The following is a 57,671-nucleotide window of genomic DNA, read 5'->3' as shown; positions in this document are numbered from 1 at the left end:
CGGTTACGGAGTGGTTCGTGAATTGGTTGGACATGGTTTAGGGCAAAAAATGCACGAAGAACCTGAAATGCCAAACTACGGAAAACGCGGTCGTGGAAAACTTTTTGTTGAAGGAATGGTGGTTGCCATTGAACCTATGATTAATATGGGAACAAAAAACATCAAACAACATAAAGACGGCTGGACAATCACAACAGCAGACGGAAAAGCAAGTGCGCATTTCGAACATGATGTGGCATTAATTGATGGTAAACCAGAATTATTATCGACTTTCCAATACATCTACAAAGCTTTAGGAATCGAAAGCAACGAAGAAGACGAATTTAGAAAAGTGCCGTTAGTATTATAGTTATTCCGCAAAGATTCACAAAGATATACGCCAAGATTCACAAAATTATTTATTTTACAAGCCTTTTAAATGTTTGAAGAAAACAATGAATCTCGTAATAGATTAGATGCAATTACATATAAAATTATTGGTTTAGCGATTGAAGTTCACAAACAGCTTGGCCCTGGTTTATTAGAATCAGCTTATCAAGAATGTTTATATTATGAAATAGTAAATGCCGGCTTAACTGTTGAACGCCAAAAAGTTTTACCCATAATTTATAAAGACATAAAACTAGATCATGGATATCGAATTGATTTATTAATCGAAAACACGATTGTCATTGAATTAAAAACTGTCGAAGCTTTTACCGATGTACATTTTGCGCAAATACTAACCTATCTGAAACTTGGAAATTATCCATTAGGATTACTTATCAATTTTGATTCAAAAATATTAAAAAACAACATAAAAAGATTTATAAACACTTTGTGAAACTCCGTGTCTCCTTTGTGTAACTCTGCGAAACTGCCCCATGAAAAAACTTTTTAAATTAGTACTTAATACAATCCCGCGTCCTTTATTAATTCGTTTGAGTTATGTGGCGCGTCCTATTTTAGCTTTATCATTAAAAGGAAGTAGATTTACTGATCCTATTGACGGAAAAAGTTTTAGATCTTTTCTTCCTTACGGATACGGAAAACAACGTAACAATGTACTTTCGCCAAGTACACTTTCGTTAGAAAGACATCGTTTGCTTTGGCTTTATTTAAATGATCAGACTGATTTTTTTACAGCACCGAAAAAAGTACTTCATTTTGCTCCGGAGCAAGCTTTTTATAAAAGATTCCGCAAGCAGAAAAACCTGGATTACACGACAACCGATTTATTTTCGCCTTTGGCAGATGTAAAAGCAGATATCTGTAATTTACCTTTTAAAGACAACGAATATGATGTCATTTTATGTAATCACGTTTTAGAACATATTCCGGATGATACAAAAGCAATGCAGGAATTATTCCGCGTTTTAAAACCGGGCGGAATGGCTATTTTGCAGATTCCACAGGATTTAAACCGTGAGGTTACTTTTGCAGACGATTCAATTACAGATCAAAAAGAGCGTGCTAAAATATTCGGACAATACGATCACGTTCGTATTTACGGTCGCGATTATTTTGACAAATTAAGAAGCATTGGCTTTATTGTTATTGAAGAAGATTACACCAATAAAATTTCACCAGAATTAGTAGAAAAATACTGTTTGGCAAAAGGCGAGATTATTCCGCTTTGCTTTAAACAGGAAAACTAATTTTTTTCACCATATAAGTGATATAAGTTCATTTTAAAAGAGTTTTCAAATTATTGATATTTTGAAAACTCTTTATTTTTTAGCCCAATTTCTAATTTACAAGCCAACCAAATCCCTAAACCTTGGAACCTACAAAATCATTTCAGTTCTGTTTTGACATCAGTTTTGAAAAAAACCTGAATGTTTATATTCCAACATCCTACATCGTTGAGAATACCGATGAAATCAAATATCTAGACAAAAAAGCAACTGCCGGAATAATTGAAAGCTTCGGGATTGTTTTTGACGACTTAAATTCTAATACAAAAAAAATACTCACCGCCTGCGAATCTTTAAAACCTGAATTTATATTCAAAAAGTTCAGTACCAAAATCAAATCGGCAAAAACCATTGCTGATTTACAAAAAGATTCTAAAATTGAGTTTGCAATCCGTCAGCATTTAAAATTAAATCTGTCTTCTTTTTACAGTTTAATTGTAGAAGAACAATTTCCGTTGTCAATAAATATTGGACCTGAAAAAGATTTTTATCGTTCGAGAGTTGATATCAGTCCGCTTTATTTTGAACCTCAAATTCAATTTGACAAACACGCTGAAGGAATTACGTATACCCTTTCTTTAAAAGAAAATGAAACGGCTTTTTTACCAATGGAAAGCAATGTTGATATCCTTTTGGATGAACCGGGCTGGTTAATTATCAATAAAAAATTAGGTCAGTTAACAGCCCTTAATGCTAAAAAACTGATGCCTTTTTTAAAGAAAAAATCAATTGAAATACCTTCCAAATTAGTTGATGATTACTTTAAGAATTTCATTCCCGAAATAGCTAAAAAAATTGATATCGAAGCGACAGGTTTTGAGATTGAGCAGCGCGATGAAATTACTTCCTGCACGATTCAGCCGGTTTACGATTTCTTTAAAAACTGTTATTACCTCAACCTTTATTTTGATTATAACGGCTATTCATTTGACGGAAGTAAAACGAAGAAAACACATTCGTTTGTAGATTTTAGCGTTGCCAATGAACCGAAAATCATTCAGTTTAAACGAAATGCTGATGAAAATTTGTATGTCGATAAATTACTTGAAATTGGTTTAATAAAAATCAAAAACGAATTATTTGGATTGAATTCTGAAGCTGAAACTTCAGATCCTTATATCAACATTCAATTGATAATTGACAATAAAGAAAAGCTGGAAAGTTTAGGTTTTAACATTCAAAATTTAAAGCTCGAAAGCAAAGAAATTGTTACATCAAATCATACGGTTTCTACATCAAAAGACACAAATGGAGATTGGTTTGACATCAAAATTATCATTACAATTGGATCGTATACGATTAATTTCAGCGAAATTATTCCGAATATAAAAAGTAAAGAAAGGCTCTTTCCTTTGCCTGACGGAAACTATTTTTTGATTCCGTTAGAATGGTTCAGCAAATACAGTTCGCTTGCAAAACTCGGAAAAATAGAAAGCGGAACTTTACTTTTACGCAAAAGTAATTTTACAGCTCTTGATGCTATTGCCGAAATCAAAGACGATGTAACTTATAAAGCCGAATATGTAGCTTCTGATTTATTAAAAGCAACTTTAAGACCGTACCAAATTGACGGTGTAAAATGGCTTTTAGGGCATTTTAATTCTAATTTAGGCGCTTGTCTTGCCGATGATATGGGACTCGGAAAAACGTTACAGACTTTAGCCGTTTTGGTTGCCGTTCAGGAACAATTAGGATTTACGACTAAAACCACCAATTTTGATTTATTCGCAAACGAAACTACTGTAGAAAGAGAACCGCTTAAAACTTTGATTGTTTTACCTTCTTCATTAGTTTTTAACTGGTACAACGAATCTGCAAAGTTCACTCCGCATTTTTCAAAAATGCAATATGTAGGTAATGACAGAAAACAATTAGCCGCAAGGTTAGCAACAACTGATTTAATTTTTACCAGTTACAGCATTGTTCATCGTGATATTTCAATTTTAGAAAAATATGATTTCCGTTATTTGATTTTGGATGAAAGTCAATACATTAAAAATAAAAATTCGAAGATTTTTAAAGCCATCAATAAAATAAGTACGGGACATAAAATCGCTTTAAGTGGTACACCGATCGAAAATTCACTGGACGATTTATGGTCACAAATGCAGTTTATTAATCCTGATATTTTGGGAACTTATAATTTCTTTGCAGAAAATTTTAAAATCCCGATTGAGAAAAAACAAAATGAAGATGTTTTATCTGAATTAAAAAATCTGGTTCAGCCTTATATTTTGCGACGAACAAAAGAACAGGTTTTGAAGGATTTACCTGAATTATCAGAGCAGATTTATTATTGCGAAATGGATCCTGAACAGGAAAAATTATATGAACAGGAAAAATCAAAAGCGCGTAACTTTTTACTAAAAATGGACGGTTCAAGTCCAGACAAAATCAGTATTATTAATACGCTGATGAAGTTAAGGCAATTGAGTAATCACCCGAAAATGGTAGATCAGGAATCTGAAATTGATTCCGGAAAATATATTGCCGTTACTAATTATCTGGAAAACTTAGTCAAAGCAAAACAGAAAGTAATCATTTTCAGTTCGTTTGTTACCAACCTGCATTTCTATACAGATTGGTGCAAGGAAAACAAAATAGCCTATTGCGAAATTACAGGTGAAACTCCAGCCAGCAAAAGAGAACAACAGGTAAAACTGTTTCAGGAAAAAGAAGAACCTTTATTGTTTTTTATTTCGCTAAAAGCGGGAGGTGTTGGTTTGAATATTACAAAAGCTTCTTATGTTTTATTTTTAGATCCTTGGTGGAATCCTTTTGCAGAAAAACAAGGAGTTGGAAGGGCGCACCGAATTGGACAGCTGAATAAAGTAAACGTGATTCGTTTTATTTCAAAAAATACGGTAGAAGAAAAAATCATCAAACTACAGGAAAATAAAAAGCTTTTATCTGATTCACTTTTAGAAGAAAGCTACATAAATGATGAGATCGAAGCTAATTTAGAATACATTTTAAATTCTTAATAAATCGCTTTATCCAATAAATGGCATCTTATTACGTTTAATAAAATTCTTATATTTACAATCTTACAACGTAATAAGATGCCAAAATTTTTATATCAAAGTTTGCTTTTGTTTTTTGTTTTTACTTTCGCGAAAGCTCAGGAAATACAAACTGAAGTAGTTCCTCCATACAATATCAAAACCGTTACTTTTGTTCAGAATGGCAATAATGTTGTCCCGATATTTGAAATGAATTCTACTTTTGAATTTCAGTTTGATGATTTATTTGGCAACGAAGCCAATTATTATTTTGAAATCACACATTGCGATTATAACTGGAAACCAACTGATATTCCGAAAACGGATTATTTAAGAGGTTTTGACGGTCAGAGAATTACAGATTATTCGAACTCATTTAATACGCTTCAGGTTTATTCGCATTACCGACTGGCGTTTCCAAATCAATTTACAACACAGTTAAGATTGTCCGGAAATTACATCCTGAAAATTTTAAATGAAGATAAAGAAGTTATTTTCTCCCGAAAATTCATTTTATACGAAGATCATTGTACGGTGGCGGCACAGGTAAAAAGAACGAGAAACCTGAGCAATATCGATTACAAACAGAATTTGGATTTTTCGATTGTTTCTAATGATATTACTTTTCAGACTCCAATTCAAAATGTAAAAGTTCTTTTATTGCAAAACGGAAATTTCAATACTGCCATTAAAAATATTCCACCACAATATACCATTGGGAATCAACTGGTTTATAAATACGATGCTGAAACGCAATTTTGGGGCGGCAATGAATTTTTATATTTTGAAAACAAAGACATTCGTGCTGCAAATAATAATGTAGGACGCGTGGGCGCTAACAACGATATTTACAACGCTTATTTGTATACCAATGCAGCAAGAGGAAATCAGATTTACACCAATTATCAGGACGTAAACGGTAATTTTGTTGTGAAAAACATAAATGGTTCAGACAACAGTATTGAAGCTGATTATGCCTGGGTTTATTTCACGCTTTCGGCTCCGGCTTTCAGGCTTAACAAAGATATTTATGTTACGGGAATGTTCAATAATTACAGCTTATCGCCAGAATATAAACTGGATTATAATACCGATAAAGCTGTTTTTGAAAAAGCAATAATGATCAAACAAGGTTTTACTAATTTTCAATACACCGTTGCTGATAAAAAAGGTAATATAGATAATGAAAATGCCGTTGACGGTAATTTTTATCAAACAGAAAATGAGTATACTATATTAGTTTATTACAAAGAAAGTACAGATCGTTATCAAAGAGTTATAGGAAAAGGCAATGCAAACTCCATAAACATAGTTAATTAAAACATTGTTAAGGTTTTAGGTTTCCTAGTTTTTTTTCGTAGCTTTGTGCCTATAACTCACACAGATTTACTAGGTTAATATGGTTTCTCAAATTACACGAGGCATAAAAATATCGGTTCTAACTAGTTTTGAAGGCACTTACTTCAAGAACTACAAGATTCACTTTGCTTTTAGTTACGTAGTTACAATCGAAAATCATAGTAAAGATTCTGTTCAGCTAACTTCACGCCACTGGGAAATCCACGATTCATTAAACGACTTAGATATTGTTGATGGTGAAGGCGTTATAGGCAAAAAACCTGTTTTAAAACCAGGTGAAAACCATACTTACAGCTCTGGTTGTTTATTATCATCTCCTTACGGTGCTATGAAAGGTCATTTCAATATGATAAATTTCACTACAACTAAAACTTTCAAAGTAATTGTGCCTACTTTTAGAATGTGCGCTCCTTTTGCATTGAATTAATTCAGCGTTTTATTTCTATTACTTCTTCTTTTGTAATGGCGTAAACTTGGTCATTTTCTTCAGGAATTAAGTAAAAATTGCCTGTGAATTCTCCAAAAGAAGGAAAAATCAATTGATGCGGTTTTCTAAAAAAACAGGATAAACTCAAAAACTGTCTGCCCAAACCTTTTAGTTTTATTCCGGGATGAATGTGTCCGCAAAAATTAAAAAAGTTTTCTCTTGTTGTGGGATGATGCGTAAGCAGAAAATCATCGATTATTAATTCTTCGTAAATTTCAATATTTAGATCAGCGTAGTTTTTTTTTGAGATAATATCGTGATTACCCTCAATCAAGATAATCTGCTGAGAAACCGTTTTAGTCCAATCTGCAAAAAAATCCCATTCGTTATTGATTTTACTGTGAAATAAATCTCCAAGAAAAATAATAGTTTCAGAATCGAATAAATTCAACACTTCATTTAATCGGGCAAAATTTTCCAAAACCGCTTTTTCAGGAATTGCCATTCCATGTTTTCTAAAATGCGCAATTTTCCCCAAATGTAAATCAGAGATAAAAAGTATTTTCTTTTCTTCCCAAAAAGCCGCACCGGATTGATGTAACGTAAAATTTTGATTGTTTATACTAATGTTCATATTTACCTATTTCATATAACTTGCCGTCATTTTTTTAATTCTTTCCTGCAATGTTTCGCTTGATATTTTTTCTCTTAAACGATCTGTAATGATTGGGAAACTAAACGGCGTTGGTTTCTTGCATTGTTTCCAAACAATATTCTGGTTATTTATTCTTTCCATAGCCTGAATTAAACGTCCTTCTTCTAACTGATGTTCAAAGGTTTCGATAAAAGCCTGTTGCAATAATAAATTATCGGGTTCATAATCCCTAAAAACTTCAAAAAGCAATTGCGAACCGCTTTGTAAATGTTTTGTTTTAATTGGTTTTCCGGGCATTCCGGTAAAAACCAAACCTGCGATTACGGCAATATCACGAAATTTTCTGCGTGCCATTTCGGTTGCGTTCAGGCTTTTCTGCAAATCATGATGAACATATTCTGTCGAAAACAAATTATTATCAAAAACAGACTGCATATCAATTTCCTGATCAGAAAGCAATTCGAATCCGTAATCATTATAAGCCAGTGAAAATGTGATTGGCGACAATAAACTGATTCGATACGAAATTAAACTTGCCATTGCTTCATGAACATATCGGCCCTCAAACGGATAAAAAATCGCATGATAACCTTCACGCGTTTTAAAGGTTTCTATTAAAAATTCATCATTATTAGGTACAATACTTTCTTTTCGCTGTCTGTCAAAAATGGGTTTTAAGGCTTTTAATTCAGGCGTTAAATTATCTGTGTTTGCCGCATACAATTCTTCCCGAAGCAATTCACTCATCTGTGCCGACAAAGTCATTCTTCCTCCCATCCAACTTACGACTCTTGCTGTTTTTTTAGGATCGGCTTTTCGAACTAAAACCTGCATGTTTTTAATTTGAAACAATTCGAGCCGCCTTCCGGCAAAAGTAAAAACATCACCTCGCTGTAATTTTGAGGCAAACCATTCTTCGACAGTTCCAATAAAACCGCCGCTTAAAAATTTCACATTCAAAACGGCATCACCTACAATTGTTCCCATTTGCATTCGGTGATGCATGGCAATAAAACGGCTGTTGATTTTAAAACGTCCGTCTTCTTCAATTTCTACTTTTTTGAATTCATCGTAAGCTTGTAAACTCTGGCTTCCGTTTGTGATGAAATTTAAAATCCAGTTCCAGTTTTCTTTGGTTATGTTTTGATAACAAAATGTTGTTTTGACTTCTTCGTAAATTTCATCAGGAAAAAATCCGTCAGAAACTGCCAGCGTATTCAGATATTGAACCAAAACGTCCCAGCTGTTCAAATACGGCATTCGATCTTCGACAACGGTTTGAGCAACCGCTTTTTTTAACGCCGAAGCTTCGATTAATTCCATTGCATGTGTAGCGAGAAAATAAATCACACTTTCTTTCCCCGGCTGATGTCCGCTCCTTCCTGCTCTTTGCAGAAATCTCGCAACACCTTTTGGTCCGCCAACTTGAATAATGGTTTCAACAGGCGCAAAATCGACACCAAGATCAAGACTGGAAGTACAAACTACCACTTTTAATTCTTCATTTCTAATAGCGTCTTCCACCCACAAACGTGTTTCTCTGCTGATGCTTCCGTGATGCATCGCCATTTCTCCTGCAAATTCGGGATATCTTTCTAAAATAGCCTGAAACCAAATTTCGCAGGCAGAACGTACGTTGGTAAAAATTAAAGTCGTTTTGCTTTTTCGGATGATTTTGGCAACCTCATCAATTAAATGCAAACCCATGTGCCCGCGCCACGGATAGGTTTCCATTTTCTCTGGCAAAATCGATTCTATCTTGATTTTTTTATTGATGTGTGCTTTAATCAAAACTGAATTTTGATACGCTTCTGTATCATGACCTAATAAAACTTCTTGTGCTAATTCGAGATTTCCTATTGTTGCCGAAATTCCCCAAATTCGCATTTTTGGCGCAATTGTTTTTAATCTCGAAAGCGCCAATTCCATTTGCACACCGCGTTTGGTCCCCATTAATTCATGCCATTCATCAACTACGATAGCACCACAATTGGCAAACGTTTTTTCATATTGTTTTGATGCTAACAGAAGCTGTAAACTTTCGGGCGTTGTAATTAAAAGATCGGGCATTTTATTTTTCTGCTTTGCTCTTTCGCTTTGCGAAGTATCTCCGGAACGAATTCCGACTGTTAATGGTAGATCTAAATCGGTAATGATTCGTTCTGCTGCTTGTTTTATTTCTACAGAAAGTGCACGTAATGGCGTAATCCAAATAGCTTTTAATCCGGTTTTGTGTTTAGTTTTATAATCGGGATTTTTTTTGATGTAATCGAGAACTACAGGAAACCATAAGGCGTAAGTTTTCCCGCTTCCGGTTGGCGCGTTTAATAAACCGTTTTTTCCCTGCAAAAAAGCAGTCCAGGTTTGCGTCTGGAACGGAAAAGATTTCCAACCTTGACTTTCAAACCAGTTTTCGGCAATTGCATATAGTTCTTCTCTATTCATTATATAATTTTGACTTACGACGTAATTATTATTTTCCAAAATTTATATATAATCCCTACGGGATGTTTTTCTGTGACATATCTCTATTTTGCTACCAACATTTAAATCCTAACGGATTAGCTTTTAGTTAGTCATATACATTGTAAATTTCCTTTACCAATAAATAAAATCTAAAAATTATATCTCGGAGAGATTATATATTGGTAAAAAATAACTCGAAGCGTCAAATTGTCCCGTAGGGACTATATATATTTAATTCAACATTTTATGAAATCATATTTTTTAAATCTTCGATAGAATTGGCTTCTTCTATTTTTTTGTCTTGTCGCCATCTTAAAATTCTTGGAAAACGAGTGGCAATTCCGCTTTTATGTCTTTTAGAAAGAGAAATTCCTTCGAAACCAATTTCAAAAACCAATTGTGGCGTTACGCTTCGAACAGGACCAAAACGTTCTAAAGTATTCTTTTTTATAAAATCATCTACTTTTCTGAATTCAGCATCGGTTAAACCGGAATATGCTTTTGCGAAAGTGACGAGTTCTTTTTCTCCTTTTTCATTGTTTTGCCAAAGCGCAAAAGTATAATCGGTAAATAAATTCGAGCGTCGTCCGTGTCCACGCATGGCGTATGTGAGAACGGCATCAATTACCAAAGGTTCGATTTTCCATTTCCACCAATCGCCTTTTTTTCTTCCAACTTGGTACGGCGAATTGTTGCGTTTTATCATCAAACCTTCACTTTTCATTTCGCGGGCGCGCTCTCTTTCGTTTGCTACATCTTCCCAAGAAGTTAAAGCAACTCGTTTTGAAAGCTGAAAAGAAGTCGTATAATCTTTTATTTCTTCATATAAATCTTCCAATAATTTTCTTCTTTCTATATACGGTAAATTTCGAATATCTTTTCCTTCCCATTCTAAAATATCATACGCTTTAAGAATAACCGGAACTTTTTCAAGCAAATTTGCCGATATGGTTTTACGTCCAATTCGGGCTTGTAAATCATTAAAAGTTCCGATTTCCTTTTCAGGAAAAGCCAAGATTTCGGCATCAATTACAGTTCCGTTTGGAATAAGTCCAACGAAAGTTTTAAATTCAGGATATTTATCGGTAACCAACTCCTCGCCTCTTGACCAAACATAAATTTCATCGTCGCGAATAATGGTTTGCGAACGAATTCCGTCCCATTTATGTTCGATAGACCAATCTTCGGGATTTCCTAAATCTTCGACTTCGCCTTCAATTGGATACGCGAGATAAAACGGATAGGGTTTTGATAAATAATCAGAGCTTTTTTCATCCAAAATCAATTCCTGAAACGTAATGGTATTCGGGTTCCAGTTTCCCATTAATTTATAAGCCAGCGCATCTTCATCTACATTTTCTGCTTTTGATAAAGCCCTTGTCATTAATTTTTGGCTTACGCCGATTCTGAAGCTTCCGGTAATTAATTTGGTAAAAACGAAACGTTCGTAATAATTTAAAGCTACCCAGTTTTCATGTAAATATTCTTTTTTCTCCGAATCGGTTTTCTTTTTTAAGGCAATGATTTCCTGTAGAAATTCGGTTAAACTTTTATCGGAATGTTCTTTTGTAGTTGGAATTATCAAAGCAATAGTTTCAGCCAAATCGCCCACAATATGGTAACTTTCTTCAAAAAGCCACAACGGAATATTCGCCAGTTCATTTGCCCAAAGACGTAATAATGTTGTATTAACAGGTCTGGCCGGACGACGATGCGAAAGAATGGCAATAGTCCATACTTTATCTTCCGGCGATGCATTTTTAAAATACGTCGTCAGTGCGTCGACCTTTACGTTCGTTTTGTTTGAACTGTCCAGCGTTTTTATAAGTTGGGCGAAATTTTTCATTTACAACATATTATTTTTAAACTCATTGCGTATAGTTTTTAAACACATAGAAACATAGGTTTAAAATTGAAAAGGAAGATGGTTTTAAAAAATCTAGATTTTCACACATAGCTATGTTTGTTTGAACAAATGAAATGCCTTTAACCACAAAGAAAAACTATGTTTCTATGTGTTAAATTATTCTCCAATTATTAATTTTCAGAAATAATCGAAGTTTCATTTTGATCTACTTCGGCTTCTTTTTCTTCTTTTTCCATTTCGGCAGTTTCTCCTTCGTATTGTGTTTTTTCGGTTCTGGCATCGTAACCTAATTCTCGTAAGTATTTGGCAAAGATATCGGTATAACCGTGCGTACATATTACACGTTCTGCACCCGTTGCTTTTACGCTTTCTAATAAAGAATGCCAGTCGCAGTGATCACTTAAAACGAAACCTTTGTCAATGGCACGTCGGCGTCTTGCTCCTCGAAATGCCATCCATCCGCTTGCTGAACCCGTTACAAAAGGCGTCATTTTTCTAATCCAGATACTTCCGTGTGCACTTGGCGGAGCGAGAACCATATTTCCTAAAAGTGCTTCTCTTTTTGTTTCTCTGGTAATTAATTCGGTTGGAGGAAAATAAACCATTGGGCGTAAAACATTTGTCATGTTTTCTATTGCGCCGTGGGTGTATATTTTTCCAATGTCAGTATCTAAATATTTTAAAAGTCTTTGCGCTTTTCCTAATGAATATCCAAAGAGAATTGAAGTTCTTCCTTCGGCTTTATTTTCTGCCCACCAATTATTGATTTCTGTAATAACTTCGGCTTGTGGTGTCCAGTTAAAAGCGGGTAATCCGAAAGTACATTCTGTTATAAAGGTGTCGCATTTTACGACTTCATACGGAGTTGAAATTCCATCGTCTTCAGTTTTATAATCTCCGGTAAAAACCCAGACTTCACCTTTATGTTCTACCCGAATCTGTGAACTTCCTATAATATGTCCAGCGGGATGAAGCGAAAATTTTACGTTATTGATTACAAAGGTTTCCCCCCATTCTTTTCCGGTTACATTTATTTCGCCCAAACGATGTCGGATTATGGGAATATTGGTATGATGTGTAATATAATTTTGATGTCCCCAGCGCGAGTGGTCGGCATGTCCGTGTGTGATTATAGCATTCTTTACAGGACGCCACGGATCAAGATAAACATCTGCCTGCTGGCAGTAAATACCTTTGTCATTAAAAGCTAAAAGGGGGATTTTCATAATAGTACAATTAAAGTATTCTTTTCAGAACTAACTCAAATTTAAAACTTTATGCAAAGACCTGTTTTACAACTTCATGTAATTAGTTTATTAAATTACAACTTTTTAATATTGTATTGTGATATAATCAAATTATCATTTGTACTTTTGTAGAAAATTAAACAATTCGTAAATTTTAAAACAATTTATCCCATGTTAAAAGGATTCTTTCATGTACCAAAAGCGGTAAACGAGCCTGTAAAAGGTTACGCACCGAACTCACCAGAAAAAGCAGCTGTTCAGGCAGCTTACACTACAATGTGGAACTCTCAAATTGATGTTCCTTTATATATTGGAAGCGAAGAAATCAAAACTGGAAACACAAGAAATATTACAGCTCCTCATGATCACAAACACATCGTTGGAAAATATCATTTAGCTGAAAAACAACATATCGAAAAAGCGATTGCAAATGCTCTTGAATCAAGAAAAGCATGGGCAAACATGGCATGGGAACAACGTGCTGCTATTTTCTTAAAAGCTGCTGAATTAATCGCTGGTCCTTACAGAGCGCGTATTAATGCTGCAACTATGATTGGTCAATCTAAAAATATTCATCAGGCAGAAATTGATGCTTCTTGCGAATTAATTGACTTTTTACGTTACAATGTTGAGTTTATGACTCAAATCTACAACGATCAGCCAAAATCAGATTCTACTGTTTGGAACCGTTTAGAATACAGACCTCTTGAAGGTTTTGTTTACGCTATCACTCCTTTTAACTTTACTGCTATTGCTGCAAATCTTCCTGCAAGTGCTGCTATGATGGGTAACGTTGTGGTTTGGAAACCAAGTGACAGCCAAGTATTTTCTGCAAAAGTTATTATCGATGTTTTCAAAGAAGCTGGAGTTCCAGACGGCGTTATCAATGTTGTTTTTGGAGATGCTTTAATGATTACTGATACTGTTTTAGCTAGCCGTGATTTTGCCGGTGTTCACTTTACAGGTTCAACTCACGTATTTAAAGATATCTGGGCTAAAATTGGAGCGAACATTCACCATTATAAAACATACCCAAGAATCGTTGGTGAAACTGGTGGTAAAGATTTTATCATTGCACACCCAAGCGCAAACGTAAAACAAGTTGTTACGGGTATTACTCGTGGAGCTTTTGAATTTCAAGGTCAAAAATGTTCTGCAGCTTCAAGAGCTTATATTCCGCAAAGTTTATGGCCAGCTGTAAAAGAACAATTAATTGCTGATGTAAAATCTATGAAAATGGGTTCTCCGGAAGATTTTGGAAACTTTATTACAGCAGTTATTCACGAAGGTTCTTTTGATAAATTAGCTAGTTATATTGATCAGGCTAAAAAAGATGCTGATGCTGAAATTATCGTTGGTGGAAATTACGATAAATCTAAAGGTTACTTTATTGAGCCTACTGTTATTGTAACTACAAACCCAAAATATACTACAATGGAAACCGAATTATTCGGACCAGTAATTACAATTTATGTTTATGAAGATGCTAAATGGGAAGAAGCTTTAGAATTAGTTGATACTACTTCTGAGTACGCTTTAACTGGAGCTGTATTTAGTCAAGATCGTTATGCTATTGAAGTAGCAACTACGAAATTGCAAAATGCTGCAGGTAACTTCTATATCAATGATAAACCAACCGGAGCAGTAGTTGGAATGCAGCCTTTTGGTGGTGCAAGAGCTTCTGGAACTAACGATAAAGCAGGTTCTGCATTGAACTTATTACGTTGGGCTTCTCCAAGAACTATCAAAGAAACTTTTGTAACTCCAGAAGATTACAGATACCCTTTCTTAGGTTAATTTTTGTTTCAAGTTACACAGGTTTAAAGTTTTGAGATCTGTTCATATAAAAAAGCCGAATCTTTTTCAAGATTCGGCTTTTTCTTTTTTACTCCCTTGAACTTATGTGGAAATACTTTTTCAAATTTCTGAAAACAATAAAAGTCAGGTTTCAAATATGCATAGAGTCTTATACACGCGACAAATTTTAAAAATGTAGTACTTTTCTTATTTAATTAAAAATCAACTAGTTAACCATCTAAAAAACCGTATTTTATTATTTTAAAAACTTCTTGTTCCGTTCTAAAAAAACACATGCTTTTAAATTTGTCCTTGTAAAAAAATCACAATTTATACAAGATAAATAATTAAAGAAATATGAGAAATTTAAACAATGTACCTGCCGTAATTTTAGAAGCAAAAAGTATTGGACATCCAATTAATTTTAAATGGACAAAAAAGAAAATTGATCAGCTTTTAGATCCTATTGAAGGCAATGACGCATTAGAAAGTGTATTAATGCAAATTAACCACAAAGCTTCTGTCGGTTTAACAGCTGCTTTATTAGAATGGGTTTACTGGCGTTTTACAGGTTATACACAATTTACATCAGATACACAAAAGCGCATCGAGTCACTTTGGTGCTCGATTAACGATCGCGAGCAAACAAATCCTTTGTTATTTGATTGTAATCTTGATATACCTGCTAATGGTTTAGTAAACGGGGCTTTATGGATCGCTCTAATGAATGTGAGAATGGTAGATGTAAAATACAGAAAAGGTTCTTACCTGCTTCAAAGTGAACTTGTAGGTCTAGTATTATTAGCCCGACACATAACCCCAAAAAAGAAAACATTTGATAAATGGTTTGAAAATACAATTGCAGAATTAATCCGTTTGTATCCTTGTCAATACAGCTATGATAATCTTGACGAAACAGATGAAGCAATTTACGACTCATCAAACGAGCCGGTTTTATGCAGAGAATTATTTTTTGATACTGAATTTAAATACTCTGTGGAAGCATCAGAAAATGCCATTCATAACTTTATTGATAATTTAGACATAAAAGCAAATCCTTTTCTGGATTTTTCCAGGAGAGCATCTTAGTAGTAGAAACTATTAATTCAAAAAATAACCCGCAAAGAGCTTCTTTACGGGTTATTTACTTTTATATAACTTAAGATTTAAATTTTAAAGGAAGATGAACCACTTTTTTAGTTTCAAAAAATTCATCATCAAATATTGCTGCTAAGTCATACAAAGTCGCATTTGGAAAATCTTTTAATTCTTCGGCCAGGTCACCGCCTTTTAAATATAAAATTCCATTTTTTAAAAGATGCTTATGCTGTTTTTTAATTTTATCATTTATCCAGGAAACAAAATCAGGCATATTGGTTACGGCACGGCTTACGATAAAATCAAAATCGCCTTTTACCAATTCAGCACGTTTTTGTTCTGCTTTTACGTTCTTTAATTCTAATGCATCAACAACACCCTGAACTACTTTTATTTTTTTGGCAATAACATCAATTAAATAAAAACGAGTTTCCGGAAAAAGAATCGCTAACGGGATTCCGGGAAAACCGCCGCCGGTTCCAACATCAAGAACTGTTGCTCCTGGTTCGAACTTCATAATTTTAGCAATTCCTAAAGAATGCAAAATGTGTTTTGTATATAAGGAATCAATGTCTTTACGCGAAATCACATTGATTTTTTCATTCCAATCGTGGTATAAAAAGTCTAATTTTTGAAATTGTTCTATTTGAAGATCGGTCAAATCAGGAAAATATTTCAATATCTCATCCATTGCAGTAAATTTTTAACAAAAGTACTACTTTACGATTGAAATATTTAACTCAATTTTGCAAATTGAGAATTTATAATAATTACCTTTGAAAACTATTTAAAACAATTATGAATAACACTGCTCCAACTTTTGCAAGGCAAGACAATCTGAAGTTTTTCAGAACACTTAACTCACGGGTAAACAATTACTTTAAGGAGAATAACATTCAGAAAACAGGAAACTGGAAGTTACACTTAAAAGCCGTTATTCTATTCGCCGTTTTTTTAACTCCTTATTTTTTGATCCTTACATTAAACATGCCTTTTTGGGTAATGCTGCTTTTATCAATCGTCATTGGCGTTGGAATGGCAGGCGTTGGAATGAACGTAATGCACGATGGCAATCACGGTTCATTCTCAGATAAAAGCTGGATTAACAAATTCATGGGCGGAACCATTTATGTTCTGGCAGGAAATGTTTACAACTGGCAGGTTCAGCACAATGTGCTTCACCATACTTATACTAATATTCCGGGACACGACGAAGATTTAGATGCCGGAAGAATTATCCGTTTTACAGAACATGCAGAATGGCATAGTTTTCACCGTTTTCAACATTATTACTCTGTTTTCTTATACGGATTATTGACTTTCAATTGGGCTATTACAACCGATTTTAAGCAAATGAGAAATTATCTTAAAAGAAAATTATCTTACGGAGAGCCAAAAAGCCCAAAAATTCTTTGGACAACTTTAATAATTACAAAAGTAATTTATATCTCAATCTGGATTGTTTTACCAATCCTTATTGGAATTACCTGGTGGAAAGTGCTTCTAGGATTTTTCGTAATGCACTACACAGCAGGATTAATCTTAAGTGTTGTATTTCAATTAGCACACGTTGTAGATCATACTACAAATCCATCTCCAAATGAATTAGGAGAAATGGACAACACATGGGCAGTTCACCAATTGTATACTACAACTAATTTTGCACCAAAAAACGCAATTGTAAACTGGTACACTGGCGGATTAAATCATCAAATCGAACATCATATTTTTCCTAATATCAGTCACATTCACTATGGTAAAATTGCAAAAATCGTAAAGGAAACTGCAAAAGAATGTAATTTACCGTACTACGAATACAAAACAATGGGAAGTGCTATTATAGCTCACTTCAAGCATTTGCGTGACTTAGGAATGAAACCTGAATTATCTGTTTAAACTAAAAAAAATCTATTAATAATTAACCATCCTTAAATTAGCGCAGCAAATTAAGGACATTCAAAAATTTTATAATGAGCCATATTCTTTCGGACAGAATCAACAACTTAGCAACATCACAAACTTTAGCAATGGCTGCTTTAGCACGCGAGCTAAAAGCACAAGGAAAAGACATTATCAGTTTAAGTTTAGGTGAACCAGATTTTAATACACCAGACTTTATTAAAGAAGCTGCAAAAAAAGCAATCGACGATAATTACAGTACCTATTCTCCTGTTGATGGATACCAGGATTTAAAAGAAGCTATCTGTAGAAAATTCAAAAGAGACAATGATTTAGAGTACAAACCATCTCAAATCGTAGTTTCTACAGGAGCAAAACAATCTTTATACAACATTGCACAAGTAATGTTAAACGATGGTGACGAAGTTATTTTACCAGCACCATACTGGGTTTCTTATTTCGAAATCGTAAAACTTTCTGGCGGAGTTCCGGTTGAAGTTCCAACATCTGTAGAAACAGATTTCAAAATTACACCAGAGCAATTAGAAGCTGCAATTACACCAAAAACAAAAATGATGTGGTTCTCTTCTCCATGTAATCCTTCAGGATCTGTTTATAGCAGAGAAGAATTAACAGCACTTGCAAAAGTTTTAGAAAAACACCCAAATATTTACGTAGTTGCCGATGAAATTTATGAGCACATCAATTTCTCAGGAACTTTCTGCAGTATCGGTTCAATTCCGGGAATGTTAGAAAAAACAATCACAGTAAACGGAGTTGCAAAAGCATTTGCAATGACAGGATACAGAATTGGATATATTGGAGCACCGGAATTTATCGCAAAAGCGTGTACAAAAATTCAAGGGCAAGTAACATCTGGAGCAAATTCTGTGGCGCAAAGAGCTACAATTACTGCAGTAGATGCTGACCCAAAAGTATTAAACGAAATGGTTCAGGCTTTCCACGGTCGTAGAGATTTAGTTGTAGGATTATTAAAAGAAATCCCGGGAGTAAAAATCAACGTTCCAGAAGGTGCATTTTATGTATTCCCAGACGTTTCTTCTTTCTTCGGAAAAACATTAAAAGGAACTGAAATCAAAGATGCAAACGACGTTTCGATGTATCTTTTGGCAGAAGCAAATGTTGCAACAGTAACTGGAGACGCTTTCGGAAATCCAAACTGTATTCGTTTCTCTTACGCAACAAGCAATGATATTTTAAAAGAAGCATTACGCAGAATCAAAGAAGCTTTGACTGTATAATTAGCTACAACAATATGAAGTAAAAAGGGTGTTTTAAAAACACCCTTTTTTTATTTAGTCAATTAAAAGCGCAGCAATATCTTTTGTAATAGCCGTTGGAGAATTGCATTCGCAATTACTCAAACCAACCACATAAACCTGTTCTGTTGGCTCATAAACTCCCATAGATTTAAAACCGAAAATACTTCCGCCATGTTCGCGGATTATTTTGTTTTTCACCTTTTCTAAATGCCAGCCATATCCATAATCAATATTTGTCCCGTTATTTAGCTGATAATTCGTAAAAGCTTTTTCTGTGTAAGTTGGACTTAATAATACATTGGTATTTATTGCATTTTGCCATTTCAGCAAATCATCTACAGTAGACATTATCGAACCCGAAGCATACGGAATAGAAAAACTAATATAATTTGCATTTACATAACCATTCTTGTCACGATAACCCGAAACCCTGTTTTTGATAATTTTATCATGACTTGCATAATAACTATTTTCCATTCCTGCTTTCTTAAAAATATTTTGAGTTATGAATTCCTCATAAGTCTTTCCTGATACGATTTCAATTATATAACCTAAAAGCACATATCCAGAATTACAATATTTATACTGTTCACCAGGTTTAAAATCAATAGGTTCATTCTTAAAAAAATCCACTAATTCTTTAGGCGACAAATCCCGTCTTGCAATATCTTTAATTGATTTCATACTCGTAAAATCTTTAATCCCTGAAGTATGCGTTAGCAAATGATGCAGTGTAATTACATTTCCATTCGTTGGATAATCCGGAATAAACTTCGTAATTTCATCATCAAGCTTCAGTTTTCCCTGTTCAGCAAGCATCAAAATAGAAACAGCCGTAAATTGTTTGGTCATCGAACCAATTTCAAAAACAAATTCAGGTTTCATTTTAATATTCATTTCTAAATCAGCCATTCCAAAAGCTTTTCTGTACACCACTTTTCCTTTCTTAACCGCCAAAAAAACTGCTCCCGGATTTTCAGGTTTAAACTTTGAAGTAATTAAACTATCTATCTTAGTCTCTAAATTCTGAGCCGACAAACCCGAACAAGCCATTATAAATAGAACAATAAACGATTTTAAGATTGATTTCATTTTGCGATTATTTAGTTTGATTGATAAAGCTTTGACGGCATCAATCAACTAAAGGTTACAAAAAACAAGTTTCTATAATTTTTGGGCGTGCCCCTCCGGGTCGGGCTATTCGTTACAAGTCCTCGCACTTCCTTCGTCAGGCTGTGGGCTTTCCACTGCTATCCCTCACGCAACACGGAAATGAGACGATTCATTTTCAAAAATCTCTCAAATCTGCGGGAAACATAAATTATAAGTTTCAAAATTCCCATTCCACAATATTGTAAAACCCCGCACATAATCCTGTAAAACATAACACTTTAGAAATCGTCAACTTTGTAATGTATTAATTTAAAAACTATTAGTCATGATACATACTGATGAAACCACAAAAGAAACAGTTAAAACTTTAGAAGGATTAATTTCAATTCTTGAGGATGGAAAACTAGGATATACAAACGCCGCAGAACATGTTGAAAATTTAGCCATTAAAGCTGATTTTCTGGAATATGCCCGAGAAAGAGCTTTATTTATTGTAGAATTACAAGATGAAATCAATAAACTCGGAAAATCGACAGACACTTCTGGCGGCGGACCATTAGGAGCTTTACACCGTACATGGATTGATATTAAATCATCTTTCACAGGCGGAGATACCGAAGCAATCATAAATGCGTGTATTACCGGAGAAGAAGCTGCTATTGAAAAATACAAAAAAGCACTTGATGATAATGAATTAGAACACAGTCAGGTTTTTATTGTTTCAAAACAATTAAACAGTATTCAAAATACTTTATCACAAATTAAAATGAAAGCGAACTAATTATTATTGACACTTTTATTTTAGGAAAACTATCTGGTTTAAATAATCAGATAGTTTTTTTGTTTTTATATATCGACATCCTGATCGGATTAAGAAAATAACATTAACTCATTCCATATTAAGTTAACAATTTCAAAAAAATACCTTCATCATTAGCAAACTCAAATAATTTATAAGACCTTTGCACACTTTTTTTCGGGAATACCACAAAAGTCTAAAGTTTTAGAAATGAAGAAGAAAATCGAAATATTAGCTCCTGCTAAAGATTTAATTGGAGGAATGGCAGCCATCAACAGTGGTGCTGATGCAGTATATATTGGTGCGCCACAATTTGGTGCACGTTCTAACGCCAACAATTCTATTGAAGATGTTGCCGCTTTAGTACAATATGCACATTTATTTAATGCTCAGGTTTTCGTTGTTATGAATACCATTTTATACGATAATGAATTAGAAACTTGTCGTACAATGATCTGGGAGTTATACGAAATTGGTGTCGACGCCCTGATTATTCAAGATATGGCCATTATGGAAATGGAGCTACCTCCTATCGTACTTCACGCCAGCACACAAGCCAATAATCGTGATGCCGATAAAATTAAATTCCTTAAAGATGCCGGAATTAAACGTGTGGTTTTAGCCCGCGAATTAAACCTACATCAAATTAAAACAATTTACGACCACGCCGATGTTGAGTTAGAGTTTTTCGTAACTGGAGCTTTATGTGTTTCTTTTAGCGGAAACTGTTATATGAGTGTGGCCAACGGAGAACGCAGCGCCAATCGTGGTTCTTGCGCACAAAACTGTCGTTTACCTTATAACTTAATCGACGGAAACGGAGAAACACTAATCAAAAATAGTCACTTACTTTCGATTAAAGATTTAGATATTTCAGAACAGATCCCGAATTTAATTGAAGTTGGAATTGTTTCTTTCAAAATCGAAGGTCGATTGAAAGATGTTGTTTATGTAAAAAATAACGTGTCTTATTTACGTCAAAAACTAGACAGTTATTTAGAAGGCGAAGGAAGCGAAAAATACATGAAAGCTTCTTCGGGAACTTGTACTTATACTTTTGATTCTTCTTTAAACAGAACCTTCAATCGTGGCTATACGGACTATTTCGTAAACGAAAGACACAGCTCTATTGGTTCTTGGGAAAGCCCAAAATCAAAAGGACAATATATTGGTAAATTAATTAAAACTGTTGGAAACGCTTACGAGATTGAAAACGGTGAATTATTAAATAACGGTGACGGACTTTGTTTCATCAACGAAAATAATGAGGCGGACGGAATTTACGTAAACAAAGCCGAAAACGGCAAAATTTATCCAAACGTTCTAAAAGAAGTAAAAGACGGAACTTTCATCTACAGAAATAACGACGCTGCTTTCATCAAAATTGTAGAAAGAGAAGATAGCGCTGTTCGTAAATTAAGCACAACTTTACTACTTACAGAAACTGAAAATGGTTTCGAATTAATCGCAACCGACGAAGACGGAAATGTAAGCATCGTTAATTTAGAACATGCAAAAGAGCAGACAAAAACTGGCGAATCAATTGAAGAAAATATTAAAACACAATTAGCAAAAACAGGTTTTACGCCTTATACTGCTAATGAAATCAACATTATGTTTTCTCAAAACTGGTTCCTTCCTATTTCCAAAATCAATGAAATGCGAAGAACAGTTTACGATCAGTTGACTGAAATTCGTTTGGCAAATTACAAACGTGAGGAACACCAAATGGTAAAAACGTCACATCCGTATCCTGAAACTAAATTGGATTTCATGTACAACGTTTCGAACAAAACGGCTCGTAAATTCTACGAACGTCACGGTGTTACTGAAATCGAAAAAGCTTTCGAATTACAATGGGATCCAGGAAAATCTCGTGTAATGACAACGAAATATTGCATCAAATACGAATTAAAAAAATGTCCGATACACCAAAAAGATATAGTTGGTGTTAAGGTAAAAGAACCATTAGTATTAAAACAAGGTGAACTTGAATACAAATTAAAATTCAACTGTAAACCCTGCGAAATGGAAATTTGGGAAAAAGATGCTGAATTTGAAATTGAAGAAGATCATTTTCATTAAAAGTTTAACCGCAAAGGTTTTTTTACTGCAAAGAGCACAAAGAAATACGCAAAGGTTCGCAAAGATTATTTTAAAATCTTTGCGAACCTTTTTTTAATCCTGCTATTTCCCACAATCTTGTCATTTCGACGAAGGAGAAATCTTCGCAAGTAACTCCGTTACAATTGGTCAATCTTTGTCGAGCTTCTCACGAAGATTTCTCGTTCCTCGAAATGACAAACTGTATGATTACTTTATGTAAAAATTAAATTCCAATCAAATTAAATCTCCTGAATCTCCAAAATCTGCGTGAGAATAAATTCCATTTTTTATCTTTACTCTTCAAACTAAATTTAAATGGAAACCAAAAATGACATTCAAAAACATGCAATTATTAGTGGAATTTTTGTGACCGCTTTTTTTCCATTATTAATATTTTCGGATAGTTATTTCATCGATTTATGTATTCAAATATGTGATTTCGGTATGTTTTGGAATCCAATTTTCTGGGGAATTTTATTTCCGATTTTTATAGTTTTTCTATTTTGGAATACCGCTAAAAAAATAAACTCATCATTAAATCAAATACATTTTTTCAAAGCTTGCTCCCAATTTTCTTTTGGAGTAAGTTCAAAAATTATAACCGCTCTTTTTACAATATATATTATCGGATTATTCGTAAACGGAATTTCATCTGTATTTAACACACAAATTCCTTATCAAATTTTATTTTCAATGCTAATGATCTTATTTCTATCATTTGTATTAATGGTTTTAAATTTTATCGCCAGTTTAATAATTATAAAACTAAACCAAAATACCCAATCTTGAATTGAATTGCCTTCAGCTTTAGCTGGAGGTCAAAAAGGAATCTCCCAATTAGGCTTTAGCCAAAAAACAAGAATTTTGGCTAAAGCCTCTCTTTTAATCTATTAACTTCCTCCAGCTAAAGCCGGAGGCAATTTATCCTAAAAAAAATTAAATCAGCCGAATCTCCAAAATCTACGTGAGATACTTTGCGAACCTCCGCCTTCTTCCTTAACATCAATACCTTGCGTTCTTTGCGTAAATCCTTTGCGAACTTTGCGGTTAAACCTAGATTACGCAGACGCACTGCAGTCGTCTCTACACCAATCCATGCGAATAGGCTTTGCGGTTAAAAACATTTTTCCCTACTTTTACTACTCCATTATTTACAAAATTCCAAAATGAAAATACTACTCCTGGGTTCAGGCGAATTAGGCAAAGAATTTGTCATAGCCGCACAACGAATCGGACAAACCATAATTGCTGTTGATAGTTACGAAAATGCACCCGCCATGCAGGTTGCACACGGTTTTGAAGTCATTAATATGCTCGACGGTGAAGCTCTTGACAGAATCGTAGCCAAACACAAACCAGATTTTATAGTCCCTGAAATAGAAGCCATTCGCACCGAACGTTTCTACGATTACGAAAAACAAGGAATCACCGTTGTTCCATCAGCGAAAGCGGCAAACTTTACTATGAACCGTAAAGCCATTCGTGATTTAGCCGCGAAAGAACTCGGATTAAAAACAGCAAAATATCAATATGCAACTTCGGCCGAAGAACTTCAAAAAGCCGTTCAGGAAGTTGGAATTCCGTGCGTAGTAAAACCTTTAATGTCTTCATCTGGAAAAGGGCAATCGACAATCAAAACAGAAAGTGATATCGAAAAAGCCTGGCAATATGCCGTTGCAGGTTCGCGTGGCGATGTTATTGAAGTCATTGTAGAGGCTTTTGTTGATTTTGATTCTGAAATTACACTTTTAACGATTACTCAAAATAATAATCCAACATTGTTTTGCGCTCCAATTGGTCACAGACAAGAACGTGGTGATTATCAGGAAAGCTGGCAGCCGGCACAAGTTTCTGAAGCCGATTTATACGAGGCGCAGGATATGGCTGAAAAAATTACGGAAGCGCTTGGAGGAGCCGGACTTTTTGGTGTTGAATTTTTCCTAACAAAAGAAGGCGTTTATTTCTCTGAACTTTCTCCTCGTCCGCATGATACCGGAATGGTAACTTTAGCAGGAACTCAGAATTTTAATGAATTCGAATTGCACTTAAGAGCTATTTTAAGTCTCCCTATTTTTGAAATTACATTAGAAAAAGCCGGAGCAAGTGCCGTAATTTTAGCATCTGAAGATTCAACAAATCCAACTTTTACCGGAATAGAAAAAGTAACCGCTTTACCAAAAACCGATTTCAGGATTTTCGGCAAACCAACTTCAAGACCATATCGCCGAATGGGAGTTGTTTTAGCTCAAGATTCTTTATCAACTCCAATCGAAAAAGTAACCGAACGCGCCAAAGAAACGGCAAAATTAATAACTGTAAATTCATAAAAAATGAAAAAAATTATATTCGTGCTTTTCCTGTTTATTGGAATTGCAGCTCAGGCTCAATCTAAAAAAGTAATCGATAAACCAACAATTGTTGAAGCTTCTTGTGGAGAATGTCAATTCGGAATGAAAGGTAAAAGCTGTGATTTAGCGGTTCGTATTGATGGAAAAACATATTTCGTTGATGGAACTACTATTCACGATCACGGCGATGCACATTCAGAAAAAGGTTTTTGCAATGCAATCAGCAAAGCTTTAGTTACTGGAGAAATCGTAAATAATAGATTTAAAGCGACTTCATTCACTCTAGTAAACGAAAAATAATGGCATTAATTCTTGAAAATATTGCCAAACATGTTTCTTTGACACCAGAGGAACAAGCACTTTTTTTATCTAAACTAGAAACAAATACTTATAAAGCAAAAACGATTCTATTAAATGCCGGCGAAGTCTGCAAACATTCTTATTTTGTAAACTCAGGAATTTTAAGAAGTTTCAATATCAACGATAATATTGTTGAACATGTTTTATCATTTGCCTGCGAAGGCTGGTGGATGAGCGACATGTACAGTTATTTTTCGCAAAAACCGGGACAGCTTTTTATTGAAGTTCTGGAAGAAGCCGAAGTTGTTTCTTTATCCAAAGAAAATCAGGATCAATTGTTTATTGAGATTCCAAAACTGGAACGCTTTTTTAGAATTCTAATTGAAAATTCATTGGTCGCTAATCAACAGCGATTAATGGACAATTTAAGTTTACCTGCCGAAGAGCGTTTTGAAAAATTCACTAAGAAATACGGAACATTAGTCCACAAAGTTCCTCAAAAACAAATCGCTTCTTTCATTGGCGTAACACCCGAATTTTTCAGTAAAATGAAAGCTAGACTTTTGAAGAAATAAGTTTTTCTTTTGCCACAGATTAAAAGGATTAAAAAGGATTTTTTTTTCGCCACGAATTACACAAATTTTCACGAATTAATTGATTTAAAAATTAAAATAAAATTCGTGAAAATTTGTGTAATTCGTGGCAACATTTTTTTAATCCTTTTAATCTGTAAAATCTGTGGCAAAAAAAACACGGCTCAAAAACGAACCGTGTATAGTGAATTAAAATTGCTCAACCTCAGTAGAATGTTTCATTGCTGTTATTGAAGATCTTCCTATCATAACCGTATTTTGAACTGCGTCGAAATAAGAAGTTCCAACAAAAGCCTGATGTTTTACCGCTCTGAATCCGTTTTTCTGTAAAGCAAATTCTCGTTCCTGCAACTCAGAATATCCTGCCATTCCGCGTTCTTTATATGCTTTAGACAATTCAAACATACTCGTATTCAAAGCGTGGAATCCTGCCAAAGTGATGAACTGGAATTTATAACCCATTGCTGCTAAATCTTCTCTAAACGTTTCCATTTCGGCAACCGTTAATTTCGCAGCCCAATTAAAAGACGGAGAACAATTGTAAGCCAGCATTTTATCCGGGAATTCTTTTTTCATAGCCGTTGCAAACTTTCTTGCAAATTCTAAATCCGGATTACTGGTTTCCATCCAAATTAAATCAGCGTAAGGTGCATAGCTCAAACCCCTTGCGATTCCCTGCTCGATTCCGTTTTTAACGTAGAAAAAGCCTTCGTCCGTTTTTTCACCAGTTAAGAATTTCCTATCTCTTGGATCTGCATCACTCGTTAATAAATTAGCTGCCTCCGCATCTGTTCTGGCAACGATTAAAGTTGAAACGCCCATAACATCTGCTGCCAAACGCGCTGCAATTAATTTATTGATCGCTTCCTGAGTTGGAACCAAAACCTTTCCGCCCAAGTGTCCGCATTTTTTAGCAGAACTTAATTGATCTTCAAAATGAACTCCAGAAGCTCCCGCTTCAATCATAGATTTCATTAATTCGAAAGCATTTAAGTTTCCTCCAAAACCCGCTTCGGCATCAGCTACAATTGGAACCAAATAATCTTTTTTATCTTCAATTTTATTTACAGTTTGAATCTGATCCGCACGCAATAAAGCGTTGTTGATCTTTTTTACCACCATCGGAACGCTGTTTACCGGATAAAGTGATTGGTCAGGGTACATTTCGCCCGCCAGATTTGCATCAGCAGCAACCTGCCATCCGCTTAAATAAATCGCTTCTAAACCCGCATCAACTTCCTGAATCGCCTGATTTCCAGTCAACGCCCCCAAACCAGCTACATAATCCTGACTTTTTAACTTTTTCCATAATTTTTGCGCTCCCATTTTCGCAATAGAATGCTCAATATGATATGAACCCTGAAGTTCAACTACTTCACTTGCAGTATAAGGACGTTCAACACCTTTCCATCTTGGGTTCGTTATCCAATCGTTAATCAATTCCTGAATTCTGTCTTCTGTTGTTTTCATAAGTATAGTTTAAGTGGTTAGTAAGTAATAGGTGTTTTTAATTTCCTGCAAGGTCTTTTTTTGACCTTGTAGGTATTTGTAATTACGATCATGATACCTACAAGGTTTTGAAAACCTTGCAGGAATTCTAATCAATTCTTTTACAAATATTTGTAACACGGAATAGTCAAAAAGTCAACGAAATCAGTATTTACAACTAATCTTTCCAGTACTTTTTCAGCCAATGGAAATTGTTGTTTTTCGTGATTTTCTTCTCCCAGTTCTTCTTTTATTTTTCTGAATTCATCTAAAGCCAATTCATGATAATAAGCCAAATCTAATTTTTGTCCATTATCTAAAACCACTTTATTCTGAAGCCATTGCCACAATTGCGATCTCGAAATTTCGGCTGTTGCAGCATCTTCCATCAAATTATGCAATGCAGCGGCGCCTTGCCCGTTTAGCCATGAAGCCAGATACAAAACTCCAACATTGATATTTTTTCGAACGCCATTTTCAGTAATGATTCCAATTGGTGGTTCAATCAAATCAGCTTCTGTAATTTTTCGATGTTCTCTTTGTATATGAATTTGATTTGGAGTCGGCATTCCTTTATCGAAAATTTCTTTTGCCAATACAACCAAATCCGGATGCGCCACCCAGGTTCCGTCGTGTCCGTTTTTAACTTCGCGCTCTTTATCGGTTTTTACTTTTGCGAAAGCGACTGCATTGGCTTCTTCATTATTTCGAATCGGAATCTGCGCTGCCATTCCGCCAATCGCATGAATTCCACGTTTATGGCATCTTTGAATAACCAAATTTGAATAAGCATTCATAAAAGGCGAAGTCATATTTACCTGATCGCGATCTGGAACAATGAATTTTGGATTTTTGCGGAATTTCTTGATGTATGAGAAAATATAATCCCAGCGTCCGCAGTTCAAACCAACGATATGTTCTTTCAATTCATAAATGATTTCATCCAGCTGAAAGCTTGCTGTTATGGTTTCAATTAAAACCGTCACTTTTATCGTTCCTCGTTTCAGTTTCAAATAATCCTCGGTAAAATCAATTACATTATTCCACCAGCGTGCTTCCAGATAATGTTCTAATTTCGGAATGTAGAAATACGGTCCTGAATTGTTTTCTAAAAGTCGTTTATGATTATGAAAAACATACAATCCAAAATCTACCAAAGAACCCGAAACTTCATTTCCTTCAATTAAAAGATGCTTTTCCGGCAAATGCAAACCTCTTGGACGAACAATTAGCGTTGCGATTTTTTCATTTAAATGATAGGATTTTTGCTTCACCAAATCGGTATACGTAATTGTTTTGTTGACTGCATCGATTAAATTCAGCTGGCCTTCCATCAAATTTTGCCAGGTTGGCGAAGTGCTGTCTTCAAAATCGGCCATAAAAGTTTTCGCACCCGAATTCAAAGCATTGATAATCATTTTACGATCAACCGGACCTGTAATCTCTACTCTTCTGTCCAATAAATCTTTTGGAGTTTCGGCAGCTGTCCAATTACCTTCTCTGATATTCTTCGTTTCCGGAATAAAAGTCGGCATGATTCCCTGATCAAAAGTGACTTGTTTTTGGTCGCGCTGTAAAAGCAATAGTTTTCGTTGTGATTCGAATTTTCTATGCAATTCAGTTATAAAAAAAATCGCTTCTTCTGTCCAGATCTTTGGATAACGAAGCTTCTTTTCGGCTAAAAATTCCATTGCCGTTTCGGTAATTTCAATTTGGTTTTTCATAGCTGTGGTTTTTAATTTTCATTAGAAACAATTGAATCGTTTGTTGTTTTTCAAAACACTAAACCATAACAATCTGATATCTAATAATTTCTACACCACAATATTAGAAAAAAGTTTTTTACAAAAAAAGCGAACGTTCGCTAAATATTTAAAATAATTTTTTGGCGATTATTTTTATAATAGCTATATTTGATTCATGGATATCGAAAAAGACTATATAAAGCTGATCTTCGGACTAAAATTGAAGCAAGTCAGAACGCAAAAAAATCTGTCACTTTTTGGCTTAGCCAAATTGACAAATCTTTCAAAATCGTATTTAAACGAGATTGAAAAGGGAAAAAAATATCCAAAAACAGATAAAATTTTACTTCTCTGCGAACACTTGGACGTGACTTATGACCAAATGGTGTCTTTAAAACTTGATAATAACCTCGCTCCGATTGGCGAAATCTTGAAATCTGGAATCTTAAAAGAGATTCCACTTGAGCTTTTCGGAATTCAGGAAGCTGATTTAATTGATATTATTGCCAATGCTCCCGCAAAAGTCAATGCGTTTATTAGTACGATAATCGAAATCGCACAGCATTATAATTTAAGTCGCGAAAGTTTCTTTTTGGCCGCTTTACGCTCGTATCAGGAAGCGCGCAGTAATTATTTTGAAGATTTAGAAGAAAAAGTAATTGCGTTTTCGAAGTCATTTCAGATTAATCTGGATTCTAAAATCAGCACTGAAGAATTAGAAGATATTCTAAAAGAAGAATACGAATACAATATAAAAGAGATTGCTTTTACAGATCAGGAAGCTTTAGACGATTTACGTTCGATTTATGTCCCGAAAAGTAAAACATTATTACTTTCGACAGAACTCGACGCTCCACAGAAAGCTTTTATTTTAGCCAAAGAAATTGCTTATAATTATTTAAAAATCTCCGATCGATTATTGACTTTCAGTTGGATTAAGTTTGAAAATTTTGATCAGGTTTTGCATAATTTTTATGCTTCTTATTTTGCCGGCGCTTTATTATTGCCGAGAAAATCATTGGTAGACAGAATCAATTCTTTTTTGGAAAATGAAAACCCAAAACCGGAAGAATTTGTGGCGTTAATAGAAAGTTTTGAAGTTTCGCCAGAATCGTTTTATCAGCGATTAACCAATTTATTACCGAAAGATTTTCAACTGAAAAACTTATTCTTTTTAAGATTATCTCACCGAATTGGCTCGGATGTTTATCAAATCAATAAGGAATTACATATTACGCATCAGCAGGAACCGCACGCCAACGAAACCAACGAACATTACTGCAGAAGATGGGTTTCTGTTAAAACAATTGACGAGGCCATCAAACAAAATAAATCTCATTTTTTTGATGCGCAAATATCCAGTTACGCTAATAGCGGAAACGAATATTTGGTTTTTTCATCGGCCACAAAAGATCCTTTCGCAGAAAATTATATTAGAAGTATTTCTGTCGGCATTTTAATTAATCCCACAATGAAAAAGAAATTCAAATTCATTGAAGGAAAGCCTTTAGTGAAACGAATTGTTGGTGTTACGTGCGAGACTTGTGCTGTAAAAGATTGTCAGGAAAGATCCGCGCCTCCAATTGTTTTAGAAAGAAAAAAACGCCATGAGAATACTGACATTGTAGTACAGCAGTTTATAAATCAATTTAGTTAGAATCCTATGAAATATTTCGCTTTAATAATAATATTCCTTTCTATTAACTTCAATCAGAAAACAGATAAGCTTAACGGTCGTTACAATTATTTGATTGAAGATGACAATTCCTATATTCAAAAAGATAAAATTACTTTTAAGGATAGCGTTTTTGCTTTTGATAATAAGTATATGCCAAAAGGAAAAATCTCTTATGGCAATGTAATTCTATTGGATAATTTCATTAATACTGATTTGATTATCAGCATTCCAAAAGATCAAATTGAAAGAGATACTATTCCTTTTTATATGCATAATAAAAAACATCCTGCCATGAATTATCTTGATGTAGTGGTTGGAAAAGGGAAATTGATTAGGATTAAATGATTCTTTTTAACAGAATATCAACATAATCTTGTCATCTCGACGAAAGAGAGATCGCACTAAAAACTCCAATCCTATAATCGCCAATCTTTGGCAAAGAATGGATTAAAATCCATCCCTACAATATGTTTTGTTCCTTCGGAACTTTACCTCTTTATGCCTATCCAACTTTTGAAAAATTAAATTTCTAGTATAGCCCCAATAGAAGTGGAAATCCTTTTGTATCTCGTTTTTGAACGAGATACAAAAGATTGAAACGGATAGCGGGACGTCAGGTCTTTTAAAAACCAAAATTTCTGCTCCAGAAAAAACCTTTCAACCTCTGCAACTCTGAACCTTTGAACTCTCAAAAAAACTTCTTAATCTAGGTTAAGTGCGTTTCCTTGACCTCGGCAGTATCTTTGTACTATAAAATTACAAAACATACAAGATCATGGAAAATATAATATTACACAAAGCCGAAACAAGAGGAAATGCAAATCACGGATGGCTTAATGCTTATCACAGTTTTAGTTTTGCGAGCTGGTACAACCCGGACAGAATTCAGTTTGGAGCGCTTCGTGTTTTAAACGATGATACAATTGCTGCAGGAATGGGATTTGGAACGCATCCTCATGATAATATGGAAATTATTACAATTCCGTTAGAGGGCGATTTGGCTCATAAAGACAGTATGGGAAATACTGAAATTATCAAAAATGGTGATATTCAGGTAATGAGTGCAGGAACCGGAGTTCAGCATAGTGAGTTTAACCCAAATGCAGATCAACAGACTAAATTGTTGCAAATCTGGTTGTTTCCAAATAAAAGAAACGTTACACCGCGTTACCAACAAATTACTTTAGACGTTGCAGACAGACATAATAAATTGTCTCAGATTTTATCTCCAAATGCAGATGACGAAGGGGTTTGGATTCACCAGGACGCTTGGTTTCAAATGGGAAATTTTGACTCTGGGGTAACGACTGAATATAAAATTAAAAAAGAAGGAAACGGAGTTTATGCTTTCGTTTTAAAAGGAAATGTTACGATCAACGGTCAGGAATTAAACACTCGTGATGCGGTTGGAATTTCAGGAACTGATATCTTAAATATAAAAGCAAATACAGATGCTGAATTTTTATTGATGGACGTTCCGATGAACTATTAATTCAATAGCAATTTTTCAAACAATAAAAACAAAACAAATTGGGAATCAAAGATTTGTTTCGTCTTCATTTCTTAATCTAGGTTAAGTGCCAAATGAAGACAGCCAAAGTAACTTTGTCCTATCAAAATGAAATAAATTAATATTTAAAAAATAAAATTATGGCAACTACAAAATGGTCAATTGACCCAACACATTCAGAAATTGGTTTTAAAGTTAAACACATGATGTTTACAAATGTTTCAGGTAAATTTGGAACTTATGATGCAACAATCACTACACAAGGAGATGACTTCGAAAATGCTGCAATCGAATTTTCTGGCGATATCGCTTCTATCGATACTGCAAATGCAGACAGAGACGGTCACTTGAGAAGTGCAGACTTTTTTGATGTTGAAAACAATCCGAAATTAACTTTTAAAGCTTCTTCTTTCAAAAAAATTGACGCTGGAGATTATCAATTAACTGGAGATTTAACGATCAAAGGGATTTCAAAAGAAGTAAAATTCCCTGTAGAATATAGCGGAATCTTAACTGATCCTTGGGGAAATACAAAAGTAGGTTTAAGCATTGAAGGAAAAATCAATCGTAAGGACTGGGGTTTAAACTGGAACTCAGCTCTTGAAACTGGTGGTGTTTTAGTTGGTGAAGAAGTAAAATTAAACATTGAGTTACAATTTGTAAAACAAGCTTAATACTTTATAATAGGTTTTAATTTGGTTGGTTACGAAGCCTGCACCTTTTCTCGGGAGTGCAGGCTTTTTTTTGCTTTTAGGAACGGGGCTTCGACTTCGCTCAGCCTGACAATCGTATTCTTAAAGATATAGCATGTCAGGCTGAGCGAAGTCGAAGCCCTTTTTACTTTGTATTTCGAAATTCTGTTGGCGATAATCCTGTTTGTTTTTTAAAGAATCGGGAGAAATACGAGTAATCTTCGTAACCTACTTTAAATGCCACTTCATTTACTGCTAATTGTTTGTCGATCAGCATTCTTTTTATTTCAAGAACTACACGATCTGTGATAACTTCTGTGGCGGTTTTTTGAAGAATTTCATTGCAGATTCTGTTTAAATGCTTTAAGGTTATATTGAGTTTTTCTGCGTAGAAAGACGGCAGTTTTTCAGTTCTGAAATATTCTTCTAAAAGTGATTCAAACTTGTTGATTTTTATGTTGTACGAATGCGTTTGATGCGAATAAGTTTCGCCGTATTTACGGGCAATTTCGATATGAATTGAATCTAATAAATTTAGCATTTTATCGAGCTGGTATTTATTATTCTGATTATTTTCCTGGATTAGCAAATTAAAATACGGAAGGATTTTTGGGATTTCTTTTTCTTCAAAAACCATTTCCGGTCTATTATGAATGGAATGATAGAAATTATATTCATTGATGTTTTTTTGTCCGAAATAGAGATTATACAATTCCTGCGAAAAGATAATTACAAAACCTTCAACATCTTTAGACAAACTCCAATGATGCATTTGTCCAGGCTGCAGTACAAATAAACTTCCTCTTTTTATTTCGAATTGGTCAAAATCGACTTCGTGCTGTCCTGAACCTTTTGTAAAAAATACCATTAAATAGGAATCATGACGATGTGGTTCTTCGACAAAACTGTGGTTTTTTAAATGCTCTGTAAAAGTATTCACGTAAAAATCGCGATGAATATCATTACAGCTAAAATTCTGAACGCTGTAAATTGGGTATTTTTTCATAACAAATGTCTTTATTGTGCTATAATAAGCGAAGATACTAAAAAGGCTTTTATCCTGCTCTGAATTACCTTTGTATAAATAAAAAACATCAAAGTCATGTCAAATTCATTAACTCATATTTTAAGCAACGAATGTCCTGTTTGTCATAAAGGAAAAGTATTTACAGACAGAAATATTTTTTTATCTTTCGGTCTTCCAAAAATGAATGAATACTGCAGTCATTGTAATTACAAGTTCCAAAAAGAACCTGGCTATTTCTTTGGCGCGATGTATGTAAATTACGGATTAACAGTCGCTCAGGGAATTGCTACGTATTGTGTTGCTCAGCTTTTCTTTGAGACAAATTTCGATTTAAGAATTATTCCAATCATCGCTGTTGTTATTACTTTACTTACTTCTTTTAATCTTAGATTTTCAAGATTAGCATGGATTTACATGTTTAAGGATTATACGAAATAAAAAAATAGTACTTTTGCCTTCCAATTGAAACTAATTTTCAATTTTAAAAAAAGTAAAAATTAAATTAGACAAATGAAAGCATACGTATTTCCAGGTCAGGGTGCACAGTTTACAGGAATGGGCAAAGATCTATATGAAAACTCGGCTTTAGCCAAAGAATTATTCGAAAAAGCCAATGAAATTTTAGGTTTTAGAATTACAGATATCATGTTTGAAGGCACAGCCGAAGAACTAAAAGAAACTAAAGTTACACAGCCGGCAGTATTTTTACATTCTGTTATTTTAGCTAAAACTTTAGGCGAAGATTTTAAACCAGAAATGGTTGCAGGACATTCTTTAGGAGAATTTTCAGCTTTAGTTGCTAACGGAACTTTATCTTTTGAAGATGGTTTGAAATTAGTTTCTCAACGTGCACTTGCTATGCAAAAAGCCTGCGAAATTACTCCATCTACAATGGCTGCTGTTTTAGGTTTAGCTGATAATATTGTTGAAGAAGTTTGTGCTTCTATTGACGGTGTTGTGGTTGCAGCAAATTATAACTGTCCAGGACAATTAGTAATTTCTGGAGAAACTTCAGCTGTTGAAAAAGCTTGTGAAGCAATGAAAGCTGCTGGAGCAAAACGCGCTTTAATTTTACCTGTTGGTGGTGCATTTCACTCGCCAATGATGGAACCAGCAAGAGAAGAATTAGCTGCAGCAATTGAAGCAACTACATTCTCTACTCCTATTTGTCCAGTGTATCAAAACGTAACTGCAAATGCAGTTTCTGATGCAAATGAAATTAAAAAGAACTTAATCATTCAATTGACTGCTCCAGTAAAATGGACACAATCTGTACAGCAAATGATTGCTGACGGTGCGACTTTATTTACTGAAGTTGGCCCAGGAAAAGTCTTAGCTGGTTTGATTAATAAAATTGATAAAGAAGCGGTTACTGCGAATGCATAATCGTAGAGGCGCACTGCAGTGCGTCTTTCATATCGAATATCATATAAAAAATCCTCATGAACTAAATAATGTTTATGAGGGTTTTATTTTTTAATTTATTTCTGAAGTTATTTCTTTCAAGGATATGCTTTTATTCTTTTAGACATTTCAGCTTTAAATTCTTCAGGAGTTAATCCTTTTGCAAACTCGGCTTCAAAATTATCTGGCCACCATTCTCTAATTCTTCTAATTGATTCTGCTTTTGCCTCTTCCGAAGTTAACCCTCTAGCAAATTCAGCGTCAAAATCAAAAGTATCCTTATTTTTTTCTTTTTTCAAATCCATAATTTATAAACATAAATTCTTACAAAATTATAAAAATAAATCAAAATAAAAATCCCAAATAATCAATTTAGATTATTTGGGATTTCTTTACATACGTTAGACGCACTGCAGTGCATCTCTACGGAATATTTTTGTTTATTTTATTTAAGAACGAACCTTCTGTTCCCATTTCCAGGCGCTTGCCATTGCTTCGTCTAAACTTAATTCTGCTTTCCAACCTAAAACGTTGTTTGCTTTGTCTGTGTTTGCATAAGCCTCAGTGATATCACCTTCACGACGTGGTTTAATAACGTATGGTAGTTTTTTATCGCTTACTTTTTCAAAACTATGAATTACTTCTAAAACAGAACTTCCTTTTCCGGTTCCTAAATTAAAAGTTTCTACTTTTTGCAGGTTCTTTTTATTGAATAAGCGCTGTAAAGCAATTACGTGTGCTTTTGCTAAATCAACAACATGAATATAATCGCGAACTGCGGTTCCGTCTGGTGTTGGATAATCATTTCCGAAAACTGATAATTCCTGACGTAATCCTACTCCAGTCTGCGTAATAAAAGGAACTAAGTTTTGAGGAACTCCTAATGGCAATTCTCCAATTTCAGTTGAAGAATGCGCTCCAACCGGATTAAAATAACGCAATAAAATCGCGCTAATGTTCGTTACTTTTGCTGTATCTGCAATTATTTCTTCTCCAATTTGTTTCGTGTTTCCGTAAGGAGACATTGCTGTTTGAACCGGAGCATCTTCTGTAATTGGCATTTTTTCGGCTTGACCGTAAACTGTACAAGACGAACTGAAAATAAAACTTGCTTCAGGTTTTTGCTGTAATTCCTGTAAAAGATAAACTAAACTGCTAATGTTGTTTTCGTAATACAACAAAGGCTGTTCAACACTTTCACCAACTGCTTTTGAAGCTGCAAAATGAATTACCCCAGTAACATCATTATGTTTTTTAAAGAAATCCCGAACGGCACTTTTTTCTCTTAAATCAATTTTTTCGAATAAAGGCGTTTTTCCCGTTATGGCTGTAATTCCTTTTAAAACATCTTCTGAAGAATTGGAAAGGTTATCAATTATCACAACTTCAAAGCCTTCATTTTGCAATTCGACTACCGTGTGAGAACCTATAAATCCTAATCCTCCTGTTACTAATACTTTCATTTATTTGGTTGTTTATGTGGTTATTTTGGCTGTTACTTATCTATTCAAAAATTCTAAAACAGAATCTGTTATAAATTTAATCTGCTCGTCGTCAAGTTCTGTATGCATTGGCAAAGCAATTACTTCCTGCACTAATTGATTCGTAATAGGAAATTGCTCTTCTTTATAACGAGGATCTAAATACGCTTTTTGAGAGTGCAATGGAATTGGGTAATAAATCGCACATGGAATTGCTTTATCTAATAAATGCTGCATTAAAGCATTTCTGTCGGCATCTAAGATTCTTAAAACATATTGGTGAAAAACGTGATCGTTTTCATTTGCATCAAATTCTGGCGTAACAATGTGTTTGTTTCCAGCGAAAGCTACATTGTATTTTGAAGCTGCCAAACGACGTGCTTTATTATATTCATCTAACAAAGGTAGTTTTGCATTTAAAACCCCAGCCTGAATACTGTCTAAACGTGAATTTACTCCCACAACATCATGGTGGTAACGCTCGTACATTCCGTGATTTACGATTCCGCGGATAACGTGTGCTAATTTATCATCATTTGTAAAAATTGCTCCACCGTCTCCGTAGCAGCCTAAATTTTTAGATGGGAAGAATGAAGTTGCTGCAACGTGACCAATAACTCCAACTTTACTTTTTGTTCCCGATTTTGAAATATAATCTGCTCCAATTGCTTGTGCATTATCTTCAATTACATATAAATTATGTTCAGCTGCAATTTCCATAATGGCATCCATATTTGCAGCGCGTCCGAATAAATGTACCGGAACAATTGCTTTCGTTTTTGGTGTAATTGCTTTCTTTACTGCATCAATATCGATGTTCATATTATGCAAATCAACATCAACTAAAACCGGAGTTAATTGTAACAATGCAATAACCTCAACCGTTGCTGCAAAAGTAAAATCGGCAGTAATAACTTCGTCACCTGGCTTTAAATCCAGACCCATCATTGCAATTTGCAAAGCATCGGTTCCATTTGCACATGGAATTACATGTTTTGCTCCTAAATAGTCTTCAAGATTTTTTTGAAACTGATGAACCAAAGGTCCGTTAATATAAGTATTTGTGTCTAAAACCTCTTGAATTGAAGCATCTACAGTCGTTTTTATTTTTTCATATTGACTTTTTAAGTCAACCATTTGTATTTTTTTCATTTTCGATATTTTATTTAAAAAAGCCTTTCTACTAAACCAGAATGTCAGAAAGAAGGAACAAAAATAGTTATTAATACCTTCAAACCAATGAAAATAAACGAAAGAAATGTAATTTAGCTGCAAAAATTACTACATGCTTTTTTTATACAATTTAGCTGTTTCTTTAGCAGCGTTTTTTCTTAAAATAGTCGCACTTTTTAGTCCGAAAATTAAGCTTTTTGTTGAAGGTCGGAAAAATGTATTTTCTATTTTAGAAGAAAAAATAAAACCCGAAGACAAAACCATTTGGTTTCACGCTGCTTCGCTTGGCGAATACGAACAAGGACTTCCGGTAATTGAAAAAATCAAAGAAAAATATCCTACGCATAAAATTATTGTAACCTTTTTTTCTCCTTCGGGATACGAAGTGCGCAAAAATAACACCGTTGCCGATGTTACCGTTTATCTGCCTTTAGACACAAAAAGCAACGCCAAAAGATTTTTAAAATTGGTTCATCCTGAATTTGCTTTTTTCATTAAATATGAATTTTGGTTAAATTATTTAAAGGAATTGGAAAAAAGCAAAACACCAACTTATTTGATTTCTGGAATTTTCAGAGACAGCCAGATGTTTTTTAAATGGTATGGCGGTTTTTACAGAAAAGCACTAAAAGCTTTCACTTATTTCTTTGTGCAGAATGAAAGTTCAAAACAAAAAATTGAAGCAATTGGCTTTAAAAATGTAATTGTTTCCGGCGACACGCGTTTTGATCGAGTTGCTGCAATTTTAGAAAGAGACAATACGCTTTATTATATCGAAAATTTTAAAAATAATCAGCAAACTATTGTTATTGGAAGCTCATGGCCGAAAGATGAAGTTTTAATTGCTGAATACATCAATCAGGCTCCTGAAAATGTAAAATTTATTATTGCGCCGCATAATATAAAAACGGATCAAATCTCGAATCTTAAATCCCAAATTATAAAATCGACAGTTTTATTTTCTGAAAAAGAAAACAAAGATTTATCAAATTATAATGTGTTTATAATTGACACCATTGGGATTTTAACCAAAATATATAGTTACGGAACGATCGCTTACGTTGGCGGCGGATTTGGCAACCCGGGAATTCATAATATTCTGGAGCCGGCGACATTTGGAATTCCAATTGTAATTGGCCCTAATTATTCTAATTTTGCAGAAGCTGTTTCTTTAGTTGGACTTGGCGGATGCATACCAATTTCCAACGTTTCTGAACTAAAAGAAATTCTAGACCGTCTTTTGACCGATCAAACATTTCTTAAAGAAAAAAGTCAAATTTGCGAATCTTTTATTCAGGATAACAAAGGAGCCACAAATGCGATTATGAGAGTTGTTTCCAAGTAAGCAAAGATTCAAATCAAATTTTGGGAGCGATTATTTCAGAGAAACGAATTAAAAGCAGGTAATTTTCATTATTTAAGATCAGGCAATAATCCTTAAAAAGCAAAATAAACTGCAATGAAGAGAAATGAAATAGCCAATTCGACGATAGAATTTTCAATAAAAAATTATTTATACAAAATATTAAATAATTTAAGATAATTTTATATTTTTGGCATATTCTTTGATAAATAAGATAAACGTGAGCTAGGAAAATATTTTAAAAAAAAAGTGAAAAAATATTTTACATATTAAAAAATTTATATCTTTGCCACGAATTAATAATTAACCTTTTATAATAAAGTAAGATGAAAAAAGTATTTTTAAGTTTAGCTGTTGTTGCTGTTTTAACTGTTGTATCTTGTAAAAAAGCTGACGCTGCAGCTACTGAAACTGTAGATTCTACTGCTGTTGCTGTTGATTCTGCTGCTGCTGTAGTTGATTCTGCTGCTGCTACTGTTGACTCAGCTGCTACTAAAGTTGATTCTGCTGCTGCTAAAGTAGAAGAAGCTGCTAAAGAAGTAAAAAAATAATTAGAACCTAAATTCTAAAGATTTTAAAACCATCCATCGTGATGGTTTTTTTTTGCTCAAAAATTAACAAAGCAAAATTCCAATATTTTAAAATTCCAAATTCCAGCAATACGTTATGCATGTTGGAATTTGGAATTTTAAAATATTGGAATTTCTTTTTATTTAATCTTCTACTTCTTCTTCAACAGAAACCTCTTCATCTCCAAAAATTGATTCAGCCGAAGAGAAATCCAAAATCTCCGCTTTTGAAGCATAAGTTACAATTTCTTTTATTCCTTTTTGCAAAAGCAATTCTGTAGTGTATTTTCGACTTGTTGCAAAGTGAACGCCATCTAACATCAATTTAAAAAAATACTTCCCTCCAGAGCCTTTAAATTTCAAAAATTTAGAAAGCTCAATTGTTCTTTTAAATCTTTCAATATCCTCTTCACATTCAAACCTCAATTCATAGCTTAAACTTGTAAAAATCACCTTCCCTTTTCTGGAAGTAAACACAAACTTATATTCATCATTAAATCGCCTGCTAATTACAAAAGCACCCATATTTTGATTGTTGATTTTAGATTTTGGATTTTAGATTGCTGATTTAGATTCTCAAAACCTTAGAATCTCAGTACCTCAGCACCTTTTAAAGAATTTACACAATAAAAAAAGCCTCTTCAAAAGAAGAGGCTTTAGTACTCAGAGCGGGACTTGAACCCGCACGAACATTGCTGTTCACTGGATTTTAAGTCCAGCGTGTCTACCAATTTCACCATCCGAGCATTATATGGTATTGAGCGAAAAACGGGGCTCGAACCCGCGACCTCGACCTTGGCAAGGTCGCGCTCTACCAACTGAGCTATTTTCGCGTTTCAAATTCTAGTTAAGAACTACAATACTTGACTTGTTTCGTATTGCGAGTGCAAATTTAGGACATTTATTCAATTACACAAGCCTTTTTTCAAAAAAATATTTACTTATTTTATAACTTTCTGATAACCTAAACTTTAAACTTGAAATTTTTTTTTCGATTTATTTCTTAACCAGCATTCTTTTTATTTCATTCAGCTTCATCAATGCTTCAACGGGTGTAATCGCATTAATATCGAGGCTTAAGATCTCTTCTTTGATTTCCTCCAATAAAGGATCATCCAGATTAAAGAAACTCATCTGCATTTCATCATTCGCAGATTTTACTCCGTTTAATGCGTCGCTTGAATGATTTTTTTCTAATTTCTTTAAAAGTTTCTGTGCTTTCAAAATTACAATCTGCGGCATTCCGGCCATTTTTGCCACGTGAATTCCAAAACTATGTTCACTTCCGCCTTTTACAAGCTTTCTAACAAAAAGAACAGTATCTTTTAATTCTTTTACTGCAACATTATAATTTTGAATTCTCGAAAGCGATTCTGTCATTTCGTTCAATTCATGATAATGGGTTGCAAACAAGGTTTTTGGTTTTGACGGATGTTCATGCAAAAACTCGGCAATAGCCCAGGCAATCGAAATTCCGTCATACGTACTTGTTCCTCTTCCTATTTCATCCAGAAGCACCAAACTGCGATCTGAAATATTATTCAGGATCGAAGCCGTTTCATTCATCTCAACCATAAAAGTCGATTCTCCCATCGAGATATTATCAGAAGCCCCTACCCTTGTAAAGATTTTATCTACAACTCCCATTCTTACGCTATCAGCCGGAACAAAACTTCCCATTTGAGCCAAAAGCACAATCAAAGCCGTTTGTCTTAAAATTGCCGACTTACCCGACATGTTAGGTCCGGTAATCATGATAAGCTGCTGTGTTTCTCTATCCAGAAAAACATCATTAGCTATATAAGGAGTTCCAACCGGTAATTGTTTTTCAATTACAGGGTGTCTTCCGTTTTTAATATCTAATTCAAAAGTTTCATCAATTTCAGGACACACATATTGGTTTTCAACCGCCATTTGTGTAAACGAACATAAACAGTCTAATTGTGCTACCAAATAAGCATTCATTTGAACCGGTTTGATATAAGTGGCAATCCAAGCAACTAACTGCTCAAAAAGTTCTGATTCAATTTTATGGATTTTTTCTTCGGCGCCTAAAATTTTGGTTTCGTATTCTTTTAATTCTTCCGTAATATAACGCTCTGCATTTACTAAAGTTTGTTTACGAATCCATTCTTCCGGAACTTTATCTTTGTGCGTGTTTCGAACTTCTATATAATATCCGAAAACATTATTGAATGATATTTTTAAAGATGAAATTCCTGTACGTTCTGATTCTCTTCTTTCTATTCCTTCCAGGAATTCTTTTCCAGATGTAGAAATTGCTCTTAATTCATCCAACTCTTCATTAATTCCCGTTGCAATTGCATTTCCTTTTGAAATAGCAACCGGCGCATCCTGATTTAAGGTAGTTTTGATTTTCTCACGCAGTAAATCACACGAATGCAAACTGTCTCCAATAACTTTTACAGCTTCCTGCGGACTTTCGAGCGCTAAAGTTTTTATTGGAATAATCGCATCCAGAGATTCTTTTAAATAAACAATTTCACGCGGAGAAACTTTTCCTGCGGCGATTTTGGAAATCAAACGCTCTAAATCTGAAATTTGCTTAATTTGATATTGAACATTTTGTAAAACATCCTGATTTGATTTCAAATACGCAACCACATCATGACGTCCTTTTATTTTATTTCCGTCTTTTAGCGGAAGTGCCAGCCAGCGTTTTAATAAACGTCCGCCCATTGGCGAAAGCGTTTTGTCGATTACATCTAAAAGTGTTACCGCATTTGGATTATAACTGTGATACAATTCTAAGTTTCTAATCGTAAAACGATCCATCCATACATAAGCATCTTCGGCAATTCGTTGAATCGCTGTAATATGCTGCACTCTGTTATGCTGTGTTTCTGATAAATAAAAAAGAATTGCTCCTGCAGAAATAATTCCTTCTTTTAATTCTTCTACACCGAACCCTTTTAATGAATTGGTTTGAAAATGCTTCGTAAGTGTTTCTAAAGCATAATCTTCTTTGTAAATCCAGTCTTCCAGATAAAAACTATGAAAATCTTCTCCAAAAGCGTTTTTAAAATCACCTTTACAATTCTTTGGAACAAGAACTTCACTCGGATTAAAATTCTGCAATAATTTATCTATGTATTCTGCATTTCCCTGAGCGGTAAGAAATTCTCCTGTTGAAACATCTAAAAATGAAATTCCGATATTTTTATTAGCAAAATAAACAGATGCTAAAAAGTTGTTTGTTTTTGATTGTAAAACTTCATCGTTTAAAGAAACTCCCGGAGTTACCAATTCTGTAACGCCTCGTTTTACAATAGTTTTTGTCATTTTAGGATCTTCAAGCTGATCGCAGATTGCAACACGAAGTCCGGCTTTTACCAATTTTGGCAAATAGGTGTTGATTGAATGGTGTGGAAAACCCGCAAGAGCCGTCTCTGTCTCAGATCCTGCACCTCTTTTTGTTAAGGTAATTCCAAGAATTTTAGAAGCTCTGATGGCATCTTCTCCAAAAGTTTCATAAAAATCCCCTACTCTGAAAAGCAGACAGGCATCAGGATATTTTCTCTTGATTTCGTTGTACTGTTTCATTAAAGGTGTTTCCTTCACCACTTTCTCTTTAGCTGCCAAAATTGATATGTTTTTAAATGAAAATTAAGACAGCGAATTTATAATTTTTTGGAGGAATATCGGGCACTTCAAAAATTAAAATATTTTAAGATTTTTTTATGTTCAGATATAAGAATTTTATATAGCTTTGTTCATCATTAAAAAAGACCCTTAAAAATGAAAAAAATAATTTTATTCGCTATGTTAGCTGTAGCTGGTATTACTGCTACTAATGCACAAACAACTAAAAAAGCTAAAGCTGCAAAAGTTGCAAAAGTTGAAGGAGCTGGAATGCTTTTCGAAACAGAAACTATTGATTACGGAACTATCGCTCACAATGCTGACGGTAAACGTGAATTCGTTTTTGTTAACAACGGAACAAAACCGTTAATCATTACAAACACTCAAGGTTCTTGTGGCTGTACAGTTCCTACAACACCAAAAGAGCCAATCGCTCCAGGTGCTAAAGGTATTATTGGTGTAAAATATGCTACTGACAGAGTTGGTGCTTTTACAAAAACTGTAACTGTTACTTCAAATGCTGAAGGACAACCAACAAAAGTACTTACTATTAAAGGTACTGTTTTACCAGATCCAGTAAAAAGCTAATCTGAGAAACAACAAAATAATTGAAAAAGCTTCCTTATCTTTGGAAGCTTTTTTTATGACCTGAATTTAAACCAATGAGAAAACTCGAAAATAGCGAACTAGACAGAAAATCAATCGAAGATTTTAAAAAATCAGACAAAACTCCTTTAATATTGATTTTGGACGATATTCGCAGTTTGCACAATATTGGATCTGTTTTTAGAACAGCCGATGCTTTTTTGATCGAAAAAATAATTCTTTGCGGTATTACAGCAACTCCACCCAATAAAGAAATTCATAAGACTGCTCTTGGTGCGACTGAAACTGTTGCGTGGGAACATCATGAAAATGTATTGGAAGTTATCGAAAACCTGAAAAAAGAAAATGTCCTGACTCTTGCTATTGAACAAGTTGAAAGTGCTATTTTTCTTCAGGATTTTAAGGTAGAGAAAAACCAAAAATATGCTTTAGTTTTTGGAAATGAAGTATATGGCGTATCTCAGGAAGCGGTTGCTATTTGTGACGGTTGCATCGAGATTCCGCAATTGGGAACCAAACATTCTTTAAACATTTCTGTAAGTGCAGGAATTGTAGTTTGGGATTTATTTCAAAAATTAAACTGGCCAAACTAAGAATTAAAGAATATTTTTACCAAAAAAATGTGATTTTTAAATTAGTTTCAGACTTTAAATGTTAGAAATATAAATATATTTTTTTTTTATTAAGAAATTGATACTTTTATAAAATGAAAACTATCTATTTCCTTAAACCACAACATTTATTTTTCTTACTGCTTTTCCCTTTTACCGGATTTGCTCAATATACAGCTATTCCTGATCAAAGATTTGAGCAAGCCTTAATTGATTTGAATATTGACAGCGGTCCTCCTGATGGTCAGGTTCTGACTGCAAATATAAAAGACGTAACAGAATTAAAAATTCCAGGTAAAAACATTGATGATTTAACAGGTATTGAGGCTTTTGTAAAATTGACAAGCTTAGATGTTGGACTAATTAATGAAGATATCAACAAAAGAAACTTTCTTTCCTCTTTAAATCTTACAAACAATATTTTACTAAGTTCTTTAAGATGTGGTCACAATCATTTATCTAATATAGACCTTTCTAAAAACACGGAATTAAAAGTTCTATCTATAGAAAGTAACGGATTAAACAGTTTAGATCTTTCAAAAAATACACATTTAAACTCTCTCTATTGTTCTGATAATAATATAGCAAATTTAGACCTCACTAAAAATAGTACTTTAACAAATTTAAATTGCAATTTTAATCAATTAACAACTTTAGATCTTTCAAAAAACATCATTTTGGAAGATATAAACTGCGCGTCTAACAATTTGTCAAGTTTTGATATTTCTAAAAACCCTTTATTGAAATCTTTAGACCTAAATAGTAATCAAATAACTTCTCTTAATTTTTCTAGTAATCCAGATTTAAATTACTTAAACTGTCATAATAATCAATTCTCTAGTCTAGATGTGTCTAACAATACCAATCTAAATTATTTCTATTGTAGTGATAACCAGCTAACAAATTTGAATTTAAAAAATGGGCAGAACGCAAAACTATTCATTGGAAATTTTAAATCTAATTCTGGTCTAAACTGTATACTAGTAGATGATGAGGCTTATTCAAATGCAAATTGGGCAATCTTCAAAGATAATACAGCAAAATATTCAAACGACTGCAGTAAACCTTCGGCAACAACTGCTCCTGTTGTTAAAGCAACCGGAGATCAGTTATATTGCCCACAAAACACAATAAAAATTGTAACAAGCTTTACTATTACGCACGATCCAGCGGAAACAGGAACTAAAGGTGTTTACATTCAAATTTCATCTGGTTATTCAAGTGGTTTAGATCAGCTTGCACTTTCAAATCCGGCGGCACACCCTAATGTAATAACAAGCTGGGATGCAACAGCAGGAAAATTAAGCATAACGAGCCCAACAGGTGCTAATGTTTTATATACTGACTTAGTTGATGCTGTAAAAGATGTGGTTTTCTCAAATTCTTCGGCTACAGCTTCTGGAACAAGAACTTTCTCCATAACAATTGGTAATGCCAATTATTTACCTTCAACACAGCACTTTTATTTATTTGTTCCGAGTATTGGTATTACCTGGACAAGTGCCAAAGCCGCTGCAGAAGCAAGTACTTATTACGGGCTTACAGGATATTTAGCTACCGTTTTATCTGCAGATGAAGCTCAATTAATAGGTGAACAAGCTTCTGGAACGGGATGGATTGGCGGAAGCGATGCAGAAACCGAAGGCTTATGGAAATGGGTTACCGGCCCTGAAGCCGGAACTATAATGAATTATACTTTCTGGAACTCTGGAGAACCAAATAATCTGGGAGAAGAAGATTATGCACATATTACACAACCCGGAATTGGAATTAGAGGTTCATGGAACGACCTTTCTAATACCGGATCGTTAACGTCTGGCGATCCTTATCAACCAAAAGGTTATGTTGTGGAATATGGCGGAATGCCGGGAGAGTCTCCGCTTGAAATTGCAGCAAGTACAAAAATTACAATTCCGGTTGCAACACCCGGAGCAAATCCAAATCCGGTTTGTGATTCAGGAACTTTTACTTTTACCGCGACTGCAACTGCCGGAGCAACAATTAGCTGGTATGATGCCGCTGTGGGAGGAAATTTATTAGGAACAGGAAACACCTATACTACTCCAACAATAAATACGACAACAACTTATTATGTAGATGCCGGCTGTGAATCAAACAGAAAATCGGTTACGGCTACAGTAAACATGACTCCAACAACTCCGGTTGCGGGTAAGCCTTCTTATTCAAACTGCGGGCCGGGATCTGTAACTATTAGTGCCAGTTCAAACATTGGAACCATTAACTGGTTTACAACCTCAATTGGAGGAACAAGTGTTTTTAACGGAAGTAACTTTACAACTCCAATAATTTCAGCAAATACAACTTATTATGCAGAGGCTTCGAATTCCAGCTGTATTAACCCAACTCGTACGCCTGTAAATATTGAAATTTACACGCCGCCCGTTGTTCATGACGAAAGCTTTCCGTTATGTCAATCTCAAACTATAATACTAGATGCGGGAGTTTCGGGAATGACTTATGCATGGTCAAATGGAGATACAGGACAAACAACACCTGTTTCAAAAGGTGGTACTTATACTGTAATTGTAACAAGTCCTGCTCCTGAAAGCTGTTCAAGTACAAAAACAATAATAGTTGAAGAGCGTCCAGTTCCGGAAATAGACCGAATTGACGTAAGCGGAACAAGAGTTGTAATTTACATTAAAAAGCAAGCTCCTTATTTTGAGTTTTCTGTAGACGGGATTAATTTTCAGGATTCAAATGTTTTTTATGATGTTCCTGGCGGATTACAAACAGCGTATGTTCGCGAAAAAAGCGGCTGCGGCGGTGATACTCAAAATTTTGTTGTTCTTGTTTTTCCAGCATTTTTCACTCCAAATAACGACACTCATAATGATTTATGGGAAGTAACCGGAATGGAAAATTACCCGCAGGCAGAAGTCACTATTTTTGACCGTTATGGCAAACTCATCGCGCAGTTAAACGCTTCTAATATGACTTGGGACGGAACTTTTGAGAGAACGCCACTTCCGGCTTCAGATTATTGGTACGCTTTAAAAATAGACAATACAAAACCTATTTTAAGAGGGCACTTTTCATTACTGAGATAATATCTTAATTAGAGAATGTGTCAATTAGAAAATGAGATAATTAAAAAATATCTTAAATAAATTATCTAATTGACACATTCTCTAATTAATTCAATTTCTTCTGAATTTCGCTTAAAACAAAAAGATAATCTTCCTGTTTTTTCACAAAATCACGATCAGAAACATCTATAATTAAAACATTCAAATCGGTTTGGGATTTTATGTATTCCAAATATCCGTTGTTGATTTTATCCAGATATTCAGCTTCAATATTTTGCTCGTAGCTTCGGCCTCGTTTTTTTATGTTTTGAAGAAGACGTTCAGTATTCTGATACAAATAAATATACAAATCCGGCTTTGGCATTTCTTTGTAAATGATATCGAATAAATTTCGGTACAAACGATATTCATCTTCCTGTAAAGTAATTTTCGCAAAAATCAACGATTTAAAAATATGATAATCGGCTACGATAAAATCTTTAAACAAATCAAACTGCGCCAAATCATCCGATAATTGCTGATAACGATCGGCCAAAAAAGACATTTCAAGCGGAAAAGCATATCGGTTTTGATCTTTATAAAACTTCGGCAGAAACGGATTATCTGCAAACCGTTCTAAAACGGTTTTCGCATTAAAATCATCTGCAAATTTGTGAACCAAAGTAGTTTTTCCGGCACCAATATTTCCTTCAAAAGCGATATAATTATATTTTTCTAACGGAATTTCACTCAGCGGACATTTCAAATCCTGAACAACCGTACAAACACTGTCATCTGGAGAAACGGCAATTAATTCTGAAATAGATTTCTGAAAAACAGGATGTTTCCAGTCTAATTTTAAATCCTGAACAGGCAGTAAAACAAAATTTCGATTCTGCATTAAAGGATGCGGAATATGAAGTTTTTCTGTTTCAATAATTTCATCATCAAAAACAATTACATCAACATCAATAATTCGGGATTGGTATCCTTCCTGATTCAATCTGATTCTTCCTAACTGTTTTTCGACTTTTAAAACCTGATTTAATATTTTTTGTGCCGATGAAGTGGTATGCAAAAGTAACGCGCAATTATAAAATGCATCGCTCTCAAAACCCCAGGCAGGCGTTTCATAAAGCTTAGAAACCCTAATTACAGTTCCCACTTCCTGATGTATCAAAGCGATACAACTTTCAATGTTTTCTAACCTGTTTCCCTGGTTGCTGCCTATAGATAAAACGACTTGGTGCTGTGATTTCATAATTAATGCAAATTAACTAAAACTATTTTAGAATTAACCAATATATTTGTGAAACGGCACATTGAGCCGATTAAAATTTATGTGCGAAATTTGTAACAAATAGCCCTTTATCGCTACTTATTAAAAAAAATATACTTATGAAGTTTTTAGGAAATGTAATTGCCACTGTTATTGGTATTTTTGTATTCATTATGCTCTTCTTTTTTGGAGTGATCCTAATTGGAGCCATTTTTGGCGGAGAAGACAAAGTTTCGGTTAAAAATGATTCTGTTATCGAATTAGATTTAAAGCAGATCAATAATGATTATGCCGGAAAATATAAAGATCCTTGGGTAACTGTTTTTTCAGATAAAAAAAGTGTTGGTTTAACGGATGTGATCAATGCAATTGAAGCGGCAGAAACAGACGATAATATTAAAGGAATTTCAATTTTAAACGATGAGTCTTCTCTTGGACTTGCTCAATATAAAGATTTGAGAAATGCTCTGGAAAGTTTTAAAAAATCAGGAAAATTTGTTTGGGCTTACGCCAATACGTATTCGCAAAAAGAATATTATTTAAACTCTGTTGCGAATGTTGTGTATTTGAATCCGGCTGGAGATTTAGATTTTAAAGGACTTTCGTCAGAAGTTATGTTCTTTAAGGATTTTCAGGAAAAATCAGGAATCCACATGGAAGTGATTCGTCACGGAAAATACAAAAGTGCCGTTGAGCCATTTTTAGAAAATAAAATGAGCGATGCGAACAGAGAACAAGTTACAGCACTTTTAAACTCGATTTGGTCAACAGTTTGCAGCGATATCTCAAAAAGCCGAAATATTCCGGTTGATAAATTAAATGAAATTGCAAACGGTTTATTAGCCAGAACTCCACAAATGGCAAAAACACAGCATTTAGTTGATATTGTAGCTTATGAAGATGTGTACCATAATGCCATTAAAAAAGCGTTGAAAGTTAAAGACGACGAAGATTATAATAAAATTTCGATTTTAGATTATACTCAAAATAATGTAACAACGGCATTAACCAATGTTGCTAATGATCAAATTGCAATTATTTACGCTCAAGGCGAAATTGCCGGCGGCGAAGGCGACGTAAATGTTATTGGCGAAGGTTCAATGCGTCGTTCATTACAAGAAGCCAGAAAAAATGAAGATGTAAAAGCGATCGTTTTAAGAATTGACAGCCCAGGCGGAAGCGCACTGACTTCTGACTTAATCTGGAGAGAAATTGAAGTAACCAAAAAAGTAAAACCGGTAATTGTTTCCATGGGAAATTATGCCGCTTCTGGAGGTTATTACATTGCTTGTAATGCCAATAAAATTTTTGCAGAAAGTAATACTATTACAGGTTCAATTGGAGTTTTTGGAGTTTTACCAAACTTTACGCCGCTTGCCAATAAATTAGGAATTAATACAGAACAGGTAAAAACACACGAAAACTCAGCAAATTACAGTCCGTTTGTACCAGTTGATGAAAAATTTAAAGCCTTTACATTGGAAGGCGTTGAACAGATTTACAAAACTTTTGTAACGCATGTTGCCGAAGGAAGAAAAATGACTTTTGCACAAGTAGATTCTATTGCACAAGGAAGAGTTTGGTCTGGATCTGAAGCCGTAAAAATTGGATTAGTTGACAAAATTGGAGGTTTGAATGATGCCATTGCAGAAGCAGCAAAAATTGCTAAAATTAAAGATTACGGCACACAAAACTATCCTGAATACGAAAAAACTTTTGGCGATTTAATGGCTAATTTACCTTTTGCTCAATCTAAAGAAGCTTTTATTAAAGAAGAAATAGGCGAAGAAAATTATTTGCTTATCGAGCAGGTAAAAAGGTTTCAGAGACAAAAAGGAGTTCAGGCCATGATGCCTTTCGGAATAAACATTAAATAATTCTATTTAAAGATGAAAAACATAATTCTGTTTTTAACCGTTTTGTTTCTGACATATGTAAATGCGCAAAGCCCGAAACAAGATACTTTTAAAGAAACGCCTGCCATTTTAAAAATCAATAATGATCAGATTTTTGGTACGCTTACCGTTCCCGACGGTGTAAAAAAATGTCCGGTTGCATTGATTATTGCCGGTTCTGGCCCAACAGACCGAGACGGAAATAATTCGATGATGAAAAACAATTCCCTGAAAATGCTGGCAGAAGAATTAGCAAAAAACGGAATTGCATCTTTACGATTTGACAAACGTGGCATTGGCGAAAGCAAAAAATCAGCAGTAGCTGAGTCTGGTCTGGTTTTTGAAAATTATACCGAAGATGTAAAAAGCTGGATTAACTATTTGAAACAAGACAAACGTTTTACACAATTAACCGTTATTGGTCATAGCGAAGGTTCTTTAATAGGAATGATTGCCAGTGCAAAAGCCAATAAATTTGTTTCAATTGCCGGAGCCGGAGAATCTGCAGATAAATTGATAAAGACGCAAATTGCTTCTAAATCAAACAAACAAATTGAAGATATGACGTTTCCTATTATTGATAGCCTAAAAGCCGGCAATAAAGTAAACAAAGTCGATCCGCTTTTAAATTCATTATTCAGAGCAAGTATTCAGCCGTATTTGATTTCGTGGTTTAAATACGATCCGCAGACAGAAATTAAAAAATTGACAATTCCTGTTTTAATCATTCAGGGAAATAATGATCTACAAGTTTCGGTTAAAGATGCCGAAAACTTATCGAAGGCTAAAGCTAATTCAGAATTGCTTATTGTAGATAAAATGAATCATATCATGAAAATAGTCGACGGCGATCAAAAGGCGAATATGGAAAGTTATAATAATGAAACTCTTCCCATTTCTGAAACCCTGATCCATAAGATTGTTTCCTTTATTAAAAAATAGTTACAATAATAAAAAAGTAAAATCCGTTTGAAAAGTATCAAGCGGATTTTTTTTATTCAATACTAACATAATTTTCTTACATTATTAAGAAAATTTTATCTCTGTACTTGAATAAAAAAACTATTTTTGCAAGAGTCAATTTTCAAAAAATAAACCTCAAATCTATAAATATGTTAAAGAAAATTTTAAAAATAACCGCCATTGTGCTTGTGGTCCTTGTCGCCGCATTATTTGCCATTCCGTATTTCTTTAAAGACCAAATCAAGGCTAAAATTGCCGAAGCAATCAACGAAAGTGTTGATGCAAAAGTCAGCTTTGCCGATGCTGATTTAAGCTTGTTTAAGAATTTCCCGAATGCTGCTGTTGGAATCGAAAAACTGGTGATTATCAACAAAGCGCCTTTTGAAGGAGATACATTGGTTTCATTAGGACAATTAAACCTTAATATGAGCATTAAAGAGCTTTTTAAAGGAAAAGACGAACCTTTAAACATTCAGGGAATTACTTCTGAAAACGGTTTAATCAACATTATCTTCAATAAAGATGGTGTTGGAAATTTTGATATTGCTTTAAAAGATAAAAAAGAAGAAAAAACGGATGAAAAAAGCAGTCCACTTTCTTTAAAAATTCAAAACTATAAAATCGAGAACTTTACCTTTAGATATATCGATCAGGGTTCAAAAATTAAAATGGTTATCGATAGTTTAAATCACGAAGGAACTGGAGATTTTACCAATTCAAAACTGGATTTAAATACAAAAACTACAGCAAACGTATCTTTAGATATGGATAAAGTTAATTATATGAAAAATATAAAACTGACTTTAGACGCTGTTTTAGGAATTGATTTAGAACAAAGTAAATATACCTTTAAAGAAAATAAAGCTTTAATTAACCAATTGCCGTTAGAGTTTGACGGATTTATTCAAATGGTTAAAGAAGGTCAGATTTATGACTTAAAATTTAAAACGCCAACTTCGTCGTTTACAAATTTCTTAGGATTAATTCCTTCTGCTTATGCATCAAGTCTTGACGGTGTAAAAACAACCGGAGACTTTACTGTTGTTGGTTTTGCAAAAGGAAAATTAACAGATACTACAGTTCCTGCATTTAACATTGCGATTGCTTCAAACAATGCCTCGTTTCAATATCCTAACTTACCAAAATCAGTTCAGAATATTGTAATTGATACTAAAATTATCAACGAAACCGGAATTCTAAACGACACTTATGTAAATTTAGATAAACTGTCTTTCAGAATCGATCAGGATGTTTTTAGCGCTAAAGCAAATGTTAGAAACATTACTGTTAATCCGCTTGTAAACGCAGCTTTAAAAGGAACTATCAACTTAGCTAATCTTTCAAAAGCATATCCAATTAAAATGGATAAACCTTTGGCAGGTATTTTAAAAGCTGATGTTACTACCAATTTTGATATGGCATCTGTTGAAAAAAGTCAATATCAAAACATCAAAAATGCCGGAACTATGAGTTTATCAGGATTTAAATATACTGATGAAAACAATAAATCTATGAATATCAGCACGGCTTTGGTTGAGTTCAATCCAAGTACCATTAACCTGAAACAATTTAATGCTACAACCGGAAAAAGTGATATTGCTATAAACGGAGTTTTAGAAAATTTCTACGGTTTTATGTTTAAGAAACAAGAACTTAAAGGAAACTTCAACATGAGTTCTAATCAACTGGCTGTTGATGATTTCATGACTTCTGGAGAACCTGCTAAAACAGAAGAAAAAACGCCAGCTAAACCAGCGGAAGCGATGAAAATTCCAGCTTTCCTGAACTGTACTTTAAATGCAAAAGCGACAACTGTTTTATATGACAATTTAAAACTGAAAGATGTTTCCGGAAAATTGATTATTAAAGATGAAAAAGCGCTTTTAGAGAACTTTAAAACGTCAATTTTCGGCGGAACAATTGGTTTAACAGGATCAGTTTCGACAAAAGCAAAAGTGCCAACGTTTGATATGAATTTAGGTTTCAATCAGGTTGATATTGCGCAGACTTTTACTCAGTTAGACATGATGAAAAAAATTGCTCCAATTGCCGGAATTATCAATGGTAAATTGAATTCGACTATTAAATTAAACGGAAATTTAGATGATAAGGAATTGACTCCTGATTTAAAATCTATTTCTGGGGATTTAATTGGTCAATTACTTTCTACAACGATAAATGCTAAAAATTCAACGGTATTAAATTCATTGACTTCAAACATTAAATTCATTGATATGAATAAACTGAATTTGAATGATATTAAAGCTGCCTTGACTTTTGAAAACGGAAAAGTAAACGTAAAACCTTTCGATATTAAATATCAAGATATTAAAGTAACAGTTGGCGGAACTCACGGTTTTGACCAAACGATGAATTACAATTTAAAATTTGATGTTCCTGCTAAATATTTAGGAAGCGAAGCAAATGCTTTTCTATCTAAATTGTCTCCGGCAGATGCGGCGAAACTGGAAAATATTCCAATCAATGCTGTTATTGGAGGAAACTTTTCAAATCCAAAAGTTACTACAGATATGAAAAGTGCTGTTACTAGTTTAGCATCGCAAGTGGCAAATCAACAAAAAGAAAAACTGACTCAAAAAGGCGCTTCTGCTTTGACAGATTTACTTAATAAAAATACCAAAGCGAAAGACACAACTCAGGCAGCTAAAACGGAGAAAGAACAAAAAACTCAGGAAACTACTAAAAAAGCAACGGACTTAATCAACGGGCTTTTCAAAAAGAAGAAATAAGTTTTAGTCAAAATAAAAAACTGCTCTCGAAAGTAATTTCGGGAGCAGTTTCTTTTTATAATAATCTGACTTGAATTTATTTATTCAATATCTTATTTATGGCATTAATATAATCCGGAACTGTTAATTGGTTGGTATCAATTCCTACGCTGTTATTTCCGTATGGCTGGTATTTTTTTAGACTTGAAATTGAAAACAATCCAGCAGTTGGCGCTTTTGATGCACTTGACAAATGCATAATTCCGCTGTCTGCACCAATAAAAACATCAACATTTGCTAATACAGAACCTATTTCGCGAATATCCTTGCTGTAGAATGAAGGTGCCTGAAAATCAATTTGAGAAACATTTTCAACAGGCAAAACTTCAAAAATATTATAATCCTGATATTCCTTTTTTAAAGCAGTATAAAACTCTTCCCACCATTCAACACAATAACATTTTTCTCCGGTTGCAAACGTAAAAATTGCGATTGTCCTTTTCTGTTCATCAACAATGTTGTTGAGGATTTCTTTCCCTTTTGAAATTTCTTCCTGAGTTAATTTTAAATCAAGAAGCGGAACGGGTTCTTTTTTATCTTCTATACCAAATTGGCTTAGAAAATATCTTAAATTATAAACAGGATATTTTGCAATATGCTCATGATCGTCATAATTGGACTGCACACTTTCAGGAAGGTCTCCAAAAAATTTATATTTAGCATTTGAAAATTGAACGGCTAATCGGCCAGAAGAAGAATTTTGATCAACATTAATTACAAGATCGTAATTCTGTTTTTTTATTAAAGTCCAGACTTTAAAGTATTTCACTAAATCTTTGAAAGGTTTTTTTGGGAGATCGATTATTTTATCGACATTATCATACTTTTCAAAAACAATTGGAGCCAGAGTTCCTTTTACAAACAAATCGATTTTACACCCCGGAAATACCGCAGAGACTTCCTGAATAAGCGGCGTAACTAAAAGCATATTTCCGAGTCTGCCGTTGGGCCTGCAGATTAGTACTTTTTTGATTTTGCTTTTATCAATAGTTCCGCCTTTACTAATGTTCACATTACCAATATTCTTGGTTAAAATGCGCATTAGGTTACGCCTGACTTTGTTAATGCTAACTTTTTTTAAGCTACTCATTGTGGTATTTATTTCGAGATTATTTTTGGAAACAACAAAAACATTTTAGTTAAAAAATAAAGCTTAAATTGTTTAAAACACACTTTTTAAATGTGCACAAATTTAGGCTCTTTTTTTACTCAAAAATAAATTCTAATAATAAGCAATTATTACAAAATTGTAATAAAATCTATAATTATTCACATTTTTGGAGCTTCCAATGAAATAAAATTACAACAATTAACAAAACAAATGACAAAGAATAGACCATTAGTCGTTAAGAATCGACAGAGAATAGAAAATACTAGACGTTAATATTTACGACATAACCTTCTGAACCACGGATGTTAAAAACGGTCCCGTTTTCAAAAATTAAATACTGGCCTTTAATTCCTACAAGTTTTCCTTGAAAAGTCGGCGTTTTATCTAAATTCAAACTCGCTACTTTTGCCGGATAATTCAAAACCGGATAATTCAATTCGTATAAATCATTTTTCTGGCTGTAAAAGTACTCCTTAACTTCTGCCGGAATTAAGTTCTCCACTTTTGACTTTTCAAAAATTAAATCGCATCCTTCTGGAGTACATTGAAGCATTTTCCTCCAGTTCGTTTTATCTGCATAATGGTCTTTTAACGCTACCTCTGTAATTCCTGCCAAATAACGGTTGGGAACCTCAACAATTGCAATGGCCTGCGTCGCTCCCTGATCAATCCAGCGTGTTGGAACCTGGCTTTTACGTGTTACTCCCACTTTTATTTCGCTCGATAAAGCTAAGTAAACAACGTGCGGCTGCAATTGTGCTTTTTGTTCGTATTCTAAATCACGATCTGCAATTCCTAAATGTGCGGTACTCAATTCAGGTCTCATAATCCAGTCGCCTACAGCAGGACTTGAGTAAAAACAGTCGTAACAAAAACCTTGTCTAAAAATCTTTTTCTTCTTTTGACAATTCAAACATTGAAAACCTGCAAAACTAATTTCAATTTCTTTATCTAATAATTGATTAACATTCAGGAAACTATCTTCGAAAACTAAATAATATTGAATTGGGTTACCAAATTCAGTCTGCATTTTTGTAAGTACACCTTGATATGTCATTAGATTTAATTGTAGATTTTAGATATTAGATTTTAGACTGCTCTTATTTTTTTGAGTTAATCTTTAGTTTACAAGTAGTGGTTTTTATTACAAAAAACACTATTTTTGATACAATGACAAAGTTACTATTTGTTGCTTGATATTCAAATTTTAAGTTCCGATTTACATGAATCGTAAAACCTAAATTTAAAATCAGCAATCTAAAACCTAAAAACCACTCATGCCTCTATCAATAATAAATTCTTTCGCTTCCTGGGTCCTCAAACAAAGGATACATCAAATCGAACTTTTTTTAAAATACCCAAATGAAGTTCAGGAAGAACTTTTGCATAATTTATTGTCGGCATCTGAAAATACAGTTATTGGAAAAAAATATGATTTTGAATCGATAAGTTCTTATCAGACTTTTGCAGAAAGAGTCCCGATTGCGAGTTATGAAGAATTACAGCCTTTAATTGAGCGTACGCGTCAGGGCGAGCAGGGGGTTTTTTGGGAATCGCCTATTAAATGGTTTGCCAAATCGAGCGGTACTACAAATGCCAAAAGTAAATTTATCCCTGTAA

The 57,671-nt window shown here is 34.0% G+C and carries 47 protein-coding genes, 2 tRNA genes and 1 pseudogene (2 of these 50 cut by a window edge); 31 read left to right on the top strand and 19 right to left on the bottom strand.

Annotated elements, in window-relative coordinates; genetic code table 11:
• From map to apaG, 6 genes are all read left to right on the top strand, one after another.
• Positions 1–349, top strand: partial view of a type I methionyl aminopeptidase gene (gene map, locus B3C18_RS10330; protein ID WP_291146340.1) — the final stretch only. It extends 470 nt beyond the left edge of the window; 349 of the gene's 819 nt are visible here — the last part of the coding sequence; its start codon lies beyond the left edge, outside the window; its stop codon occupies positions 347–349.
• 69 nt (positions 350–418) lie between these two features.
• Positions 419–823 (top strand): GxxExxY protein, encoded by a 405-nt coding sequence (locus B3C18_RS10325; protein ID WP_291146338.1) that lies wholly within the window; start codon positions 419–421, stop codon positions 821–823.
• 40 nt (positions 824–863) lie between these two features.
• Positions 864–1,637, top strand: a complete 774-nt coding sequence (locus tag B3C18_RS10320; RefSeq protein WP_291146336.1) for a class I SAM-dependent methyltransferase — start codon at positions 864–866, stop codon at positions 1,635–1,637.
• Positions 1,638–1,759: 122 nt separating this feature from the next.
• Complete coding sequence (locus B3C18_RS10315; RefSeq protein WP_291146334.1) at positions 1,760–4,660, top strand: DEAD/DEAH box helicase; 2,901 nt, start codon at positions 1,760–1,762, stop codon at positions 4,658–4,660.
• 78 nt (positions 4,661–4,738) lie between these two features.
• Positions 4,739–5,998 (top strand): DUF5103 domain-containing protein, encoded by a 1,260-nt coding sequence (locus tag B3C18_RS10310; RefSeq protein ID WP_291146332.1) that lies wholly within the window; start codon positions 4,739–4,741, stop codon positions 5,996–5,998.
• Positions 5,999–6,077: 79 nt separating this feature from the next.
• Positions 6,078–6,464 (top strand): Co2+/Mg2+ efflux protein ApaG, encoded by a 387-nt coding sequence (gene apaG, locus B3C18_RS10305; RefSeq protein WP_073489142.1) that lies wholly within the window; start codon positions 6,078–6,080, stop codon positions 6,462–6,464.
• Position 6,465: 1 nt separating this feature from the next.
• Here apaG and pdeM read toward each other — a convergent pair whose 3' ends face one another.
• The 4 genes from pdeM to B3C18_RS10285 form a co-directional block, all read right to left on the bottom strand.
• Complete coding sequence (gene pdeM, locus B3C18_RS10300) at positions 6,466–7,098, bottom strand: ligase-associated DNA damage response endonuclease PdeM (protein WP_291146329.1); 633 nt, start codon at positions 7,096–7,098, stop codon at positions 6,466–6,468.
• A gap of 6 nt (positions 7,099–7,104) precedes the next feature.
• The gene (locus B3C18_RS10295) at positions 7,105–9,564 is read right to left on the bottom strand and encodes a ligase-associated DNA damage response DEXH box helicase (protein ID WP_291146328.1); all 2,460 of its coding nucleotides are present in this window, start codon (positions 9,562–9,564) and stop codon (positions 7,105–7,107) included.
• A gap of 265 nt (positions 9,565–9,829) precedes the next feature.
• Positions 9,830–11,431 carry an ATP-dependent DNA ligase gene (locus B3C18_RS10290; RefSeq protein WP_291146326.1) on the bottom strand — a complete coding sequence of 534 codons (1,602 nt, stop codon included), beginning with the start codon at positions 11,429–11,431 and terminating at the stop codon, positions 9,830–9,832.
• A gap of 191 nt (positions 11,432–11,622) precedes the next feature.
• A complete protein-coding gene (locus B3C18_RS10285) occupies positions 11,623–12,678 on the bottom strand; it encodes a ligase-associated DNA damage response exonuclease (RefSeq protein ID WP_291146324.1) in 1,056 nt (351 codons plus the stop codon).
• Positions 12,679–12,870: 192 nt separating this feature from the next.
• Here B3C18_RS10285 and pruA point away from each other — a divergent pair, with 192 nt between their 5' ends.
• The gene (gene pruA / locus B3C18_RS10280) at positions 12,871–14,496 is read left to right on the top strand and encodes an L-glutamate gamma-semialdehyde dehydrogenase (protein WP_291146322.1); all 1,626 of its coding nucleotides are present in this window, start codon (positions 12,871–12,873) and stop codon (positions 14,494–14,496) included.
• Between the two features lie 357 nt (positions 14,497–14,853).
• Complete coding sequence (locus B3C18_RS10275; protein WP_291146320.1) at positions 14,854–15,585, top strand: hypothetical protein; 732 nt, start codon at positions 14,854–14,856, stop codon at positions 15,583–15,585.
• Positions 15,586–15,655: 70 nt separating this feature from the next.
• Here the strand turns inward: B3C18_RS10275 and rsmG are convergent, their stop codons facing one another.
• On the bottom strand, positions 15,656–16,285 hold the full coding sequence (gene rsmG / locus B3C18_RS10270; RefSeq protein WP_291146315.1) for a 16S rRNA (guanine(527)-N(7))-methyltransferase RsmG: 630 nt from the start codon (positions 16,283–16,285) through the stop codon (positions 15,656–15,658).
• Between the two features lie 107 nt (positions 16,286–16,392).
• On the opposite strand from rsmG, the gene B3C18_RS10265 reads away from it, so the two are divergent.
• Together B3C18_RS10265 and B3C18_RS10260 are read left to right on the top strand one after the other, a co-directional pair.
• Positions 16,393–17,490: a fatty acid desaturase family protein gene (locus B3C18_RS10265; protein ID WP_291146313.1), complete on the top strand. Its 1,098-nt coding sequence runs from the start codon at positions 16,393–16,395 to the stop codon at positions 17,488–17,490.
• Between the two features lie 74 nt (positions 17,491–17,564).
• Positions 17,565–18,755: a pyridoxal phosphate-dependent aminotransferase gene (locus B3C18_RS10260; protein WP_291146311.1), complete on the top strand. Its 1,191-nt coding sequence runs from the start codon at positions 17,565–17,567 to the stop codon at positions 18,753–18,755.
• Positions 18,756–18,809: 54 nt separating this feature from the next.
• Here the strand turns inward: B3C18_RS10260 and B3C18_RS10255 are convergent, their stop codons facing one another.
• Complete coding sequence (locus B3C18_RS10255) at positions 18,810–19,868, bottom strand: serine hydrolase domain-containing protein (RefSeq protein ID WP_291146309.1); 1,059 nt, start codon at positions 19,866–19,868, stop codon at positions 18,810–18,812.
• A 346-nt stretch (positions 19,869–20,214) separates the two neighbouring features.
• Here B3C18_RS10255 and B3C18_RS10250 point away from each other — a divergent pair, with 346 nt between their 5' ends.
• The 6 genes and pseudogenes from B3C18_RS10250 to B3C18_RS10225 all read left to right on the top strand — a co-directional run bounded on the left by B3C18_RS10250 (position 20,215) and on the right by B3C18_RS10225 (position 26,017).
• Complete coding sequence (locus B3C18_RS10250) at positions 20,215–20,670, top strand: ferritin-like domain-containing protein (protein ID WP_291146307.1); 456 nt, start codon at positions 20,215–20,217, stop codon at positions 20,668–20,670.
• Positions 20,671–20,898: 228 nt separating this feature from the next.
• On the top strand, positions 20,899–22,773 hold the full coding sequence (locus B3C18_RS10245; protein ID WP_291146305.1) for a peptidase U32 family protein: 1,875 nt from the start codon (positions 20,899–20,901) through the stop codon (positions 22,771–22,773).
• Positions 22,774–23,109: 336 nt separating this feature from the next.
• Complete coding sequence (locus tag B3C18_RS10240; protein ID WP_291146303.1) at positions 23,110–23,583, top strand: hypothetical protein; 474 nt, start codon at positions 23,110–23,112, stop codon at positions 23,581–23,583.
• Between the two features lie 374 nt (positions 23,584–23,957).
• Positions 23,958–25,121, top strand: a pseudogene (gene purT / locus B3C18_RS10235) (formate-dependent phosphoribosylglycinamide formyltransferase); the annotation flags it as partial.
• Between the two features lie 3 nt (positions 25,122–25,124).
• Positions 25,125–25,442 (top strand): DUF6370 family protein, encoded by a 318-nt coding sequence (locus B3C18_RS10230; protein ID WP_291146301.1) that lies wholly within the window; start codon positions 25,125–25,127, stop codon positions 25,440–25,442.
• Positions 25,442–26,017 (top strand): Crp/Fnr family transcriptional regulator, encoded by a 576-nt coding sequence (locus B3C18_RS10225; protein WP_073489122.1) that lies wholly within the window; start codon positions 25,442–25,444, stop codon positions 26,015–26,017. The genes B3C18_RS10230 and B3C18_RS10225 overlap by 1 nt, the downstream gene beginning before the upstream one ends.
• Before the next feature lie 207 nt (positions 26,018–26,224).
• On the opposite strand, the gene aceA is transcribed toward B3C18_RS10225, so the two are convergent.
• Both aceA and aceB read right to left on the bottom strand, forming a co-directional pair.
• A complete protein-coding gene (aceA, locus tag B3C18_RS10220; RefSeq protein WP_073489120.1) occupies positions 26,225–27,505 on the bottom strand; it encodes an isocitrate lyase in 1,281 nt (426 codons plus the stop codon).
• 140 nt (positions 27,506–27,645) lie between these two features.
• The gene (gene aceB, locus B3C18_RS10215; protein ID WP_291146298.1) at positions 27,646–29,247 is read right to left on the bottom strand and encodes a malate synthase A; all 1,602 of its coding nucleotides are present in this window, start codon (positions 29,245–29,247) and stop codon (positions 27,646–27,648) included.
• A gap of 196 nt (positions 29,248–29,443) precedes the next feature.
• On the opposite strand from aceB, the gene B3C18_RS10210 reads away from it, so the two are divergent.
• The 4 genes from B3C18_RS10210 to B3C18_RS10195 all read left to right on the top strand — a co-directional run bounded on the left by B3C18_RS10210 (position 29,444) and on the right by B3C18_RS10195 (position 33,130).
• Positions 29,444–30,925: a helix-turn-helix domain-containing protein gene (locus B3C18_RS10210; RefSeq protein WP_291146296.1), complete on the top strand. Its 1,482-nt coding sequence runs from the start codon at positions 29,444–29,446 to the stop codon at positions 30,923–30,925.
• A gap of 6 nt (positions 30,926–30,931) precedes the next feature.
• Positions 30,932–31,291 carry a hypothetical protein gene (locus tag B3C18_RS10205; RefSeq protein ID WP_291146294.1) on the top strand — a complete coding sequence of 120 codons (360 nt, stop codon included), beginning with the start codon at positions 30,932–30,934 and terminating at the stop codon, positions 31,289–31,291.
• 430 nt (positions 31,292–31,721) lie between these two features.
• Positions 31,722–32,438, top strand: a complete 717-nt coding sequence (locus B3C18_RS10200) for a pirin family protein (protein WP_291146292.1) — start codon at positions 31,722–31,724, stop codon at positions 32,436–32,438.
• Positions 32,439–32,596: 158 nt separating this feature from the next.
• Entirely contained in the window at positions 32,597–33,130 is a 534-nt protein-coding gene (locus B3C18_RS10195; RefSeq protein ID WP_291146290.1) for a YceI family protein, read from the top strand.
• Positions 33,131–33,293: 163 nt separating this feature from the next.
• On the opposite strand, the gene B3C18_RS10190 is transcribed toward B3C18_RS10195, so the two are convergent.
• Positions 33,294–34,154 (bottom strand): helix-turn-helix domain-containing protein, encoded by an 861-nt coding sequence (locus tag B3C18_RS10190; protein ID WP_291146287.1) that lies wholly within the window; start codon positions 34,152–34,154, stop codon positions 33,294–33,296.
• Between the two features lie 96 nt (positions 34,155–34,250).
• Between B3C18_RS10190 and B3C18_RS10185 the strand changes: the two genes are divergently transcribed.
• Together B3C18_RS10185 and fabD are read left to right on the top strand one after the other, a co-directional pair.
• Positions 34,251–34,613: a DUF983 domain-containing protein gene (locus tag B3C18_RS10185; protein ID WP_291146285.1), complete on the top strand. Its 363-nt coding sequence runs from the start codon at positions 34,251–34,253 to the stop codon at positions 34,611–34,613.
• Between the two features lie 72 nt (positions 34,614–34,685).
• Positions 34,686–35,561, top strand: coding sequence for an ACP S-malonyltransferase (fabD, locus tag B3C18_RS10180; RefSeq protein ID WP_053471588.1), 876 nt, complete (start codon positions 34,686–34,688; stop codon positions 35,559–35,561).
• A gap of 116 nt (positions 35,562–35,677) precedes the next feature.
• Here fabD and B3C18_RS10175 read toward each other — a convergent pair whose 3' ends face one another.
• The 3 genes from B3C18_RS10175 to B3C18_RS10165 form a co-directional block, all read right to left on the bottom strand.
• Entirely contained in the window at positions 35,678–35,878 is a 201-nt protein-coding gene (locus B3C18_RS10175; protein WP_291146283.1) for a hypothetical protein, read from the bottom strand.
• Positions 35,879–36,028: 150 nt separating this feature from the next.
• Positions 36,029–37,042: a UDP-glucose 4-epimerase GalE gene (galE, locus tag B3C18_RS10170; RefSeq protein WP_291146281.1), complete on the bottom strand. Its 1,014-nt coding sequence runs from the start codon at positions 37,040–37,042 to the stop codon at positions 36,029–36,031.
• Positions 37,043–37,078: 36 nt separating this feature from the next.
• Positions 37,079–38,212 (bottom strand): DegT/DnrJ/EryC1/StrS family aminotransferase, encoded by a 1,134-nt coding sequence (locus B3C18_RS10165; protein WP_291146279.1) that lies wholly within the window; start codon positions 38,210–38,212, stop codon positions 37,079–37,081.
• Positions 38,213–38,345: 133 nt separating this feature from the next.
• Between B3C18_RS10165 and B3C18_RS10160 the strand changes: the two genes are divergently transcribed.
• Both B3C18_RS10160 and B3C18_RS10155 read left to right on the top strand, forming a co-directional pair.
• The gene (locus tag B3C18_RS10160; protein ID WP_291146277.1) at positions 38,346–39,578 is read left to right on the top strand and encodes a 3-deoxy-D-manno-octulosonic acid transferase; all 1,233 of its coding nucleotides are present in this window, start codon (positions 38,346–38,348) and stop codon (positions 39,576–39,578) included.
• 344 nt (positions 39,579–39,922) lie between these two features.
• A complete protein-coding gene (locus tag B3C18_RS10155) occupies positions 39,923–40,147 on the top strand; it encodes a hypothetical protein (RefSeq protein ID WP_053471595.1) in 225 nt (74 codons plus the stop codon).
• Between the two features lie 162 nt (positions 40,148–40,309).
• Here B3C18_RS10155 and B3C18_RS10150 read toward each other — a convergent pair whose 3' ends face one another.
• The 4 genes from B3C18_RS10150 to mutS form a co-directional block, all read right to left on the bottom strand.
• Positions 40,310–40,690, bottom strand: a complete 381-nt coding sequence (locus tag B3C18_RS10150; protein ID WP_291146275.1) for a DUF1508 domain-containing protein — start codon at positions 40,688–40,690, stop codon at positions 40,310–40,312.
• A 135-nt stretch (positions 40,691–40,825) separates the two neighbouring features.
• Positions 40,826–40,911: transfer RNA gene (locus B3C18_RS10145), tRNA-Leu, on the bottom strand.
• Positions 40,912–40,925: 14 nt separating this feature from the next.
• A tRNA-Gly gene (locus tag B3C18_RS10140) sits at positions 40,926–40,998 on the bottom strand.
• A gap of 163 nt (positions 40,999–41,161) precedes the next feature.
• Complete coding sequence (gene mutS, locus B3C18_RS10135) at positions 41,162–43,768, bottom strand: DNA mismatch repair protein MutS (RefSeq protein WP_291146273.1); 2,607 nt, start codon at positions 43,766–43,768, stop codon at positions 41,162–41,164.
• A 156-nt stretch (positions 43,769–43,924) separates the two neighbouring features.
• On the opposite strand from mutS, the gene B3C18_RS10130 reads away from it, so the two are divergent.
• The 3 genes from B3C18_RS10130 to B3C18_RS10120 all read left to right on the top strand — a co-directional run bounded on the left by B3C18_RS10130 (position 43,925) and on the right by B3C18_RS10120 (position 48,056).
• The gene (locus B3C18_RS10130) at positions 43,925–44,356 is read left to right on the top strand and encodes a DUF1573 domain-containing protein (protein ID WP_053471598.1); all 432 of its coding nucleotides are present in this window, start codon (positions 43,925–43,927) and stop codon (positions 44,354–44,356) included.
• A gap of 74 nt (positions 44,357–44,430) precedes the next feature.
• Positions 44,431–44,967: an RNA methyltransferase gene (locus B3C18_RS10125; RefSeq protein WP_291146270.1), complete on the top strand. Its 537-nt coding sequence runs from the start codon at positions 44,431–44,433 to the stop codon at positions 44,965–44,967.
• A 113-nt stretch (positions 44,968–45,080) separates the two neighbouring features.
• Positions 45,081–48,056: a T9SS type B sorting domain-containing protein gene (locus tag B3C18_RS10120; RefSeq protein WP_291146268.1), complete on the top strand. Its 2,976-nt coding sequence runs from the start codon at positions 45,081–45,083 to the stop codon at positions 48,054–48,056.
• A gap of 85 nt (positions 48,057–48,141) precedes the next feature.
• Here the strand turns inward: B3C18_RS10120 and folK are convergent, their stop codons facing one another.
• Positions 48,142–49,275 (bottom strand): 2-amino-4-hydroxy-6-hydroxymethyldihydropteridine diphosphokinase, encoded by a 1,134-nt coding sequence (gene folK, locus B3C18_RS10115; RefSeq protein ID WP_291146266.1) that lies wholly within the window; start codon positions 49,273–49,275, stop codon positions 48,142–48,144.
• A gap of 137 nt (positions 49,276–49,412) precedes the next feature.
• Between folK and sppA the strand changes: the two genes are divergently transcribed.
• The 3 genes from sppA to B3C18_RS10100 all read left to right on the top strand — a co-directional run bounded on the left by sppA (position 49,413) and on the right by B3C18_RS10100 (position 54,901).
• On the top strand, positions 49,413–51,170 hold the full coding sequence (gene sppA / locus B3C18_RS10110) for a signal peptide peptidase SppA (protein WP_291146264.1): 1,758 nt from the start codon (positions 49,413–49,415) through the stop codon (positions 51,168–51,170).
• Positions 51,171–51,182: 12 nt separating this feature from the next.
• Entirely contained in the window at positions 51,183–52,130 is a 948-nt protein-coding gene (locus B3C18_RS10105) for an alpha/beta hydrolase family protein (protein ID WP_291146261.1), read from the top strand.
• A gap of 170 nt (positions 52,131–52,300) precedes the next feature.
• Positions 52,301–54,901 carry an AsmA-like C-terminal region-containing protein gene (locus B3C18_RS10100; RefSeq protein WP_291146259.1) on the top strand — a complete coding sequence of 867 codons (2,601 nt, stop codon included), beginning with the start codon at positions 52,301–52,303 and terminating at the stop codon, positions 54,899–54,901.
• A 76-nt stretch (positions 54,902–54,977) separates the two neighbouring features.
• Here B3C18_RS10100 and B3C18_RS10095 read toward each other — a convergent pair whose 3' ends face one another.
• Positions 54,978–56,030 (bottom strand): glycosyltransferase family 9 protein, encoded by a 1,053-nt coding sequence (locus B3C18_RS10095; protein ID WP_291146257.1) that lies wholly within the window; start codon positions 56,028–56,030, stop codon positions 54,978–54,980.
• 283 nt (positions 56,031–56,313) lie between these two features.
• Positions 56,314–57,108 carry a DUF2797 domain-containing protein gene (locus tag B3C18_RS10090; protein ID WP_291146255.1) on the bottom strand — a complete coding sequence of 265 codons (795 nt, stop codon included), beginning with the start codon at positions 57,106–57,108 and terminating at the stop codon, positions 56,314–56,316.
• Positions 57,109–57,328: 220 nt separating this feature from the next.
• Between B3C18_RS10090 and B3C18_RS10085 the strand changes: the two genes are divergently transcribed.
• Positions 57,329–57,671: the 5' end (the start) of a GH3 auxin-responsive promoter family protein gene (locus B3C18_RS10085; protein WP_291146253.1), read on the top strand. 1,166 nt of this gene lie beyond the right edge of the window; only the first 343 of its 1,509 coding nucleotides appear in the window; the start codon lies at positions 57,329–57,331; its stop codon lies off the right edge, out of view.

It is taken from the genome of Flavobacterium sp. UBA7680 (assembly GCF_002482975.1).
Classification (GTDB): domain Bacteria; phylum Bacteroidota; class Bacteroidia; order Flavobacteriales; family Flavobacteriaceae; genus Flavobacterium.
This window is presented reverse-complemented; position numbering and strand designations above follow the sequence as displayed.

Bases quoted from the DNA above. Each gene is read 5' to 3' on its own strand.
- B3C18_RS10325 (WP_291146338.1), top strand. From the start codon at position 419: ATGTTTGAAGAAAACAATGAATCTCGTAATAGATTAGATGCAATTACA.
- B3C18_RS10320 (WP_291146336.1), top strand. From the start codon at position 864: ATGAAAAAACTTTTTAAATTAGTACTTAATACAATCCCGCGTCCTTTA.
- B3C18_RS10310 (WP_291146332.1), top strand. From the start codon at position 4,739: ATGCCAAAATTTTTATATCAAAGTTTGCTTTTGTTTTTTGTTTTTACT.
- apaG (WP_073489142.1), top strand. From the start codon at position 6,078: ATGGTTTCTCAAATTACACGAGGCATAAAAATATCGGTTCTAACTAGT.
- pdeM (WP_291146329.1), bottom strand. From the start codon at position 7,098: ATGAACATTAGTATAAACAATCAAAATTTTACGTTACATCAATCCGGT.
- B3C18_RS10295 (WP_291146328.1), bottom strand. From the start codon at position 9,564: ATGAATAGAGAAGAACTATATGCAATTGCCGAAAACTGGTTTGAAAGT.
- B3C18_RS10290 (WP_291146326.1), bottom strand. From the start codon at position 11,431: ATGAAAAATTTCGCCCAACTTATAAAAACGCTGGACAGTTCAAACAAA.
- B3C18_RS10285 (WP_291146324.1), bottom strand. From the start codon at position 12,678: ATGAAAATCCCCCTTTTAGCTTTTAATGACAAAGGTATTTACTGCCAG.
- pruA (WP_291146322.1), top strand. From the start codon at position 12,871: ATGTTAAAAGGATTCTTTCATGTACCAAAAGCGGTAAACGAGCCTGTA.
- B3C18_RS10275 (WP_291146320.1), top strand. From the start codon at position 14,854: ATGAGAAATTTAAACAATGTACCTGCCGTAATTTTAGAAGCAAAAAGT.
- rsmG (WP_291146315.1), bottom strand. From the start codon at position 16,285: ATGGATGAGATATTGAAATATTTTCCTGATTTGACCGATCTTCAAATA.
- B3C18_RS10265 (WP_291146313.1), top strand. From the start codon at position 16,393: ATGAATAACACTGCTCCAACTTTTGCAAGGCAAGACAATCTGAAGTTT.
- B3C18_RS10260 (WP_291146311.1), top strand. From the start codon at position 17,565: ATGAGCCATATTCTTTCGGACAGAATCAACAACTTAGCAACATCACAA.
- B3C18_RS10255 (WP_291146309.1), bottom strand. From the start codon at position 19,868: ATGAAATCAATCTTAAAATCGTTTATTGTTCTATTTATAATGGCTTGT.
- B3C18_RS10250 (WP_291146307.1), top strand. From the start codon at position 20,215: ATGATACATACTGATGAAACCACAAAAGAAACAGTTAAAACTTTAGAA.
- B3C18_RS10245 (WP_291146305.1), top strand. From the start codon at position 20,899: ATGAAGAAGAAAATCGAAATATTAGCTCCTGCTAAAGATTTAATTGGA.
- B3C18_RS10240 (WP_291146303.1), top strand. From the start codon at position 23,110: ATGGAAACCAAAAATGACATTCAAAAACATGCAATTATTAGTGGAATT.
- B3C18_RS10230 (WP_291146301.1), top strand. From the start codon at position 25,125: ATGAAAAAAATTATATTCGTGCTTTTCCTGTTTATTGGAATTGCAGCT.
- B3C18_RS10225 (WP_073489122.1), top strand. From the start codon at position 25,442: ATGGCATTAATTCTTGAAAATATTGCCAAACATGTTTCTTTGACACCA.
- aceA (WP_073489120.1), bottom strand. From the start codon at position 27,505: ATGAAAACAACAGAAGACAGAATTCAGGAATTGATTAACGATTGGATA.
- aceB (WP_291146298.1), bottom strand. From the start codon at position 29,247: ATGAAAAACCAAATTGAAATTACCGAAACGGCAATGGAATTTTTAGCC.
- B3C18_RS10210 (WP_291146296.1), top strand. From the start codon at position 29,444: ATGGATATCGAAAAAGACTATATAAAGCTGATCTTCGGACTAAAATTG.
- B3C18_RS10205 (WP_291146294.1), top strand. From the start codon at position 30,932: ATGAAATATTTCGCTTTAATAATAATATTCCTTTCTATTAACTTCAAT.
- B3C18_RS10200 (WP_291146292.1), top strand. From the start codon at position 31,722: ATGGAAAATATAATATTACACAAAGCCGAAACAAGAGGAAATGCAAAT.
- B3C18_RS10195 (WP_291146290.1), top strand. From the start codon at position 32,597: ATGGCAACTACAAAATGGTCAATTGACCCAACACATTCAGAAATTGGT.
- B3C18_RS10190 (WP_291146287.1), bottom strand. From the start codon at position 34,154: ATGAAAAAATACCCAATTTACAGCGTTCAGAATTTTAGCTGTAATGAT.
- B3C18_RS10185 (WP_291146285.1), top strand. From the start codon at position 34,251: ATGTCAAATTCATTAACTCATATTTTAAGCAACGAATGTCCTGTTTGT.
- fabD (WP_053471588.1), top strand. From the start codon at position 34,686: ATGAAAGCATACGTATTTCCAGGTCAGGGTGCACAGTTTACAGGAATG.
- galE (WP_291146281.1), bottom strand. From the start codon at position 37,042: ATGAAAGTATTAGTAACAGGAGGATTAGGATTTATAGGTTCTCACACG.
- B3C18_RS10165 (WP_291146279.1), bottom strand. From the start codon at position 38,212: ATGAAAAAAATACAAATGGTTGACTTAAAAAGTCAATATGAAAAAATA.
- B3C18_RS10160 (WP_291146277.1), top strand. From the start codon at position 38,346: ATGCTTTTTTTATACAATTTAGCTGTTTCTTTAGCAGCGTTTTTTCTT.
- B3C18_RS10155 (WP_053471595.1), top strand. From the start codon at position 39,923: ATGAAAAAAGTATTTTTAAGTTTAGCTGTTGTTGCTGTTTTAACTGTT.
- B3C18_RS10150 (WP_291146275.1), bottom strand. From the start codon at position 40,690: ATGGGTGCTTTTGTAATTAGCAGGCGATTTAATGATGAATATAAGTTT.
- B3C18_RS10130 (WP_053471598.1), top strand. From the start codon at position 43,925: ATGAAAAAAATAATTTTATTCGCTATGTTAGCTGTAGCTGGTATTACT.
- B3C18_RS10125 (WP_291146270.1), top strand. From the start codon at position 44,431: ATGAGAAAACTCGAAAATAGCGAACTAGACAGAAAATCAATCGAAGAT.
- B3C18_RS10120 (WP_291146268.1), top strand. From the start codon at position 45,081: ATGAAAACTATCTATTTCCTTAAACCACAACATTTATTTTTCTTACTG.
- folK (WP_291146266.1), bottom strand. From the start codon at position 49,275: ATGAAATCACAGCACCAAGTCGTTTTATCTATAGGCAGCAACCAGGGA.
- sppA (WP_291146264.1), top strand. From the start codon at position 49,413: ATGAAGTTTTTAGGAAATGTAATTGCCACTGTTATTGGTATTTTTGTA.
- B3C18_RS10105 (WP_291146261.1), top strand. From the start codon at position 51,183: ATGAAAAACATAATTCTGTTTTTAACCGTTTTGTTTCTGACATATGTA.
- B3C18_RS10100 (WP_291146259.1), top strand. From the start codon at position 52,301: ATGTTAAAGAAAATTTTAAAAATAACCGCCATTGTGCTTGTGGTCCTT.
- B3C18_RS10095 (WP_291146257.1), bottom strand. From the start codon at position 56,030: ATGAGTAGCTTAAAAAAAGTTAGCATTAACAAAGTCAGGCGTAACCTA.
- B3C18_RS10090 (WP_291146255.1), bottom strand. From the start codon at position 57,108: ATGACATATCAAGGTGTACTTACAAAAATGCAGACTGAATTTGGTAAC.